The sequence below is a fragment of the Paragemmobacter amnigenus genome, assembly GCF_009908265.2.
GTDB classification, from domain to species: Bacteria; Pseudomonadota; Alphaproteobacteria; order Rhodobacterales; family Rhodobacteraceae; genus Paragemmobacter; species Paragemmobacter amnigenus.
Genome location: NZ_JAAATX020000003.1, coordinates 110387 through 166313 on the forward strand (window position 1 = coordinate 110387; position 55927 = coordinate 166313).

Below are 55927 nucleotides of genomic sequence, written 5' to 3' on the forward strand. Positions count from 1 at the left end.
AACCCGCACGTTCCACCAGCTCGTCCTCTTCGACGCCCGCAAAGGCCTCGTCATAGGTCTCGTCGCCATAGGCCAGACGCATCGCCTCGCGCACAGGGGTCAGGTCGCCGGAGCGACGGTATTCCTGCAGCGCCTCGTCGATCTTCAGACCCAGACCGCGCGCGGCCCAACCCATGTGGGTTTCAAGGATCTGCCCGACGTTCATCCGCGACGGCACGCCCAGCGGGTTCAGCACGAGGTCGACAGGGGTGCCATCCGCAAGGAAGGGCATGTCCTCCATCGGCACGACCTTCGAGATGACGCCCTTGTTCCCGTGACGACCGGCCATCTTGTCGCCCGGCTGCAGCTTGCGCTTCACCGCGACGAACACCTTGACCATCTTCATCACGCCGGGGGGCAGGTCGTCGCCACGGCGGACCTTTTCGACCTTGTCCTCGAACCGGTGCTCCAGCGCGCGCTTCTGCGCCTCGAACTGGTCGTGCAGGGCCTCGACTTCCTTCGCCTCGGCCTCTTCACCCAGCGCAAGCTGCCACCACTGGCCGCGCGACAGCGTGCCCAGCAGTTCGTCATCGATGGTCGAACCGGCCTTGATGCCCTTCGGGCCCTTCACGGCGGTCTTGCCCATGATCAGCGTCTTGAGGCGCGAATAGATGTTGCGCTCCAGGATCGCCAGCTCGTCGTCGCGGTCGCGCGCCAGACGCTCGACTTCCTCGCGCTCGATCTGCAGCGCGCGTTCGTCCTTGTCGACGCCGTGACGGTTGAAGACCCGCACTTCCACGATCGTGCCATAGGCACCCGGCGGCAGGCGCAGCGAGGTATCCCGCACGTCCGACGCCTTTTCCCCGAAGATCGCGCGCAGAAGCTTCTCTTCCGGCGTCATCGGGCTTTCGCCCTTGGGCGTGATCTTGCCCACCAGAATGTCGCCCGGCTGCACTTCGGCACCGATATAGACGATGCCCGCCTCGTCAAGGTTGCGCAGCGCCTCTTCACCCACGTTCGGGATGTCGCGCGTGATCTCTTCCGGACCCAGCTTCGTATCCCGCGCCGCGACTTCGTATTCCTCGATATGGATCGAGGTGAAGACGTCATCGCGCAGGATGCGCTCGGAAATCAGGATCGAGTCCTCGTAGTTATAGCCGTTCCACGGCATGAAGGCCACGACCACGTTCCGGCCAAGGGCCAGTTCGCCCATGTCGGTGCAGGGACCGTCCGCGATCACCTCGCCACGGCCGACCGTGTCACCCACCTTCACCAGCGGACGCTGGTTGATGCAGGACGACTGGTTCGACCGCTTGAACTTGCGGAGCCGATAGATGTCGACGCCCGGCTCGCCGGGTTCCAGCATCTCGGTCGCCCGCACGACGATACGCGTCGCGTCCACCTGGTCGATCACACCCGCACGGCGGGCCATGATGGCCGCGCCGGAATCGCGCGCAACCACCGCTTCGATCCCCGTGCCCACGAAGGGCGCGTCCGATTGCAGCAGCGGAACCGCCTGACGCTGCATGTTCGACCCCATCAGCGCGCGGTTGGCGTCGTCATTTTCCAGGAACGGAATGAGCGAGGCCGCAACCGACACCAGCTGCTTGGGCGAAACGTCGATCAGGTCGATCGCATCCGGCGGGTTCAGCATGAATTCCCCGGCCTTCCGGCTGGAGATCAGGTCATCCATGAACCGGCCTTCGCCGTCCTGCGTCGCGTTGGCCTGCGCCACGGTGTGACGCATTTCCTCGGTCGCGGACATGTAGACCACGTCGTCGGTCACCTTGCCCTCGATCACCTTGCGGTAGGGGGTTTCGATGAAGCCGTACTTGTTCACCCGCGCAAAGGTGGCAAGGCTGTTGATCAGACCGATGTTCTGGCCTTCCGGCGTTTCGATCGGGCACATCCGGCCATAATGCGTCGGGTGCACGTCGCGCACTTCGAAGCCGGCGCGTTCGCGGGTCAGACCGCCCGGCCCGAGGGCCGACAGACGGCGCTTGTGCGTCACTTCCGACAGCGGGTTGGTCTGGTCCATGAACTGCGACAGCTGGCTGGAGCCGAAGAATTCACGCACCGCCGCCGCCGCAGGCTTCGCGTTGATCAGGTCCTGCGGCATGATCGTGTCGATTTCCACCGACGACATCCGCTCCTTGATAGCGCGCTCCATCCGCAGCAGACCGACGCGATACTGGTTCTCCATCAGCTCGCCCACCGACCGGACGCGGCGGTTGCCGAGGTGGTCGATATCGTCGATCTCGCCCCGCCCGTCGCGCAGGTCGCACAGCGCCTTGATGCAGGCGATGATGTCCTCGCGGTCCAGCGTGCGCTGGGTGTCGGGCTTGCCCAGATCCAGACGCATGTTCATCTTGACCCGGCCCACGGCCGACAGGTCATAGCGTTCCTTGTCGAAGAACAGCGTGTCGAACAGCGTGCTTGCCGCTTCCACAGTCGGCGGCTCGCCCGGACGCATCACGCGGTAGATGTCCATGAGCGCGGTGTCGCGGCCCATGTTCTTGTCCGCGGCCATCGTGTTGCGGATGTAGGGGCCGACATTGACGTTGTCGATGTCCAGCACCGGGATCTCGGTGATGCCCTGATCCAGCAGCAGCTTGACGGTGCCGCCCTTGGCCTCGCCGTCGCGGTCGTATTCCATCGTCAGCTCGTCGCCGGCTTCGACCCAGATCTCGCCGGTTTCCTCGTTGATGATGTCCTTGGCGACATAGCGGCCGATGATGTGGTCGAACGGAACCAGCAGCTCCGTGATCGCGCCGTCATCCTTCCACTTCTTCACCATCCGCGGCGTGGCCTTCTCGCCCGCCTTCAGGATCACCTCGCCCGTCGCGGCATCGACCAGATCATAGGTCGGACGCGTGCCGGACACGCGGTTCGGGAAGAACTTGGTCACCCAGCCCTTGTTCTTCACATGCTTGAAGGTCACGGTGTCGTAATAGGCATCCATGATGCCTTCCTGATCCATGCCGAGCGCATAGAGCAGCGTCGTCACCGGCAGCTTGCGGCGGCGGTCGATGCGCGCAAAGACGATGTCCTTGGCGTCGAATTCGAAGTCCAGCCACGACCCGCGATAGGGAATGATCCGGCAGGTGAACAACAGCTTGCCCGAAGAATGGGTCTTGCCCTTGTCATGGTCGAAGAACACGCCGGGCGACCGGTGCATCTGGGACACGATGACCCGCTCGGTCCCGTTCACGATGAACGTGCCGTTCGACGTCATCAGGGGCATGTCGCCCATGTAGACGTCCTGTTCCTTGATGTCCTTGACGGACCGGGCGCCCGTGGTCTCGTCGACATCGAACACGATCAGGCGCAGCGTCACCTTCAGCGGCGCGGCATAGGTCATGTCGCGCTGCTGGCATTCGTCCACGTCGTACTTCGGCTTCTCCAGCTCGTACTTCACGAACTCCAGAACCGCGGTCTCGTTGAAATCCTTGATCGGGAACACCGACTGGAACGTGCCCTGGATCCCTTCGCCATCCAGCGGCTTGTCCGCATCGCCGGATTTCAGGAACAGGTCATAGGAGGATTTCTGAACCTCGATGAGGTTCGGCATCTCCAGGACTTCGCGGATCTTGCCGTAATAGCGGCGGATGCGTTTCTGGCCAACGTAAGCTTGCGCCATGTGCGTCGTCACCTTTTTCTCGTGTCGCTGGCGCGGGTCCGTCGGGGCCACGGGCGCGCGCCGCTTGCGATAGGGGGTATCAGGTTCCATTCATGCCCTCCGTCCCACCGGAAGGCTCCCGAACCTTGAACCGCGCCTTGAAAGGGGCATCCGCCACAGGGCCAGAATGCCCCTTTCAAGACAGGTTCGGCTGGGCCGGGGAAACCCCGACCCAGCCTCAAACCGATGTCAGGATGCGTCGCGCATCCCGCCCGATTACTTCAGTTCGACCTTGGCGCCAGCCTCTTCGAACTTCTTCTTCATCGCTTCGGCGTCAGCCTTCGAGATGCCTTCCTTGACCTTGCCACCGGCTTCGGTCAGGTCCTTGGCTTCCTTCAGACCCAGACCGGTGATTTCGCGCACGACCTTGATCACGTTGATCTTGTTCGCGCCGGCGTCCGTCAGGACGACGTCGAATTCGGTCTGCTCTTCGGCCGGAGCGGCAGCAGCGGCAGCCGGGCCAGCGGCCATCATGACGGCGCCACCGGCGGCCGGCTCGATGCCGTACTTGTCCTTCAGGATGGTCTTCAGTTCCTGAGCCTGCAGGAGGGTCAGGCCGACGATGTCTTCGGCGAGTTTGTTCAGATCAGCCATTTTGCTCATTCCGTTTTATCAAGATGGGGTCCAACGCAGTGGGGTCAACCACGCGGGTATTCCAAGGATCAGGCCGCGGCCTTTTCCTCGATGGTCGACAGGATGCTTGCGATGTTCGAAGCAGGCGCACCAATCGCACCGGCGATGCTCGACGCGGGCGAACCGATGCACGACACGATCTGAGCGATGAGCTCTTCACGCGACGGCATGGCAGCCACGGCCTTGACACCAGCCTGGTCCAGAACCGTATCGCCCATGGCCCCGCCAAGGATGACGAACTTGTCGTTCGTCTTGGCATAGGCCTCGGTGACCTTGGCCGCAGCCACGGGGTCTTCCGAATAGGCAAGCACGGTCATGCCCGTGAGGAGGTCACCCATCTTGACGCCGGGTTTCCCTTCAAGGGCGATCTTGGCGAGCTTGTTCTTGGCAACGCGAACGGACCCGCCAACGTCGCGCATTTTCGCGCGCAGGTCCTGCATCTGTGCAACCGTCATACCCGTGTAGTGGGCAACCACCACAACGCCAGAGCTTTCGAAGATCTGGCCGAGTTCCTCGACCACTTTCTCTTTCTGGGCTCTATCCACAGTTTCACTCCAAGTGTGGGGGTTTCCCCCCGGCTCATGTTTGCCCCGCAAGCGGGGCGTTCGGGTCCGAATGAAGTCCCGAGGCCAATATCGCCCGAGGGAAAGCCCCCGGTAATTTGTCTCGTTCGCTCATCTCGGGAGGGAAATTAAGCAAGGCATGCGCCCCGCACCCACCGTCTCGGACGAATGCGCACCCGCCCGACGAATCGGGCAATGCACGCAGACTGTGGCTATAGAGACTTCTTCAATGCTTTCCAAGCCATCCTTGTGCCGGAAAGCACGACAAGCCGCCGCGACGGCTTCCCTGCATCTTGGCCCTGTCAGCCGGATGCCTCCTTGGCTTAACCTTGCACCCGCGCCATCAGCTGGTCAACAAATTCGATCAGCCCTGACAGGAGCGGGTCCTTCGCCATTCCCGTATAGCGCAAGGCAAAAGGTTCGGGCGAGATCAACGGGTCCGCCATCACGCGCATCGGGCGGTCGACTGCATAGCTCGCCCCCAGCGTTTGCAGATCGGCAGCCGATGGCAGGCCATCGGCGCGGATCTGATCGGCAAGCTTGAACCACTGCAGCGCCTCTTGCCGGCCACGGCCCCGCAGCTGGATATTCCACGCCCCAAGCAGGGCCTTGCAGGCGATCTGCTGCACCGAACGGACAGGAAAATGCGCCAACCGGATCGCCGGATGGGGCACAAGCTTGATCCCGCGCAACCCGTGGCTGCCTGCGCGCACCGAAACCGGACCCTGCTCTGCAGGCGAAAGAACCGCCTTGGCATAGGCAAAACCCTGCGGCTCGCGGCGACGGGCGTGGGTGATCCGGGTGACGACATTCGGGTCACGCGACCTGTCCTTCGGGGTGGGCACATAGGTTTTCCACGCCATCGAAAAACTTGCCGGACGCTGGGCCAGAACCTCGCGGAACATCTGACGATCGCAGGACAGGAATTCGTCGCCATCCAGAAAGAAGACGAAGCCGGTCCTGTCGCAGTCGGGGCCATTCACGAACTCGTTGATGATGGTGGTCTGCCTGTGGCCCAGCGACGGATCCTCGCGCAGGTCGATGGGCAACCCCTCATTCCGCAGCGCGGTCAGGATCTGCAACGTCCCGTCCGTGCTGCCATTGTCGATGATCGTCATGTAATCCAGATACTGCGCGTTATGGCGCACCATGGCTTCGATGACATCCGCCTCGTTCTTGACCACGCTCACCGAAACACAGCGCATCTCACGCCAACCCGATCATTGCCACGTCCGGCAGCCCGCCGCCGCCCGGCAGAATCGTGTCGTGGCGCGCGGAATTTGTCCACAGGCCGCCGTACGCAGAAAATGAAAAAGGCCGCCCATCCGGGCGGCCAATCTCGGGTCGGAAACGGTTTCCCGCCGATCAGTTCGCCGTGGCCGAGGACAGGTCCACCGACACGCCCGGACCCATGGTCGAGGACAGCGAGACCTTCTTCAGATAGGCGCCCTTGGCACCGGCCGGCTTGGCCTTGTTCACCGCGTCCACGAAGGCGCGGATGTTCTGGGCCAGCTTCTCGGCGTCGAAGGACACCTTGCCCACGCCACCATGGATGACGCCGGCTTTTTCAACCTTGAACTGCACTTCACCGCCCTTCGCCGCTTCGACAGCCGTCTTCACGTCCATCGTCACGGTGCCGACCTTCGGGTTCGGCATCAGGTTGCGCGGGCCAAGGATCTTGCCCAGACGGCCGACCAGCGGCATCAGGTCCGGAGTCGCGATGCAGCGATCGAATTCGATCTTGCCGCCCATGATGGTTTCCATCAGGTCTTCCGCACCGACGATATCCGCACCGGCAGCCTTGGCCTCGTCAGCCTTGGCACCACGGGCGAAGACCGCCACGCGCACGGTCTTGCCCGTGCCGTTCGGCAGTTGCACCACGCCGCGCACCATCTGGTCCGCATGGCGGGGATCGACGCCAAGGTTCATCGCGATCTCGACCGTCTCGTCGAACTTGGCCGAAGCCGCCTTCTTGATCAGGGCCACCGCATCCTCGACCGACACGTTGGTGGCGTTGCCGAAGATTTCCTGCGCTGCACGCGCGCGCTTACCGAGCTTTGCCATGATCTCAGCCCTTCACTTCGATGCCGCAGGACTTCGCCGAGCCGAGGATGATCTGCATCGCAGCTTCCACGGAATTGGCGTTCAGGTCCTTCATCTTCGTCTCGGCGATCTGGCGGATCTGCGCCACGGTCACCGAACCTGCCACCTCGCGGCCCGGCTTGGCCGAACCCTTCGGACGGTTGCGCTTGCCGACATCCGGCAGGCCCGCAGCCTTTTTCAGCAGATAGGACGCAGGCGCCGTCTTCAGCTCGAGGCTGAACGACTTGTCCTGATAGTAGGTGATGACGACCGGCGTGGGCGTGCCCGGCGCGATGTCGGCGGTCTTCGCGTTGAATTCCTTCACGAAGGCCATGATGTTCAGACCGCGCTGACCCAGAGCCGGGCCGACCGGGGGCGACGGGTTGGCCTGCTGGGCCTTCACTTGCAGCTTGAGGCTGCCGATTACTTTCTTGGCCATTGGCCATCTCCTTTGTCACAGCACCACAGGGGGTGCGGTTTAGTGGTCCGGTCCGTCACCCCCTCAGGGGCGCTCGCCTCCCACGCGATGCACGTCAGATGCCCTTGGACACCTGCGTGAATTCCAGTTCGACCGGCGTCGCGCGGCCGAAGATCGACACCGACACCTTCAGGCGGCTGTGGTCCTCGTCGACCTCCTCCACCATCCCGTCAAAGCCCTCGAACGGGCCGTCGGTGACCTTCACCTTCTCGCCGATCTCGAAGCGGATCAGGTTGCGCGGCTGCGCCTCGCCTTCCTCGACGCGGTTCAGGATCGCGTTCACTTCCGCATCCCGCATCGGCATCGGCTTGCCCTGCGGACCAAGGAAGCCCGTCACGCGGTTGATCGACGAGATCAGGTGATAGCCCTTGTTGCTCATCTCCATGCGGACCAGCACATAGCCGGGCATGAAGCGGCGCTCGCTCGTCACCTTCTTGCCGCGCCGGACCTCGATCACCTCTTCGGTCGGCACCATCACCTCGTCGATCTCCTCCTGGAGACCGGCATCGATCACGGCTTGCTTGATCTGCTCGGCCACCTTCTTCTCGAAGTTCGAGAGAACGCTCACCGAATACCAGCGCTTCGCCATGCCTCATCCATCCCGTTCTTCGGGGGCGAACCCCCTGAAATTCCACTGCTTCGGGGAACAAAAAACAGCGCGCAACTCGAATCGCTGCGCGCCGGTGTTCCCTGATCAGGGGCGCAGATACAGGCGCGCCCCAATGAATTCAAGGTAAATCCCGCCTCAGCCCAGGATCGCCCGCAGCCCCGACCGGATCGCCAGATCGACAAGGCTGAAGAAGGTCGCGGTCAGCGCGGCCATGATGAAGACCATGATCGTGGTCAGCACCACCTCGCGCCGCGACGGCCAGACGACCTTGCCGACTTCGGTTCGCACCTGCTGGAGGAAGGTGAAGGGGTTGGTCTTGGCCATGGGTCACGTCCGTGGATTGCGTTGCGGGCGAGATACGCCGGATACCTGCCGATTTCAAGGGAAAGGGCGCATCCGCGCATCCGGCCTGGCAGGGGCAGCAGGACTCGAACCCGCGACCCTCGGTTTTGGAGACCGATGCTCTACCAACTGAGCTATACCCCTAGGCCTGCACGCCGATTACGGCATGGGCCTTGGGGGGTCAAGGGGGCGCGGCGCGATTGCCGCCGGTTTTCCGGACCTGTCCCCGGCACAAAGCAAAACGCGCGGGGTTTCCCCCGCGCGTTCCGCGTCACCCTTGCGGGATCGGATCAGGCGATGATCTTCGAGACGACGCCTGCGCCGACGGTGCGGCCGCCTTCACGGATGGCGAAGCGCAGCTTCTCTTCCATCGCGATCGGGGCGATCAGCGTCACGTTGAACTTCAGGTTGTCGCCCGGCATCACCATCTCGGTGCCTTCCGGCAGCTCCACCGTCCCCGTCACGTCGGTCGTGCGGAAGTAGAACTGCGGACGGTAGTTCGCGAAGAACGGCGTGTGACGGCCGCCTTCTTCCTTGGTCAGGATGTAGGCTTCCGCCTCGAACTTCGTGTGCGGGTTCACCGACTTCGGCTTGCACAGCACCTGGCCGCGCTCCACGCCGTCACGGTCGATGCCGCGCAGCAGGACGCCGACGTTGTCACCGGCTTCCCCACGATCCAGCAGCTTGCGGAACATTTCCACGCCCGTGCAGACCGACTTCTTCGTGTCGCGGATACCCACGATCTCGACTTCGTCGCCGACGTTGATCACGCCACGCTCCACACGACCGGTCACAACCGTGCCGCGGCCCGAGATCGAGAACACGTCTTCGATCGGCATCAGGAAGGGCTGATCCACAGCACGCGCCGGCGTCGGGATGTAGGTGTCGACCGCCGCCATCAGCGCGCGGATCGAGTCTTCCCCGATGTCCTTGCGCTCGCCGATCATGGCCTGGTGGGCCGAGCCCTTGATGATCGGGATATCGTCGCCGGGATAGTCGTACGACGACAGCAGCTCGCGCAGTTCCATCTCGACCAGCTCGAGCAGTTCCTCGTCATCCACGAGGTCGATCTTGTTCATGTAGACGACCATGTAGGGAATGCCCACCTGACGGCCGAGCAGGATGTGCTCGCGCGTCTGCGGCATCGGGCCGTCCGAGGCGGCGCAAACGAGGATCGCCCCGTCCATCTGCGCGGCACCCGTGATCATGTTCTTCACATAGTCGGCGTGGCCGGGGCAGTCGACGTGGGCGTAGTGACGGTTCTCCGTCTCGTATTCCACATGCGCGGTCGAGATCGTGATCCCGCGGGCCCGCTCTTCCGGCGCGCCGTCGATCTGGTCATAGGCGCGGAATTCGCCGAAATACTTCGTGATCGCCGCCGTCAGCGTCGTCTTGCCGTGGTCAACGTGGCCGATCGTGCCGATGTTGACGTGCGGTTTGTTACGTTCAAACTTTGCCTTTGCCATATCTTCGGGCCTTCGGATTGGGGGGCCCGCCGGGCCCTGTGCTACACGGGCGGCGAATTAAGCCGCCCGCAGGGGAAAATCAAGCCGAAAGGGCGCGTTTCACGTCGCGCCGTCACCGCTCAGGGCAGGGACGGTCCGGGGATCGGAACGATGGGCTGCGGCGGGGGCAGCGGCACCGCCTTCGCAGGCTTGGGCGCGGCTGTCGTGGCCGTGGTCGTGGCGGCAGTCGGCGCCGTCACCGCGGCAGGGGCGACCGCCGCACCGGTCGTCTCCGCGGTGGCGGGCACGGGGACCGCCCCGCCGGTCGGGAACCACTCGGGATGCTGGGCCAGCCATGCCTCGACCCGCTTCACCGCATTGTAGGACAGCACTTCCATCTGCTTCTTCTTGGTCCGCGTCAGACCCGACCCGATCACCGTGTCGCCCGACATCCCCTCGAAGACCGTGAACTGCTCGCCCTCGGGGTTCAGCTTCGTCTGCGTCGCGTCGTCCCAGATATTGGCCGTGATCACCAGCACCGACTTGGGCGCCGCCACCACCGGAATGCCGGGCGGGGCCAGCGCATAGCCGTCGACCGAGATGCCGATGTTATACAGCCTGCTGCCCTCGTACCGGCCAAAGCGTGCGGCGACCGCCTCTTTCATCACCGCTTCCCATTCCTCCGCCGATGCCTCGCGCGAGATCGGGACCTTCTGCACATTGTCCGCCACGACGATGTTCAGCCCCAGCGCGAAATCGCCCAGCGGGACGGGCGGTTCCTCCAGATCGTTCCCCGCGCAGGCGGCCAGCATGGACAGACCGGCGAAAAGGGCCACTCGGCGCAGGATCAGCATGGAATCTCCCGTGATGCTCGGCCCGCAGGCCATCACGGAACGGGATAGCGATTGCAGCCCCTGCGCGCAACGGTCGCCCTTTGCCGGTGGCCCCGCCCCGCCTATCTTTGCCCAAAGGAGACCGCCATGCCCCGCGACGCCACCCAAGGAGCCGACCGGACACCGCCCCTCCCCGTCCGCGTTCCCCTCGCGACGGAACCCTTGGGCATTTTCGGCTCGCTCCGTGCGGGACGGCGCAACGTGCTGGAACTGGTCCCCGAGATCGCGACCCACGCCCCCATCATCTCCAACACACGCGGCAAGCGCTGGCACATGGTGATGGACCCCGACGCGCTCCGCCGCATCCTGCGCGACAGGGTCGAGGACTATCCCAAGTCCGACGTCACCAAACTCATGCTCTCCCCCGCCATCGGCCGCTCGCTGTTCATCGCCGAAGGGCAGGACTGGCTCTGGCAGCGACGCACCGCCGCGCCGGTGTTTTCCCACCGCAACGTGTCAAACCTCGCCCCCGTGATGACCGCCGCCGCCGAACGGGCCAGCGCCCGCTTTGCCGCCGCCGCAGGCCGCGCGGCGGATGCCTTCGACGAGATGGTCACCGCCACCTTCGAAGTGATCTCGGATGTCACCTTCTCGGGCGGCGAAGGCTTTGACCGCGATGCCGTCCACCGCGCCATCGACGCCTATATCGGCCAGACCGCCAAGATCTCGCTGCTCGACATCATCGGCGCCCCCGCCTGGGTGCCCCGCCCCGCCCGCCTCGTCGCAGGGCCCGGCATGCGCGACATGAAGCGCATGGCCGATGCCACGATCGACCGCCGCCGCACCGATACCGCCGCCAAGGCCGTGCCCGATCTGCTCGACCTGCTTCTCGCCGGCGAAGACCCCAAATCCGGCCGCAAGATGACGACCGAGGAGCTGCGCGACAACCTCCTCACCTTCATCGTCGCGGGGCATGAAACCACCGCCCTCACCCTGTCATGGGCGCTCTACCTCATGGCCTTCGACCAGACCGTGCAAGACCGCGCGCGGGCCGAGGCGCGGGCCCTCCTCGGCACCCGCGCCGCCACCGCCGCCGACGTGCCCGCACTTCCCTATATCCGCCAGATCGTGGACGAGACGCTCCGCCTCTACCCGCCCGCCGCCTTCCTGTCGCGCACCGCACAGGTCGCGGACGAACTCTGCGGGCGCGAGGTGCGCCGCGGCGACACCGTCATCCTGCCCATCTACGCCCTGCACCGCCACCGCAAGCTCTGGTCCGACCCCGACAGCTTCAACCCCGACCGCTTCGCCCCGGGCCACCGGACCGACCGTTTCGCCTTCCTTCCCTTCGGCGACGGCCCCCGCATCTGCATCGGCGCGAATTTCGCCGTGCAAGAGGCCGTCATCATCCTGTCCACGCTGCTGTCCCGCTTCCGCTTCACCGCAATACCGGGACGCGATCCGCGGCCCGTCATGATCCTGACCCTCCGCCCCGAAGGCGGCGTCTGGCTCCGCGTCGAACCGGCCTGACCCTGCGCTGCTTGACCCTGCGTCAATTTCGCATCGCTCCGCACCGACCTTTTGCATACAATACACTTCCAGGTTGCCAACCGGGAAGCCGCCATTATCTTTACCGTTGAACGGGCACCGGGCCTGCGCCCCCTCCGGCCCGTTCTGGTGCCTTATCGAGTGTTCGTGTGCCGGTGTTGTAACGAGTGAGCGTCCGGAACGGTTTGCTGTTCCGGACGGGTCACAGGCGCCGGACAGCCGGACAGGCACGGACCGGCAGCGCAAAGCGCGCTGAAAAACCCTCCCGCCGGACAGAATTGCATACAAACCGCTAAAACTCCGCCCCCGCGCGCCGTTCCTGCATCTGATGCCGGATCGGGGACGCCCCCCTGTCCGCGCTCGTTCGGTAACGAGTGCTGCGTCCGGAACCCGCGGTTCCGGACGCCCCGTTCCCCTCAGTCGCAGATCCGCTTCAGCGAAAGCCACTCCGCCTCGTCCAGCACGGGCCGGCCCGCCGCGCCGCCAGCCCCGCGCGCCGCCTCGGCCCTGCTGCCGCTGGCCGGATGGGTCGACAGGATCTCGGGCACATCGCCCCCCATCGCCTCGATCCGGTCAAAGAACGCGGCCAGCCCCCCGGTCCCGATCCCTGTCCGCGCCAGAAGGTCAAAGGCAAAGGCATCCGCCGCCGCCTCGGCCTCGCGCGTGTAGGACGCGCTCAGGATATGGTCGCCCAGCACCCCGATCACCGTTCCCCCCGTCACATCTCCGAAAACCAGCGCCAGTATCCCCGCCGACCCCGCCGCACGGAATGCCAACCGCACCGGATCGCGCGCCTCAACATGGCCGATCTCGTGCGCCAGAACCCCCGCCACCTCCTCGGCGCTCTCCGCCTCGTCCAGCAGCCCGCGGACGATGACGATCTGCCCGCCCGGCGCGGCAAAGGCGTTCAGCATGTCATGGTCCAGCACCGACAGCTCGATGTCATAGGCCAGCCCCTGCCCCTCGGTCAGACGCCGTTCCATCTTTTCCAGTGCCGCCAACCCCCGCGCCCCGTCACAGGCCAGCGGCTCCTCTCCCCCCAGCAGGCCTTCGATCTGCGCGACGACCGCCTTGCCGAAGGCCACCTCCTGCTCCGGCGGCAACTGCTCGGCCAGCACGTCGGAAATCCGCGGCAGAAAGCCGAACAGGATCGCCGCCAGCGCCGCCACCGCCAGCACCACGCGGACCGCGATCTTCCGTCCCGTCCCGCGCCGCACATCCCGCCGCGACAGGGCGGGCGCATTGGCCCGCACCCAGCCCGCCAGCGCCCCCTCGGCCAGCACAAGCCGTGCCGGATCATGCGGCAACTCGTCCCCGCCTTCGTCCATAAGGGCAAGGACCAGCCCCTCGCCCTCGATCCGCCGCAACCGCTCCAGCGGCCAAATCTCGCGGCCAAAGCGCAGCGCCCGCCCGTCCGGCGCCACCTCCGCCTCCACCGCCTGCCGCCGCGCGCTTTGCCCGTCGAACCAGACCGCTGCCTCGGCCGCGGGCAACATCAGAACGCCCCCCCGATATCCAATGCATCGGCAAAACCTTCCGCATCCGCCCCGCCATCGGCCCCGCGCTGCCGCACCGCCTCCAGCGCGCCTGCACCCGTCACTGTGACGCTCCCGATGAAATGCCCGAGGATCGGCTGGCTGATGAACACAAGGCCCAGCGCGCCGAACACCGTCAGCAACAGCAGATAGGACGCCGCCCCCAGAACCGCGACTTCCACCTGCACCAGCTGCGAGGCGCTCTCGATCCCTGCCAGCATCGTCCCCAAGGGCGCAAAGATCATGGCCGAGGCAAGCCCGCCCAGAAGACCCGCGATGAAGGCCCCCTTGATGTACAGCCAGATCACCGTGCCCGTCGCGGGCATGGCGCGAAACCCGACCCCGCCGTCCAGCATCTTGTGCGACATCAGATAGGCAAAGGCCCGCACGCGGTAGACGACGAACCCGATCGCCGCCCAGACCAGCCCTGCGATGACCAGAAACACCGGAAATCCCCCGCCCCCCGCGATGCCCAGCGCCGCCCCCGCCAGACAGAGGACGATCCCCGCCACCACATGCCCATAGGCAGGATAGAGCCCCCTCCAGCTTCCCCCCTGCCGGAACCGCGACGTCCCGTACCATGTCCGCTCTGTCATGAAGGCCTCCAGCCGGAAGGTCATCAGCGGCCAGAGCAGCCCCAGCGACAGCACCACCAGCAGCAGATACCCCATCGCGCGCAGCGTATAGGCCCCCGCCGCATTCTCCATGGCAAGGCGGATGCCGCGAAAGCGCGTCCGCGCCAGCTTGTAGCGGCGCGACCTGTAGGCGGCAAAGACCATCAGCGGCAGCACGGCGACAAAGGAAAGCAGGATCGAAATGCCCTGCGCGAATTCCTCCAGCCGGTTCTGCGGATCAAGGACAAACCGGATGCCCACCGCGAACAGCACAAGCTGCACCACCGCCAGATAGATGGCCAGCACCACCACCGACAGCAGAAAGCCCAGAAACATCTCCAGACCGGTGCCCGTGAACTCGAACCCGTCCCCGTCCAGCCGCACCTTGGACCAGACATGCCGCCGGATGCGCGCCTTGCCCCAGAAACGATAGACGCCCAGCGTCAACAGCCCCAGCACACCCGTGCCCAGCGCCAGCGGAAACAGCTTTGCAGGATCACCCAGATAGCCGACCTTGGCCTCGCCCTCGTGACCCATGCAAAACCGTCCCCGACATCACGTCATGTAAACCTGTTGTCCCGCGGAAATCCGCGCGGGGCCATCTTGCCCGCCCCCGCGCGCGGGCCGGACCATTCCGTCAGATCCATCTCGGTCCGTGTCCGCCCGGCCGGATCCTTCCACGTCAGCCCGTCCGCCAGCGTGAAGGTCATCGCATCCGACAGCCCGCCATCCTTGTACTTCTGCAACCGGACGCCCTTGCCCTTGGCCATCTCGGGCAATTCGGCCAGCGGGAAGACCAGCAGCTTTCGGTTGTCGCCCACGACCGCGACCGTATCCCCCGCCACCCTGCGGCACAGCGCGGTCTTCACCCCGTCCTTGACGGTCAGCACCTGCTTGCCCGCCCGCGTCTGCGCCAGCACCTCGTCGGACGGCACGACAAACCCGTCGCCCGCCGTGGATGCCACCAGAAGCTTCTCGCCGGGGCGGAAGATCATCAACTCCACGATCTCCGCCTCGTTCGGCAGATCGACCATCAGACGCACAGGCTCGCCCATCCCCCGCCCGCCGGGCAGGTTGGCCCCGAGCAGCGTGTAGAACCGCCCGTTGGAGCCCACGAGCAATATCTTGTCCGTCGTCTCGGCGTGGAAGATGAACCGCCCCTCGTCGCCGTCCTTGAACTTCACGTCCGAATCCAGCGCGACCTGCCCCTTCATGGCGCGGATCCATCCCATTTTCGAACATATGACGGTGATCGGCTCCCGCTCGATCATCGCCTCGAAGGGCACCTCCTCGACATCGCCCATCTCTGCAAATGTCGTGCGGCGCTTGCCCTCGACCGTATCCTTCCCGAACTTCTTGCGGATCTCCTCCAGCTCCGCCCCGATCTTCTTCCACTGGCGCTTCTCGCTCTCCAGCAGATCGGCCAGATCGGCCCGCTCCTTCATCAGCTCGTCGCGCTCGCGGATCAGCTCCATCTCCTCCAGCCGCCGCAAGGACCGCAGCCGCATGTTCAGGATGGATTCCGCCTGAAGCTCCGTGAGTTCCCCCTCACCCTCAGGCGGCGAGACATAGTCCTTCTCCGACGTCGCCCGCTTGTGGTCCTTGGACCAGTCTTCCGCCATCAAGGCGCGCTTGGGGTCGTCGTCATAGCGGATGATGTCGATCACGCGGTCGAGGTTGAGGAAGGCGATGATGAAGCCTTCCAGAACCTCCAGCCGGTGGTCGATCTTCTCCATCCGGTGTTCCGACCGCCGCCGCAGCACGTCGCGCCGGTGGTCGAGGAAGGCCCGCAGCACCTCTTTCAGGGAACAGACCTTGGGCACCTTGCCGTCGATCAGCACGTTCATGTTCAGGCTGAACCGGATTTCCAGATCGCTGTTCTTGAACAGCGTCCCCATCAGCATGTCGGGCTCCACCGTCCGCGCCCGCGGCTCCAGAACGATGCGCACATCATCCGCCGATTCATCCCGCACATCGGCCAGCAGCGGGATCTTCTTCGTCGTGATCAGTTCCGCAAGCTTCTCGATCAGCTTGGACTTCTGGACCTGATAGGGAATCTCCGTGACCACGATCTGCCACGTCCCGCGCCCCAGATCCTCCACCTCCCACTTGGCGCGCAGGCGGAACGCCCCGCGGCCCGTGCGATAGGCGTCAAGGATGCTCTCCTTCGGCTCCACCAGCACGCCGCCCGTCGGGAAATCCGGCCCGGGCACGAAGGCCACCAGCTCCTCGTCGCTGATCCCGGGATTGCCCAGCATCGCGTGACAGGCCCCGATCAGCTCGTCCAGATTATGCGGCGGGATGTTCGTCGCCATCCCCACGGCAATCCCGCTCGACCCGTTGGCCAGCAGGTTGGGAAAGGCCGCCGGCATCACCACGGGTTCTTCCAGCGTGCCGTCGTAATTCGGGCGGAAGTCCACGGCGTTTTCCGCCAGCCCTTCCATCAGCACTTCGGCAATCGCCGTCAGCCGCGCCTCGGTATAGCGGCTGGCGGCGGGGTTATCCCCGTCGATATTGCCAAAGTTCCCCTGCCCGTCCACCAGCGGGTAACGGACGTTGAAATCCTGCGCCAGACGCGCCATCGCGTCATAGATCGCGGCATCGCCATGCGGGTGATAGTTCCCCATCACGTCGCCGGAAATCTTGGCCGACTTGCGGAATCCCCCCGTCGCCGACAGCCGCAACTCGCGCATCGCGTAAAGGATTCGCCGGTGCACCGGCTTCAACCCGTCCCGCGCATCGGGCAGCGCGCGGTGCATGATGGTGGACAGCGCATAGGTCAGATAGCGCTCGCCAATCGCACGGCTCAGCGGTTCGGCAACAAGGATCGGCTCTATCTTGGGGTTATCGGGCTTGTCTGACATGGATGTTGTGTAATTCGCCGCGCGCCCCCGGTCCAGCCGGAAATCCGCACCGCGCGGAACCCCGAACCGAACCGGGCGTTGAAAGAATCAGCGGCGACTCACGTCTGGGTCGTGCTAGGCCAAGGCTGTAACCCGTTAGGCTGGAACACTGCCATGTTCAAATACCTCGTCATTCTTGCAGGCGCATTCTACGCAACCCTTCTCATCGGCGGCGAGGACCGCGGCCAGCAACGCATGGGCCTGCAAGGCGCCTACGATACCCCGCCCGCCCCCGCCCCCGTCATCGCCAAAGCCCCCGAGATCGCCCCCGCCCAGACCGCGGCCGCCGAAACCGTTGCCCCCGCGGATTCCTTGCGCATCCTGCCACGCCCGACCGACAGCGCCGCCACGGTCCAGCCCGCCACCCTCACCCCCGAAGCGCCCCCCGCCGATGACCTGCGCGTCATTACGGCCGAGGCCGCGAATGTCCGCGACGGCGCCAGCCGCAACGCCGCCGTCATCGGCCGGCTCGAAAATGGCGAGGTGGTCCGCATCCTCGAAACCTCTGGCGACTGGGTGCATATCCGCATCGAAGGCGACGGCATCGACGGCTACGTCCACCGCCGCCTGATCTCCACCGACCCGCCGCCGCTGACAGCGACGACGCTCTTCCCTGCGGTGGATTGAACCGGAACGACGCTCCCCCAAGCGGGCGGCCATCGCCGCCCGCGCCGCGACCGCTTTCCACCCGTCCCGCCCGTGCGCCCCCGCACGGGCCGCCCCCGCCCCCCGGGCGGCGGGGGCGACAAGCGCCCCCACCGGGGCGGAGGCGTCCCGTGCCCCGAGCGTCAGGCAAGGTGAGAACCCCTTGCGGCCTCAAAGCCTCAGCCGCAATCGGACCGGCAAAACTGTCCACCGGACAGTTTCGCGTCGGTCCTCTGGCCCCCCCACAGCCCAAGGTTGCCAAACCCCCGACCCTGCGCCACAAACACCGCCAAACGTGCAGCAGGGCAGGTATTATGCGTTCCATCCTCCTCACCGGATGCTCCTCGGGCATCGGCTACGACGCCGCGCGGACACTGAAATCCCGCGGCTGGCGCGTCTTCGCCACCTGCCGCCAGCAGGGCGACTGCGACCGCCTGATCGCCGAAGGCTTCGAAAGCTTCCCCCTCGACTACGCCTCCGAAGATAGCATCGCCGCAGCCGTCGAAGAAACCCTGTCCAGAACCGGCGGCACCCTCGACGCCCTCTTCAACAACGGCGCCTTCGCCTGCCCGGGTGCGGTCGAAGACCTCCCCCGCGGCGCCCTGCGCGAAATCTTCGAAACCAACCTCTTCGGCTGGCACGACCTCACCTGCCGCCTGATCCCCACCTTCCGCGCACAGGGCCACGGGCGCATCATACAGTGCTCTTCCGTCCTCGGCCTTGTCGGGGCGAAATGGCGCGGCGCCTATGTCGCCACGAAACACGCCCTCGAAGGCCTGACCGACGTGATGCGGCTGGAAATGGAGGGCACGGGCATCGACCTCATCCTCATCGAACCCGGCCCCGTCGCCACCCGCATCCGCGCCAATGCCATCCCGCATTTCGAAAAGTGGATCGACTGGGAAAACTCCGCCCGCCGCGATGATTATGCCGCCCTCCTCGACCGGCTCTACAAACCGCAGGCGAAGAAGGACCGCTGGGAACTCCCCCCCTCGGCCGTGACGGCAAAGCTGATCCACGCCCTCGACGCCCCCCGCCCGCGCGCCCGCTATTACGTCACCGTCCCCACCCATGTCGCGGGGTTCCTGCGGCGCCTCCTGCCCACGCGCCTGCTCGACCGCGCCATCGCCAAGGGCTGATCCGTCCTGCGCGGCGTTTTGGCCTTTCGCCTTTTCCGCCGCCGCCCCTACATCACCCCTCAGAACGAAGGGAAACACCATGCTCTCCGACCCGCTCTTCATCGTCGCCGCCCTCGCGGCCCTTGCCGTTCTTGCCATCCTGATGGTGGGCATCGGCGGCTTTGCCAAAGGCGGCGACTTCAACCGCAAACACGCGAACCGCATCATGCGTTACCGCATCATCGCGCAGGCCATCGCCGTCGCGCTGATCGTGGCCTTCGCCTATCTGAACTCGAAAGGCTGAACGAATGGTCGTCCTGTCCAAGATCTACACGAAAACCGGCGATGCCGGCGAAACCGCCCTCGGCAACGGCGCCCGCGTGGCCAAGCACGCCACCCGCGTCTCGGCCTATGGCACCGTGGACGAAACCAACGCCACCGTCGGCCTCGCCCGCCAGCACGCGACCGGCGATATGGACGCGGCCCTTGCCCGCATCTCGAACGATCTCTTCGACCTCGGCGCCGATCTCTGCACGCCCGACATGCACCTTGACGCCACGCTCCCCTACACCCCGCTCCGGATGCAGGAGGCACAGGTGAACCGCCTCGAACGCGAGATCGACGCGATGAACGCCCGCCTGCAACCCTTGCGCAGCTTCATCCTGCCGGGCGGCTCGCCGCTTGCCGCGCAGCTTCACCTCTGCCGCACCGTCTGCCGCCGCGCCGAACGGCTGACGGTCGAACTCGCCACCATGGAATCGGTCAACCCCGAGGCGGTGAAATACCTCAACCGCCTGTCCGACTGGTTCTTCGTCGCGGGCCGCATCGCCAATGACGACGGCAAGGCAGACGTCCTCTGGGTGCCCGGCCTGACCCGCGAGGGCTGACCGGAACGGAAAACGCGACGTCCCGACGCGTTTCCCTGTCGTATTTGGTCTGTTGCATCGCAGCGTGACGGTCTAACTACGCTGTCGAGAGCTTGGAAGGCCCGCGCTTCGGGCCGTCAGAATGGAGAATTGCGCGATGAAGGTGCTCGTGCCTGTCAAACGTGTGATCGACTATAACGTGAAGGTCCGCGTCAAGGCGGACGGATCGGGCGTCGATCTGGCCAACGTGAAGATGTCGATGAACCCCTTTGACGAGATCGCCGTGGAAGAGGCGATCCGTCTGAAGGAAAAGGGCATCGCGACCGAGGTCGTCGTCGTCTCCATCGGCGTGAAGCAGGCGCAGGAAACCCTGCGTACCGCGCTTGCGATGGGTGCCGACCGCGCCATCCTGATCGAAGCCACAGCCGACGTGCATACGGACATCGAACCGCTCGCCGTCGCCAAACTGCTGGCGGGTGTGGTCAAGGAGGAAGGCCCCGGCCTCGTCCTCTGCGGCAAGCAGGCGATCGACAATGACATGAACGCCACCGGCCAGATGCTTTCGGCGCTGCTGGGCTGGTCGCAGGCGACCTTCGCCTCGGAACTCGCCGTCGAAGGCGACACCGCAAAGGTGACACGCGAAGTCGACGGCGGCCTGCAGACCATCGCGGTCAAGATGCCCGCCATCGTCTCGGTCGACCTGCGCCTGAACGAACCGCGCTATGCGTCGCTTCCGAACATCATGAAGGCCAAGGCAAAGCCGCTCGCGACCAAGACCCCCGCCGATTACGGCGTGGACGTCGCGCCGCGCCTGTCTGTCGTGAAAACGGTGGAACCGGCGGGCCGCAAGGCCGGCGTGAAGGTGGGTTCGGTCGACGAACTCATCGCGAAACTCAAAGACGAAGCGGGGGTGATCTGATGGCCGTTCTTCTTCTCGCCGATGTGAATGATGGCGCTCTGGCAACCGACGCCGTCGCCAAGGCACTTGCTGCGGTAAAGGGTCTGGGCGAAGTCCACATCCTCGTCGCAGGCACCTCCGCCGCCGCTGCGGCGGAAGCCGCCAAACTCGACGGCGCATCGAAAGTGCTGCACGCCGATGACGCGGCCTATGACCATGGCATGGCCGAACCCACCGCCGCGCTGATCGTGTCGCTGGCTGGCAACTACAGCCACATCGCCGCCGCCGCGACCGCGTTTTCCAAGAACGTCCTGCCCCGCGCCGCGGCGCTGCTCGATGTCATGGTGATCTCGGACGTGACCGCCGTGGTGGACGCCGACACCTTCGAACGCCCGATCTACGCGGGCAACGCGATCCAGACGGTGAAATCCTCGGACGCCAAGAAGGTGCTGACCGTCCGCACCGCCTCGTTCAACGCCGTCGCGAACTCCGGTTCCGCCGCCGTGGAAAAGGTCGCCGCCGCCGCTGACTCGTCCCTGTCCAAATGGGTCGAAGACAAGGTCGCCGCCTCCGACCGCCCCGAACTCACCTCCGCCGGCATCGTCGTCTCGGGTGGTCGCGGCGTGGGCTCTCAGGCCGACTTCGCCCTGATCGAAAAGCTGGCCGACAAGCTCGGCGCCGCCGTCGGTGCCTCGCGCGCCGCGGTCGACTCGGGCTATGCCCCGAACGACTGGCAGGTCGGCCAGACCGGCAAGGTCGTCGCCCCCCAGCTCTACGTTGCCGTGGGCATCTCGGGCGCGATCCAGCATCTGGCGGGGATGAAGGACTCCAAGGTCATCGTCGCCATCAACAAGGACGAAGAAGCCCCGATCTTCCAGGTGGCCGATTACGGCCTCGTGGGCGACCTCTTCGCCATCGTTCCGGAACTGACCGAGAAGCTCTGACACGGGACGGGCAAAGCCCGTCCTGCAGGGGGCGCCGGGGAAACCCTGCGCCCCTTTCGCTTGCGCGGCTGACGGACCGCACCACCCGTCCTACCCCATCCCCCGCAACACCCCCGCCAGCAGCCCCGCCACCTCGGCATGCACCGCCACCCCCGGCAGCCCCCGCGCCGCAGGCTCTGCCATCGCCGGATAGACCATCCCCTCGGCCCCGGCCGCCCGCGCCGCCGCACTGGGCACCGCCAGCACCAGCCCGTCCGTCACCGCCGCCACCGCCTCCACCATCGCCTGATCCACCAGCAACGGCTCGCCCACCGGTGCCTCCACCCGCGCGCGCGGCGGATGGTCCGCCATCCACAGCAACACCTTCCGCCCCGGAATCCGCTCCATCAACAGCCCCATCCGCGACAGCCACGCCGCCTGCACCTCTTCAGCCAAGATGGAAAACCGCTCCGGCCCCGCCGCGTGCAGCGCCCGCAGCATGTGGCGGGTAAAGGCGAAGTCGGTGAAATCCACCCCCCGATAGACCGCCTGCAACACCGCCGAGGCCTTGACGAACCGGTCATTCCGCCGCGGATGCACGCCATAGAGCCGGTTCGTCAGATCGCTGGCCGCAGGCACCTGCACCACCGTCACCGCGGCCCGCTCCACCACCTCCATCACCGACGGATCGCCCAGCCAGGCATCCGGCCCCGCATTGGGACAGCCCAGATTGACCACCAACCGCCCCAACTCGCGCTCCAGAAGCGCGGGATAGGGCGCGGGAACATAGCGCCCATATGTCTCGATCCCGCCCAGCACGGCGATATAGTCCCCCGCCAGATCCCGCTTCGGCCCCCGGAACAGCAACCGCGACCGCCCGTAACGGCACGGCTGGTAATCCAGCGCCCCGTCCTCCGGATACGCATAGGCCATCGACCCACCCCCGATTTTCACAACACCCGCCGCCACTCTGGCCCGCAGGGAATGAACAAACCGCTAAAGTCGCAATTTGCCGCGATCTTTCCGCATCCCGCCCGCCCCGCCCGCCCTTGCGCCCAAGGGCAGCGGGTGCATAAGGTCATGCCCGACAAGAAGGAGCAGTCACATGGCAGAGATCCGCACCGTCGGCATCGTGGGCGCAGGGCAGATGGGCAACGGCATCGCCCATGTCTTCGCGCTGGCAGGCTATGACGTGCTGCTGAACGACATCAGCCAGACCAGCCTCGACAAGGCGCTCGCCACCATCGAAAAGAACATCGACCGCCAGGTCAGCCGCGGCAAGGTCACGCCCGAAGACCGCGCCGCCGCCCTCGCCCGCATCCGCACCACGCTGAAACTCGCCGACCTCGGCCCCACGGACCTCATCATCGAGGCCGCGACCGAACGCGAAACCGTGAAACAGGCGATCTTCGAAGACCTCCTGCCCCACCTCAAACCCTCGACCATCCTCACCTCGAACACCTCCTCCATCTCCATCACCCGCCTTGCCAGCCGCACCGACCGGCCGGAAAAGTTCATGGGCTTCCACTTCATGAACCCCGTCCCCGTGATGCAGCTGGTGGAACTGATCCGCGGCATCGCCACCGATCAGGAAACATGGGACACCCTGCACGAGGTCGTCCGCAAACTTGGCAAGACCGCCGCCAGCGCCGAGGATTTCCCCGCCTTCATCGTCAACCGCATCCTGATGCCCATGATAAACGAGGCCGTCTACACCCTCTACGAAGGCGTCGGGAACGTGAAATCCATCGACGAGTCGCTGAAACTCGGCGCCAACCACCCGATGGGTCCGCTGGAACTGGCCGATTTCATCGGGCTCGACACCTGCCTTGCCATCATGAACGTGCTGCATGACGGTCTGGCCGACACCAAATACCGCCCCTGCCCCCTGCTGACCAAATATGTCGAGGCCGGATGGCTCGGCCGCAAGACGCAGCGCGGCTTCTACGACTACCGAGGCGAGGTGCCGGTCCCAACCCGCTGATCCGGCGCGAGGTGTGTAGGGGGTGACAGGGTGATGACGACAAGGCCGCAGGATCACGGGAACACAGCGCTTGCCCTCCTCGCCCGCGCGGCGGCAGGGGGCGAGGCGCCCCCCCGCGACGTCATCGACGCCGTCCCGCCCGACGCGCTGGCCCGTGCCACCCTCCTTGCCCACCGGCGCGGCCATGACGACACGGCAACGCTCCTCCTTGCCCATCTCTCGCGCCGCGCGCCCGACCTCTTCGCCCGCACCTTCCCGCAGACCATCACCACGGGCGACCGCCTGCGCGCCCTCGTCCGCCACATCCGCTCGGGCGCGGCGGGGCGGACCTCGCTCGGCACGCGGCCAAAGGCGATGCTGCGCGACTGGATCGACCGCGCCACGGTCGGCGACCTCCTGCTTGCCGCCATCGGCACCGCCCCCTCGCTCGCCGACATCATCCGCATGGTCCACCCCCGCCCCGCCACGCCCGAACGCGCGGCGCTCTACCGCTGGCTCATCGGGCGGCGCACCGACCCCGCCACCCTGCCGGCCGACCTGCAAGCCCTCATCGCCTTCCGCGACAACCCTGCGGGCGACCCGCCCGACCTGCCGCTCGACCTGTTCCTGCCGGTCACGCAATATGACACCCCATGGCAGGGCCTTGCCCCCGCGCAATGGGCCACCATCGCCCGCCGCCTGCCCGTGGCCGATCTCGCCCGCCGCGCGAACCTGCTGCACCGCAAGGGCGCCTTCACCGATCCCGACACGCTGGCCCAGGCCGCCGCCCGCCTCTCCGATCCCGCGGCCATCCGCGCCGCGGGCCTTGGCCCCGTCCGGCTCTTCGCCCTGCTCCGCGCGCTGGACGCCGACGCGCCCGCCGCCCTGCATGCCGCGATGCAGACCGCCGCCCTCGCCGCCCTCGACGCCGCCCCCGCCACCACCGGCGCCTTCCTCCTCTGCGCCGATGCCTCGATGGCCATGACCCGCCGCGCCACCGCCGCGCGACGGGGCGCCATCACCGCGCTGCATGGGCACGAGGCGCTGGACCTCCTGACCGCAGCCCTCACCCGCGGCAACCGCGACGCGCGGCTGATGCCCTTTACCGACACGGCCTTCGACATCACCCGCCCGACCGAAGGCCCCCTCCCCACCCGCGCCAAATCGCTGGCCGCTGTGCGCAAGGGCGGCAGCAATGCCGCCATCCCGCTGATGGCGCTGGCCACCATGCGAAAGACCATCGACACCATCGTCCTCGTCACCGCAAACACCGCATGGGGCGGCACGGTGACGGACAAGGACGCGATGGCAACCGCATGGCAGCGCATCCGCGCCCACAACCCGCGCGCGCGCCTCCTCTGCCTGCGCCTGCGCCCCGACATGCCCGAGCCCCTGCCCCTGACCCTGCCCGACGGGCCGGACGTGCTGCACCTGACCGGCTTTTCCGACGCGGTGCTGGACCGGATCAGGGATTTCCTTGCAGGGCGCGACGAAACCGCCTACCTCACGGGGGATGACGCGACGCCCGGGGGAATGCGCGGCTGACGGAGTTTCATTGCGAAACTGGACCGCACCTTGTCCCCCGGGCAGCGCCTGCCGGAGCAAGGATTTTCTGGCGAAAATCCTTCTCCCGAAGTTTCTGCGAAACTTCCCGCACCCCGACGGACCGCATCACGCCCCGCGCCCGATCCTTCGCCAGAAGGATCGCCCCAAGATTTTTCGCAGAAAAATCTTGCCCCCGAAGGATTACTTCCGCAGCCCCAGCGTATGCGCGCGCAACCACGCAAGGAACCCGCGCGGGTTGCCTTCCCATTTCTTCAGCTCGTCCGCCGGAATGGGCGCGCCAATCACGGGGCGCGTGGGTTTGAACAGGCAGCGCTTGATCTCGTAGAGCAGCAAGCCCTGCCGCAGCGTATCGCCCAACTGGTTGGCGATCTGGAATGCGCGGGAATTCTGGCCGGGGAAATAGACGGGCAGGATCGTCGCGCCCGAGGATTTGACGATCTTGTGGGTAAAGACGTTCCACTCGCCCTCGACCGCAGGCCCCCACCAGCCCTCGCTCATCGCCACCTTGCCGGCGGGGAACAGGATGATCACCCCGCCCGCCTTCAGATGCCGCATCGTCTCGTCCCGCATCTGCAGGCCCAGCTCGCGCGCATTGTCCTCGTGCGGGAAGGGCACGGGGATCATGAATTCCTCGATCTCGGGAATCCCCGTCAGCAGCGACCGCGTCAGGATCTTGAAATCCGACCGCACCCGCGTGACCATCTCGGCCAGCACCATCCCGTCCACCAGCCCCGAGGGATGGTTCGACACCACGACCAGCGGGCCGGTCTTCGGGATCAGCGCGATCTCCTCGGGCGGGGTCTGGATCGTTATCCCCATCTGCCGGATCGCCTTGGGCCAGAACGGCGCGCCCTGCGGCGCGCCCGTCCGCTCGAACTCGCGGATCAGGCGCAGCAGCGTGACCTTGGCCGTCAGCCATTCGATGGTGCGGATCGTGTTCGCCTTCAGCGGGTTCTTGAACGTGCCGGCATAGGACAGCCGGCTCATGTCATAGGGCCGTTCCGCCCGCTCCGCCCTGCGGCGTGCCAGCTCTTCCTCGCTCACCTCGAGGGTGCGGACATCTTCGCTCTGCGACGTATCACTCACGCGGGGTCTACCTTTCGCGTCCGACGCGCCTCAGTAGTCCTCGCCGAAGCGGTTTGCAACCAGCGCCTCCAGCGCATCCGCCAGCTTCTCCGCCTCTGCGCCGGAAGTCGCCACATCGATGCTCGTCCCGCGCGAGGCGGCCAGCATCAGAAGACCCATGATCGAATCGCCCGACACGGTCATCCCGTCCTTGGACACCTGCGCCGCCGCGTCATGGCTTTCCACCACTTCCACGAACTTGGCCGAGGCCCGCGCATGCAGGCCCTTCTCGTTGATGATCCGCAATGTCCGTGCCGTCATGGTCCCCGCGCTCACGCCCCGCCGCCGAGGTCCAGACTGTTGATATACTTGCGCCCCGCGTCAAGCGCGGCGGCCACCGCCTCCGGCACGGGCAGCTCGCGCGACTTGGCCAGCTTGATCAGCATCGGCAGGTTCGCCCCATAGACGATGCGCCGGTCCGGCCCGCAACAGGCCATCAGCGACAGGTTGGACGGCGATCCCCCGAACATGTCGGTCACCACGACGACCCCCGCGCCGGTATCGACCGAATCCGCCGCCGCGCAGATTTCGGCCTGCTTGGCGCTGCGGTCATGCTCGTCCTCGATCGCGATGGCGCGCATCGCGTCCTGCTTGCCCACGACATGCTCGACCGCCGAGAGATATTCCCGCGCCAGCCCGCCATGTGCCACGATCACGATACCGATCACGCGCCTGTCACCCCGTTGCCAAGGCTGGCCCCAGCCACCCTGCGTTCCAGTTCACGATGCCGTTTTGACACCGGCCAGCCCGCCTCTGCAAGCGCCTTGCCCAGAATTTCCGCAACCGCGACGCTACGATGCTGCCCGCCGGTGCAGCCGAAACCGATCGACAGATGCGCCTTGCCCTCCGCGACCGAGGCCGGCAGCAGAAAGGTCACCAGACCCTGCACCCGCTCGAGGAACTCGCCAAAGCGCGGATCGGCACGGACATAGTCCTCCACCGCCCGATCCCGCCCTTCCAGATCGCGCAATCCCGCCTCCCAATAGGGGTTCCGCAAGAAGCGGCAGTCGAACACCATGTCCACCCCCCGCGGCAGCCCCCGCTTGTAGCTGAAGCTCTGCAAGGACACCGCCAGCCGCGCCATGACGCCACGGTCGAACCAGCGCGCAAGCTCCGCCTTCAGGTCATGCGGGCTCATCTCGCTCGTATCGATCAGGTGGTCCGCCCGCACACGTATCGGCGCCAGCAGGTCGATCTCGCGCGCGATCCCCTCGGCGGGCGTCTCGGCCGGTGCCAGCGGATGGCGCCGCCGCGTCTGGCTGTAGCGGCGGATCAGTTCCGGCACCGCGCAATCGACATAGACCAGATCCAGCGCCACCCGCGGATCGCGCGTCAGCCCGTCGATCATCTCGATCAGCGCCGTCACGTTGAAATCGCGGTTGCGCACATCCAGACCCAGCGCGATGGGCCGCCCCAGCGGAGCGCCCTCGATCAGCCGCGGGATCAGCGACAGGGGCAGATTGTCGATCACCTCGTAGCCCAGATCCTCCAGCGCATCGATCGTCGTCGACCGCCCCGCGCCCGACGGACCTGTCACCAGAACCAGACGGTGCTCCTCGCCCGCGCCGCCCCCGATGGCCGAAGTGCCGTCCTGCATCCTTTCGGACCCCGTCATTCCCTGCGCCCTGCCCTGACATAGTGCAGCAGCGCCGCGGGAAAATGGGGGCCTTGCTGCCCGAGCACAAGGGACACTGTCCGTCCGAGGTATGTCACCTCCCGCAGGGGCGGCAAACGCATCCCTTCTGTCTGTCCCAGATCGACCACCACCCGAACCGCCGCCCCGTCCAACGCATCCGCGGCCAGCAACCCCAGACCCCGCGCCTCGATCATCCCGCGGATCGCGGGCGGGCAACTGGCCCAAAGCGCCCCGTCGCGCAGCGAAAGCGTCACGCGGTCATCGGCCACCAGCCGCGCGCCATGGGCCATCAGCGCCAGCGCCAGCGAGGATTTCCCCGATCCCGACGGTCCCGTGACCAGAACGCCCCGCCCCTCGACCGCCACGCAGGTCGCGTGCAGCGTCAGGACGTCCCCGCTCACACCGGCAGACCCACCACAAAGCGCGCGCCCAGCGGATCGGAATTCACGTCGGCATGCGTCGGGCGGATGTTCTCGGCCCAGATCACGCCGCCATGCGCCTCGACGATCTGCTTGGAAATCGCCAGACCCAGACCGGAATGTTCCCCGAACTGGCCCTGCGGGCGCTCGCTGTAGAACCGCTTGAACACCTTGGTCAGCGCCTGTTCCGGTATCCCCGGCCCCGTATCCTCGACCACGATCAGCACGCGGTTCTCGCGCCGCCGCGCCCAGACGCGCACTGCGTCGCCATCCTCGCAAAAGCTGATCGCATTGGTGATCAGGTTGACAAAGACCTGCGCCAGCCGCGCCTCCAGCCCGCGGATCAGCACCGGATCGGCGGGGAAGTCGGTGATGAACTCCACCCCCTTCTCGCGCGCCTGCTGGCCCAGATACTCGGTCAGGTTGGCCAGCGTGCGGATGAGGTTGAACTCCTCCTCCTCCTCGCGCACCAGCTCGCTGTCCAGCCGCGATGCGTTCGAGATGTCGCTGACCAGCCGGTCCAGCCGCCGCACGTCATGCTCGATGACCTCCAGCAGCTTCTCCTTCTGGTCCTCGCGCTTGGCCAGCCGCATCGTGCCGACGGCCGAGCGCAGGCTTGCCAGCGGGTTCTTGATCTCGTGCGCCACATCCGCCGCGAACTGCTCGTTCGCGTCGATCCGGTCATAAAGCGCCGCCACCATGCCCCGCATGGCGACCGACAGCCGCCCGATCTCGTCCGGCCGCGCCGCCAGATCCGGAATCCGCACCCGCCCCGGCGCCATCTTGCGCGCGTCGCGGTCACGGCCAAGCTCTGCCGCCGCCGCAAGGTCCGACAGCGGATTGGCGATGGTCGAGGCAAGGACAAGGCTCAGACCAAATGAAATCATCAGCGACACGATGAAGACCATCAGCACCTGCTCGCGCTCGCCCCGCGCCAGCGCGTCGATCCCCGCCTGATCGCCCAGCACCGCGACCACGCCCACGACCGTGCCATTCACCGTCACCGGCTCGGCCACCGCGAAAAGAAGTCCGCCATCGGGACCGCGCCCGCTGATCTGCACGCCCTCGCCCTTGGTCGCGGCCGGCAGCAGCGTCTTGACAAGGATGAAGCGGTCCGCGTCGCCGTCGCCCGCCCCGCCCAGAAACAGCCCCGCCACCCCGTTCCACAGCGCCGACAGCGTATCGACGATGGGCGTCGCGCGCGGTGCCGCACCCTCGGCCAGCGGCGCGCCGGTCTTTTCCGCCAGCACCTCGCCCGTGGGCGATATGGCATAGGCCGTCACCCCCGTCCCGACCGGTGCCGTCTCCAGCAGTCGCGCCATCCGCGCCGCATCCAGCGCCGCGCCATCCTCGACCGCCACCGCCTCGAACATGTCGGCGACCAGCTGCGTCTGCACCACCAGCGCCTCGTTCCGCATCGTCAGCAGACTGTCGCGGAACGGGTTCAGGAACAGCACACCCCCCGCCAGCACCAGCAGTGCCAGCAGGTTGAACATCATGATCTTCCGCGCCAGCGGCGACCGGTTGAGCGAGACGAACCCCCGCCGGTCACGGCTCGCCCGCAGGGCCGGATCGACCAGCCCCTCGGCCGAGGTCCAGTCCTCCCCAAGGACGACATCGCCCGGACGTGCCGGACGAGCTTCCTTCCCGATGCGCGGTGCTGCGGTCATTTACTCTTCGTTGTAGCGATAGCCGATTCCGTACAACGTCTCGATGGCCGAAAAGTTTTCGTCCACCGCACGCATTTTCTTCCGCAGCCGCTTGATGTGGCTGTCGATCGTCCGGTCATCCACATAGACCTGATCGTCATAGGCCACATCCATCAGCTGGTCGCGGCTCTTCACGAAACCGGGCCGCTGGGCCAGTGCCTGCAACAGCATGAATTCCGTCACGGTCAGCGCCACATCCATGCCCTTCCACGTCACCGAATGGCGCAGCGGGTCCATGCGCAGGTTGCCCCGCTCCATGATCTTGGTCTCTTCGGTCGTGGCGACCTCGCCACTCGCGATGGCATCCTGACGGCGCAGCAGCGCGCGGATGCGCTCCACCAGCAGGCGCTGGCTAAAGGGCTTCTTGACATAATCGTCCGCGCCCATCCGCAGGCCCAGAACCTCGTCGATCTCGTCGTCCTTGGACGTCAGGAAGATCACCGGCATCGTCGTCTTCTGCCGCAGCCGCTGCAGCAGGTCCATGCCATCCATCCGCGGCATCTTGATGTCCAGCACCGCCATGTCCGGCAGACGGCGGTTAAAGGCATCCAGGGCGGACTGCCCGTCATTATATGTCTCGACTTCGAACCCTTCGGCTTCCAGCGTCATCGCAACGGAAGTCAGGATGTTCCTGTCGTCATCGACAAGCGCGATCCTCGCCATAATGGTTATCCTTTACTGCCCGTAGGTTTGTATTTTTCCAACATAGTCATTTTTCCGCCGACGGGAATCAACCGATAAGTGCGAATCGCGTCAAATGCGCGGCGGAACCGTCGCGGAAAACCCACAGGGCGGGCGGAATTGCACCAGCCTCTCCGCTCTGCATCAATTGATTGCGCTAAACCTCGGGTGGTTGCGCTAACTGTGCCATTGCGTCCTGTTCCATTGCGGCAAGTGCATGTTATAGCCCGATTATGGCACCCCCCCTTGGCCCGGGGGCTGACATCCGATCCCCCGGCAAATACCCCTGCCCGGATCGGTGTTTTCGGGAACTGACATGGCCGGTGCGACCCCGGCCGCAGGAGCTTGCAGGATGACGAACGGACGCGTGAACCCCGCGCAGGAACTGGCACATCAAGGCATCACCGGTCTGGGGAACGTCTATTACAACTACCTCGAGCCCGCCCTCGTGGAAGAGGCCGTCAAGCGCGGCGAAGGCCGTCTGGGCAAGGGCGGCGCCTTCCTGTGCTCCACCGGACAATTCACGGGCCGTTCGCCCAAGGACAAATTCGTCGTCCGCACGCCTTCGGTGGAAAACACCATCTGGTGGGAAAACAACGCCCCCATGGCGCCCGACGCCTTCGACCGGCTCCATGCCGACATGCTGGAACACATGAAGGGCCGCGACTATTTCGTGCAGGACCTCTATGCCGGCGCCGACCCCGTCCACCGTCTGGATGTGCGGGTCGTCACCGAACTGGCATGGCACGGCCTCTTCATCCGCCACCTGCTGCGCCGCCCCGACCGGGCAGAGCTGGACCAGTTCGTCCCCGAATGGACCATCATCAACTGCCCCAGCTTCAAGGCCGACCCCGCGCGCCACGGCTGCCGCACGGAAACGGTGATCACGCTCAACTTCGAGCGTAAGCTGATCCTGATCGCCAACACCGCCTATGCGGGCGAGAACAAGAAGTCGGTGTTCACGCTCCTGAACTACCTGCTGCCGGAAAAGGGCGTCATGCCCATGCACTGCTCGGCCAACCATGCCGTCGGCAACCCCGTCGACACGGCCGTCTTCTTCGGCCTGTCCGGCACCGGCAAGACCACGCTGTCCGCCGCCCCCGACCGCACGCTGATCGGCGATGACGAACATGGCTGGTCCGACCGCGGCTCCTTCAACTTCGAAGGCGGCTGCTACGCCAAGACCATCAACCTCAACGCCGAGGCGGAACCCGAAATCTACGCCACCACGCACAAATTCGCGACCGTGGTGGAAAACATGGTCTACGACCCCGAAACGCTGGACCTCGATTTCGACGATGACAGCCTGACCGCCAACACCCGCTGCGCCTATCCGCTGGACTACATCTCCAACGCATCGGCCACCGGCCTTGGCGGGCACCCCAAGAACGTCATCATGCTGACCTGCGATGCCTTCGGCGTCCTGCCCCCCATCGCGCGGCTGACCCCCGCACAGGCCATGTACCACTTCCTGTCGGGCTTCACCTCCAAGGTTGCGGGCACCGAACGCGGCGTGACCGAACCGCAGCCCACCTTCTCCACCTGCTTCGGCGCGCCCTTCATGCCGCGCCGGCCCGAAGTCTATGGCAAGCTCCTGCAACAGAAGATTGCCAAGCACGGCGCCACCTGCTGGCTCGTGAACACCGGCTGGACCGGCGGCGCCTATGGCACGGGCAAGCGGATGCCGATCAAGGCCACCCGCGCGCTGCTCTCTGCCGCGCTCGACGGTTCGCTCGCCTCGGTGGACTTCCGCCGCGACCCGAACTTCGGCTTCGAGGTTCCCGTGGCCGTCCCCGGCGTCGATGCCCAACTGCTCAACCCGCGCGACACCTGGGCCGACAAGGCCGCCTATGACGCGCAGGCTGCCAAACTGGTCGACATGTTCTCCAAGAACTTCGGCCAATACGTCCCCTTCATCGACGAGGACGTGAAGGCCGCCGCCATCGGCTGACGCCCGCCGCAACGCGCGCGCAAAAGAAAACCGCCGCAGCCGTCACGGCCTGCGGCGGTTTTTGCATTTCCGGCGGCTCACCAGACGACCAGCCGCCCCGTGTCATACCCGTTCCACTCGAGGATATCCCGCGCCGCGACCAGCCGGTCCTGCGGCAACGCCCCGCCACGGTTCAGGATGACACCGAAACTGCCATCCGGCGTGCCGATGACCAGCGTGCGTGTGTCCACATCGACCCACAGCACCCACCATTCGCGGTCCAGCGGCGCAGGTGCCTTGCCCGCAGGCGTCATCCGCCCCGGTCCCGTCACCGCCAGCGGCCCGCCATAGCGCAACTCCTCCCCGCCCAGACACAGCCGCGCCGCGACCGACAGCCCCGCACCATCCCGCCGGAACTCGGCCCCGCCCGGACGGCACCCTTCGGCCCCGAACGCCGCCACCTGCGTCCAGCGCCCCTCGATCTGGGCCATGTCCATGACCGCGTTGGAATAGATCGGTCCCTTGGCCCTGAACCCCTCGATCCGCGCGGGCGCGGTGGAACAGGCCACCAGCAGCAGCGCAGGCAGGACAAGCCGGATCAGTCGATGCAAAGCGTCACCTCCGCGCCCGTGTCCATCAACACGGCGTTGCAGCCGAACATCGGCGTGATCGGGGCACAGCTGCGCGACCGCGCCAGACATTCCCCCTCGCAATCATCCTTGGAGTCACAGGATTTGCCCGAATCCCGCGTGGGCCGGACACAGGCCATCGCCCCCGATCCCGTGCCGCTCCAGATACCCTTGGTCTTTTCACAGGCGATCTGCGCCTGCGATTTCGGCGCGGGCGCGGGAGGCGCGGCCTCCGCCTCTGCCACCGGCACCACGTCCACGGCGGCCCCAGCCGCCACAGGCCGCGCCCGCGGCCTCGGCCCATCGCCCGCCGCGGGCACAGCCACCGCCCCGACCGCAGCCGCCCCTGCCGCCGCAGCCACCACCGGCGGCGCGTCCAGCGTCGTGGTCGTCACCGTCCCGCCCATCACCGGCCCATCCGCCAGCGGCACCGCCGCGCCATCCGCATCCGCGCCCGCCCCGCGCCCGGGCAGCGACAACTGGCAGGCCGCCAGCGGCAGGATCAGGCAAAGCAATACAAGACAACGACGCATGGCACAGGGTCCGACCTAGAGGCTGACATCGCCCCACATGGCCCGATCCCCGACCGTAGCGCAACCCCGACACCGTCCCCCGCCCGATCACGTTTCGCGCGCCCCCTTCCGCCCCGCCCGAAGGCGGGCTAGCCTCGCGCCATGCCGCTCCGCTTCACCCTGCGCCAACTGGAATACCTCGTCGCCGTCGCGGAATGCGGCTCGGTCGCGCTGGCTGCCGAACGCTGCCATGTCTCCTCGCCCTCCATCTCGGCCGCCATCGCCCAGCTGGAACAGGAATTCGGCCTGCAACTCTTCATCCGCCGCCACGCGCAGGGCCTCTCGCTCACCGAAGGCGGCCGCCAGTTCACCGATGCCGCCCGCGCCGTCCTCGCCGCAGGCGCGGGCCTGAACGACCGCGCCGCCGAACTGACAGGACAGGTGCGCGGCCCCCTCGCCGTGGGCTGCCTGCTGACCTTCGCGCAAGTCGTCCTGCCCCATCTGCGCCGCAGCTTCGCCGCCGCCCATCCCGCCGTCGACTTCCGCCAGTCCGAACACGACCACGCCGGCCTGATCGAGGCGCTGCGCCACGCCACGATCGACGTCGCCCTCTCCTACGACCTCCAGATTCCCTCGGACCTCGATTTCCTGCCCCTCCTCCCCCTCGCCCCCTATGCCCTCCTGCCCGAGGACCACCCGCTGGCCGGTCGCGCCACCGTCACGGCGGCGGACCTTGCGGCCCATGACATGGTCCTGCTCGACCTGCCCTATTCCGCCGACTATTTCCTCTCCTTCTTCACCGCCGAAGGGCTGCGCCCCCGCATCGCGGAACGCACCCGCGACATGGGCGTGATGCGCGCCATGGTCGCCAACGGCTTCGGCTATTCCATAGCCAACATCCGCCTCGGCTCGGACCGCGCCCCCGACGGGCGGCGTCTGGTCTTTGTCCCGCTGGAAACCGCCCAGCGCCCCATGCGGATGGGGCTGATCCTGCCCGCAGGCGCCCCGCGCCGCCGCGCCGTCGCGGCCTTTGCCGACCATTGCCTGTCCACCGTGACCGACGCCATGCTTCCCGGCCTCGTCTCGCCGGACGGTTGACGCATCGCCCGCGCCACATAGATCGCGCCCCATGACACGCTCAGCCCTCATCGTGGCCCATGGCCAGCCCTCGGACCCCGCCCCCGCCGCGGCGGAGATCGCCTTCCTCGCCGCCAAGGTGCAATCGCTCATGCCCGACTGGCACGTCCGCGCGGCCACGCTGGCCGACCCCGCGGCGCTGCCCGCCGCCACCGCAGGCAGGGCGCAGGGGCTGGTCTATCCGCTCTTCATGGCGGGCGGCTGGTTCACCCGCACCCACCTGCCCGAGCGTCTGGCCACCGCAGGCGCCACCGGTTGGCGCGTTCTCGACCCCTTCGGGATCGACCCCGCCGTGCAATCCCTCGCCGTCACCGTGGCGCGCGACGCCGCCGCCCGCCTGCACCGCAGCCCGCAGGACACCACCGTCCTCCTCGCCGCCCACGGCTCCTTCCGCAGCCCCGCCCCCGCCGCCGTCGCGGCCGATGTCGCCCACCTCCTGCGCGCCGCCGGTTTCGCCCGCGTCGAACCGGCCTTCATCGACCAGTCCCCCCGCATCGCCGAAGTGGCCGCGACCCTACCCGCAGGCAGCCTCGTGCTCCCCTTCTTCGCCGCCCGCGGCGGCCATGTCACCGACGACCTCCCCGCCGCGCTGGCAGAGGCGGGCTTCGACGGCCACCTCCTGCCGCCCCTCGGGCTCGACCCGCGCGTTCCCGGCCTGATCCGCGCCGCCCTGCGTGCCGCCGCCCTCAGGCCGCCTTCATAGCGGCCGAGGCGACGACCAGCGCCTCGCGCGTCGCCTGCCAGACGCCGGGCACCTGCACCAGCCCCCGCGCCGCCCCCGCCGTATCGCCGGTCTTCAGCGCGGCCTCCACCGACACCAGCACCTCGCGCAGTCGCCGCGTGCCAAAGGTCCCCGCACTGCCCGCCATGCGATGGCAGATCCGCAGGATCTCTTCCCCCTCCGCTTCCGGTGCCAGCCTGCCCAGCGCCTCGACGCTCCGGTCGCCCTCGTCGATCAGGCGGCGGATCAGGCTTGCCGCCGTCACCGGCCCGACATGCCGCGTCAGATCACCCAGCCCCGCCGCATCCAGCACCGGTGCCGCTACGGCCTCTTCCTCCACCGCCTCGCCCGCGCCCCCGACGGCCCGTTCCACCGCCTCGAGCAGCGCCGCCTGCGCGATGGGCTTGGTCAGCGCCATATCCATCCCTGCCGCGCGGAAGGCCACCCGCTCCTGCGGCAGGGCATGGGCCGTCAGCGCAAGGATACGCGACCGCGCCGACGGACCGCCCCCCGACCGGATCGCCCGTGTCGCGGCAAGCCCGTCCATGCGCGGCATGGAAATATCCATCAGGATGACGTCGAAACCGCGCTCCGCGGCACGCTCCACCGCCTCCTGCCCGTCCGCCGCCTCGGTCACCCGATGCCCGCCCGCCTCGAGGAACCGCCGCAGGATCAGCCGGTTGATCTGGTGATCCTCCACCAGCAGGACCTCCAGCGCCACGCCTGCCCGCTCGGCCCCCTCCTCCGCGACGGCCACAGGCAGCGGATCGGCCACCGCCTCCCCCTCTGCCACCGGCGGCAGGGGCAGGCGCAGCCAGAACAGGCTCCCCTCTCCCGCCTCGCTCTCGGCCCCGATTTCACCGCCCATCGCCCGCGCCAGCCGCCGCGCGATCCCGAGGCCAAGCCCCGTCCCCCCCGCGCGCCGCCCGTAACTTGCATCCAGCGTCACGAAATCCTCGAAGATCCGCTCCAGATCCGCCTCCGCGATCCCGATCCCCGTATCGATCACCCGCAACTCCACCTGCCCGACGGCACCGCCCCTGCCTGCCAGCCGCTCCGTCTCGACCGTGATCTCGCCGCCGCGCGTGAATTTCACCGCATTGCCCACAAGGTTCAGCAGCACCTGCCGCACCCGCCCGGGATCGCCCCTCACCCGCCCCAGATCGCCCGACAGCCGCTCCACCCGCAGCCGGTTTCCCGCCGCCAGCGCCAGCCCCGCCTGATTGGCCACCGTCTCGTCCACCAGCCGGTCAAGGTCGAACTCCACCGCCTCCACCGCCAGCCCGCCCGCCTCGGCCCGCGACAGGTCCAGCACCGAATTGACATGCTCCAGCAGGATGCCGCCCGCCCCCTCCATCACCCCCATCAACTCGGCCTGCGCGGGCGTCAGCCCGCCCTTCCGCATCAATTCCATGGACCCCAGCAGCCCCGCCAGCGGCGTCCGCATCTCGTGGCTCATCACGGCCAAAAACTCGGCCTTTGCCTTTTCGCCCGCCAGCGCGCGGTCCAGCGCCCGCGTCAGGTCGCGCTCCGCCGCGCGCCGGTCCGAGATGTCGCGCACAAAGGCCACGACCAGCGCATCCCCGCCTTGCTCCATGTCGGATGGCCGCGCGATGGACACTTCCGCCGGAAAGACCGTCCCGTCCGCCCGCCGCGCATCGACCTCGATCCGCAACGGATCGGGCGAGATGCCGCGATTGCGGAGCGCCGTCACCATCCCCGTCTGCTGCGGCCCGTCCGCCGCCTCGGCAAACAACAGCTTCAGGGCGTTGCGCCCCATCGCGGCCTCGGCACTCAGCCCGAAGATCGCCTCCGCCGCCGGATTGAAGGCACGGATGGACCCCTCGGCATCCGTCACAACGATCGCATCCGCAGAGGTCGTCACGATCGTGGACAGCCGCTCGCCCGTCTCGCGCAGCGCGCCCGCCTGCGCCTGCGACCACACGAACAGCCGCGCCAGAACCACCGCCGCCCCGCCCAGCAGCGCTACCAGCAGCGCGACCAGCACCGCCAGCCGGATGAGCGTGGCCGAAATCGACTCGCGGTTCATATCCGACTGCGCCGCGAAATCCGACAGCGCGTTCAGCGTCATCTCCCGCGCCGCCGCCCGTATCGCGGGCAACTCCGCCCCCACCCGATCCAGCGCCTCCGCCAGCACCGGATCGGACGCATCGATCAGACCGACCCTCGAATCAAGATACCCGCGGATCAGCCGGTGATCGGCCATGTAATCCTCCGACGCCAGCAGCGGCGCATAGATCACGCTCTGCTCCAGCATCGAAATCCGGCTGTACAGGACGTTGAACCACCGCCGCACCTCGTCCAGCCGTTCGGAATCGGGGCTTGCCGACGCCGCAGCAAGGGCCTGCTGCAACCGCAGGACCTCGACCTCGGCCTGCATCATCACCCATTGCGTATTGTCCGAATTCGCCCGCTCCAGCGCCGCCAGCCGCAGCCGCACCTCCAGCGCCAGAAACACGATGGCCCCCAGCAACAGCACCGCCAGCAGCGCCGCAGGCAGCAGCCGCCACCTCCCCGCCTGCCGCCAGATCGCCGCAAGACCCGCAGCCTTCGCCATCCCGTCCGCCCATCCTGCCCGACACGGTGCCAAAGCTATTCCACATGGGGCTTGCGTTCCATGCCGATCTGCGGACGAATAAACAACAATGAACCCGCGACACGAGGCGGGCGTACGATGGAAATGTTTGATGCGAATTCTTTTGGCCGACGACCACGATCTGGTGCGCGAGACACTGGCCGCATTCCTTCTTGCCGAAGGCTTCGACGAAGTCCGCACCGTGGCCACCCTGCAGGCCGCCATCGATGCGCTGCATGCCCACGGCCCCTTCGACCTCGTCCTTCTGGACTACACCATGCCGGGCATGAACGGCTTTGAAGGTCTGGCCCGCGCCAAATCCGTCGCAGGCTCCACCCCCGTCGCCCTCATCAGCGGCACCACCCAGCGCGAACTGGCCGAGGCCGCGCTGCAGGCCGGCGCCGCGGGCTTCGTGCCCAAGACGCTCGCCAGCCGCGCCATGATCGCCGCCGTCAACCTCATGGCCGCAGGCGACGTCTTCGCCCCCATCTCCCTCCTCATGCAAGAGACCGAGATCGCCGAGGCGCTGCAAACCCTCACCCGCCGCGAGACGGACGTGCTGCGCGGCATCTGCGAGGGCAAGTCGAACAAGGAAATCGCCCGCGACCTCGACCTGCAGGAAGTGACGGTGAAACTCCACGTCAAGACGCTCTCGCGCAAGCTGGGCGCCAAGAACCGCACCCATGCGGCGATGATCGCCCGCGACGCGGGCCTCAGCTAGACCCGCCCCGCCCAAGCCTCTGGCCCTTGCCCCAAGGCCGCGCTAAACAGCGCGCGCATCGGCACGAAAAGGGCGCGACCATGGCACGGATTCTCATCACCTCGGCCATCCCCTACATCAACGGCATCAAGCATCTGGGCAACCTCGTCGGCTCCCAACTGCCCGCCGACCTCTTCGCCCGCTACATGCGCGCCCGCGGGCACGAGGTGATGTTCATCTGCGCCACCGACGAACACGGCACCCCCGCCGAACTCGCCGCCGCCAAGGCGGGCAAACCGGTCGAGGCCTACTGCGCCGAGATGCACGAGGTGCAAAAAGACCTCGCCGCAGGCTTCCGCCTGTCCTTCGACCATTTCGGCCGCTCCTCCTCGGCCCGCAACCACCGCCTGACCCAGCATTTCGCGGGGCGTCTGGCCGAAAACGGCCTGATCGCCGAAGTGTCGGAAAAACAGGTCTTTTCCATCGACGACAACCGCTTCCTGCCCGACCGCTACATCACCGGCACCTGCCCCAATTGCGGCAACACCTCGGCCCGTGGCGACCAGTGCGAGGAATGCACCAAACAGCTCGAGCCCACCGACCTGATCAACCCGCGCTCCTCCATCTCGGGCTCCACCAATCTGGAAGTGCGCGAAACCAAACACCTCTACCTGAAACAGCGCGCGCTGCGCGACAAGCTCGAGGCATGGATCGACTCGAAAACCGACTGGCCGATCCTGACCACCTCCATCGCCAAGAAGTGGCTCAATGACGGCGACGGGCTGCAAGACCGCGGCATCACCCGCGACCTCTACTGGGGCATCCCCGTGAAAAAGGGCGACCAGCCCTGGCCGGGGATGGAGGGCAAGGTCTTCTACGTCTGGTTCGACGCCCCCATCGAATATATCGCAGGCACCGCCGAATGGGCCGATGCCAACGGTCTGGACGATGCCGCATGGGAACGCTGGTGGCGCACCGACAAGGGCGCTGACGACGTCACCTATTACCAGTTCATGGGCAAGGACAACGTCCCCTTCCACACCCTCAGCTTCCCCGCCACCATCCTCGGCTCGGGCGAACCGTGGAAGCTTGTCGACTATCTCAAATCCTTCAACTACCTGAACTACGACGGCGGCCAGTTCTCCACCTCGCAGGGCCGCGGGGTGTTCATGGATCAGGCGCTCTCGATCCTGCCCGCCGACTACTGGCGCTGGTGGCTGCTCTCGCACGCCCCCGAAAACTCTGACAGCGAATTCACGTGGGAGAATTTCCAGGCCTCGGTGAACAAGGACCTCGCCGACGTCCTTGGCAACTTCGTCAGCCGCGTCACCAAATTCGCCAAATCCAAACTGGGCGAAACCATCCCCGCGGGCGGCGACTTCACCCCTTCCGAAACCGCCCTCATCGCCGACCTCGGCGCGCGCATCCGCGAATATGAATCCCTCATGGGCCAGATGGAGGTCCGCAAGGCCGCCGCCGAATTGCGCGCCATCTGGGTGATCGGCAACGAATACCTGCAATCCGCCGCCCCGTGGTCCGCCGTCAAGACCGACCCCGCACGGGCCGAGGCCATCGTGCGCCTCTCGCTCAACCTCATCCGCGTCTACGCGATCCTGTCGCGCCCCTTCATCCCCGACGCGGCCGCCACCATGATGTCCGCCATGGGTTCGGACGACTGGACATGGCCCGACGACGTCCACGCCGCCCTGCGCGCCCTGCCCGCAGGCCACGCCTTCACCATCCCCGAAAACCTCTTCCGCAAGATCACCGACGAGGAACGGACCGACTGGCAGACCCGCTTCGCCGGCACCCGCACCTGACGGTTTTCCGTCCCCAAATATCCTCGGGGGGAGGCGCCCTCGGGCGCCGCGGGGGGCAGACAGCCCCCCTCCCCCGTCAGAAACGGAGCGCAGCATGACCCTCTCGACCACCCTCTTCGGCAAGACCGGCCAGACCGTCACCCGCTTAGGCTTCGGCGCTTGGGCCATCGGCGGCAGCTGGGGCGACGTCTCCGAAGACGATGCCAAGGCCACGCTCCACGCCGCCCTCGACGCGGGCATGACCTTCATCGACACCGCCGATGTCTATGGCGACGGCCGCTCCGAACGCATCATCCGCGACGTCCTGCGCGACCGCGGCGGCCCCCGCCCCTTCGTCGCGACCAAGGCAGGCCGCCGCCTCTCGCCCCACATCGCCGCAGGCTACACCCCCGCCAATATCGAAGCCTTCATCGACCGCAGCCTGACCAACCTCGGGATCGACTGCCTCGACCTCGTGCAACTCCACTGCCCGCCGACCGAAGTCTACTACACCCCCGCCCTCTTCGACGGGCTGGAAGCCCTCGTCGCCAAGGGCAAGATCGCCCATTGGGGCGTCTCGGTCGAAAAGGTCGAAGAGGCGCTGAAGGCCATCGAATATGCGGGCTGCACCTCGGTCCAGATCATCTACAACATCTTCCGCCAGCGCCCCGCCACCCTCTTCTTCCGCGAGGCACAGGCGCGCGGCGTCGCCACCATCATCCGCGTCCCCCTCGCCTCGGGCATGCTGACGGGCAAGATGACCGCCACCTCCACTTTCGCCGCCGACGACCACCGCGCCTTCAACCGGAACGGCGAGGCGTTCGACATGGGCGAAACCTTCTCCGGCGTGCCCTATGACGTGGCCCTGCAAGCGGTCGAGGAATTGCGCCCCCTCGTCCCGCAGGGCGCGACCATGGCCCAGTTCGCCCTGCGCTGGATCCTCATGCAGGACGCCGCCACCGTCGTGATCCCGGGCGCGCGCACCGCGGCGCAGAGCACCGCCAACGCGGGGGCCGACGCGCTCGCCCCGCTGCCCCCCGCCACGATGGACGCCTGCCGCGACATCTACACCCGCCTCATCGCCCCCCACGTCCACCACCGCTGGTGACAGGCGCGTCCCTCCCCCGCGCGGGGGCGCGCGGGACTTCGGGCGGCCATCGGTCCCCCGCGCGCCCCCGCCCCCCCGTTGCGCCAAACCGCCGATACCGTGCGCGGCGTGCTGACACCTTGCGGTACAGCCCTCTGCACAGCGGACGGTACACCCGTTTCCCCTCGCCCCCCGCCCCGCCGCATGGCATCATGCAACCGCCTGAACCGCGGGGTCCCCATGCCGCTCCTTCTCCTGATCGTGACCATCGGCGCCGCCGCGGGCTTCCTCGCCACCCGCTTCATGCGGGTCCGCACGGATGTCCCCACCACCATTGCCCTCGGCATCGGCGGCGCGCTGTTGGGCTGGCTCGCCCTGCGCTTCCTCGCTATCTTCCCCGGCTGGGCGGCCCTTGCCGTCGGGGCAATCCTTGGTGCCATGGGCATCATCTGGCTTTGGCAGACCTATACAGGCCGCCGCTAAGCCACTAAGAAATCAAAGGAAGTTTCAGTCGCGCTTGCGCGTCTCGGCCCGCGGCGCCCGCGCGCGATAGACCGGCAACCGCCAGCCCAGCGCCAGCGACCCCGCCCGCAGCACCATCACGACACCGGCGCAAAAGGCCAGCGCGACCCCCGCCGGCATCCCCAGCGCCACCAGCACCACCGCCACCAGCGCCCCCAGAAAGGCGCAGGTCACGTAAAGCTCGCCCTGCTTCAACACCAGCGGCACCTCGTTGCACACGACATCCCGCATCAACCCGCCCATACAGCCCGTGACCATCCCCATCACCAGAACCACAGGCCAGCCCAACCCTTCCGCAAAAGCCACCCCCACCCCCGCCGGAACGGCCACGGCCAAGGCAAAAGCATCCAGCCATTCCAATGCCTTATACCGGCTCTCCAGCCGGTGCGCGCCAAAGAACACCACCACCGCCGCCACCGCCGCAACCAGCAAAAGCAGCGGCTGCCCGATCCAGACCGGCTCGCGCCCCAGCATCACATCCCGCAGCGTCCCCCCGCCCAACGCGGTCAGCGCCGCCACGAAGATGAACCCCACCACATCCAGTTGCGCCCGGCTCGCCACCAGCGCACCGGTCAGCGCAAAGACCGCGACCGAGGCAAGGTCCAGAAAGGGCACCAACCCGATCACGCCTTCACCTTGCCCGTATTGCCCTTGAACGGCGCCATCCCCGCCCGCGCCAGCGCATCCGCCCGCTCGTTCTCCTCATGCCCCGCATGGCCCTTGATCCAGCGCCACTGCACCTTGTGCCGCGCCTGCGCCAGGTCAAGCCTTTGCCAAAGCTCGACATTCTTCACCGGATCGCGCCCCGCCGTGCGCCATCCGTTGCGCTTCCAGCCGTGGATCCACTCCGTCACGCCGTTTTTCACATAGGCGCTGTCCGTCACCACCGTGATCTCCGACGGCTTGGCCAGCGTCTCCAGCGCCGAGATCGCCGCCAGCAATTCCATCCGATTGTTCGTGGTCAGCGCCTCGCCCCCCGACAGCTCGCGCTCCTTCACCACGTCGCCCCCCTCGCGCGCGATCAGCAGCACGCCCCAGCCCCCGGGTCCGGGATTGCCCGAACAGGCCCCATCGGTATAGGCGAAAAGCTCTGGCATGGACGGCTCCCTTTCCTCCCCCTGTAGGAACATCCCCCCTGCGCGACAAGCCCCTTCATCTCGGCCCGAATACCCTGCAGGGTGAGGCGCGCAGCGCCGAGGGGGCGCACAGCCCCCTGATTTTTCGCAGAAAAATCGTCACTCCAGCAGGATCGGCACCGCCAGACAGGTCAGCACCACCGCGCTCAGCAAGACCCGCAACCGCATCCACCACGCGGGCGCCAACCCCTGCTGCGCAAAGAACCAGTCCAGCATCAAAAGCCCCGCGAAGCCCGCCCACAGATTCACCGCCGCGTTGGCCGGATCGCCATTAACCATGATGAAGCCCCACAGCGCAGGCACCACCGACAGCGCATAGCCCAGCGCCGCCTTCGCCCCCTTCGCCTTCGTGGCAAAGCCCCACAGCACGCCGGACATGAAGGACAGGATCACCACCCCGTAGGTCAGGCTGACATAGGTCCCGCGGAACATCGGCGGCAGCCATGCGCCCACCCATCCACCGCTTGCAGGCCAGACCACATTCGCCGCCCCCCAGAGGAACGGGATCAGCCCCGCAAGGCCGAGGGTCAGCGCGGAAACCGGAATTCCCTTCACGTCACGCAGGCTCCCGCAGGATGCGCGGCACCTTGAACTCCACGTTCTCCACCGCCGTCTCGACCATCTCGACCACCGTCTCGAACCGCGCGCGGAAGGCGTCGATCACCTCGTTCACTAGAACCTCCGGCGCACTCGCCCCTGCCGTGATTCCCACGCTGCGAATCCCTTCCAGCGCGCGCCAGTCGATATCCGTGGCCCGCTGGATCAGCTGCGCGTAAGGACAACCCGCATTCGCCCCCACCTCCACCAGCCGCTTGGAATTCGACGAATTCGGCGCCCCGATCACCAGCAGCGCGTCGATCTTCCCCGCCATGGCCTTGACCGCCATCTGCCGGTTGGTCGTCGCATAGCAGATGTCGTCATGCGCGGGCGCCGCGATCGCCGGAAACCGCGCCTTCAGCGCCGCCGCGATATCGGCGGTATCGTCAACCGACAGCGTCGTCTGCGTGATGAAGGCAAGCTTGGACGGATCACGCACAACCAGCCCCGCCACGTCCTCCACCGTCTCGACCAGCAGCACCTCGCCCTCCGGCAACTGGCCCATGGTCCCCACCGTCTCGGGGTGGCCCGCATGGCCGATCATCACCATCTGAAGGCCGTTCTCGTAATGCCGCGCCGCCTCGTTATGCACCTTGGTGACAAGGGGGCAGGTCGCATCCACCGCGATCATCTCGCGCTTTGCCGCCTCGGCCGGCACGGCCTTGGGCACGCCATGGGCGGAGAATACCACCGGCCGGTCCAGCGGGCAGTCGTCCAGCTCCTCGACAAACACCGCCCCCTTGGCGCGCAGCCCGTCCACGACGAATTTGTTATGGACGATCTCGTGCCGCACAAAGACCGGCGCGCCCCATTTCTCCAACGCCATCTCGACGATCTTGATCGCGCGGTCCACGCCCGCGCAGAACCCGCGCGGCGCGGCGAGATACAGGGTCAGGGGCGGCAGGCTCATCACGCATCCTTTCGGGCAGTCGCGCCAGAAATAGGCCGAAACCGGCGGGCGGTCCACCCGATCCTCACCCGATCACGCCCAGAACCACCAGCGCCAACACCAGATAGCGCCCCGTCTTGGCCAGCGCGACCAGCAGCAGGAACAGCCAGAAGGGCGTTCGCAACGTCCCCGCCACCACAGTCAGCACATCGCCCAGCGGCATCCACGACAAGAGCAGCGACCACACCCCCCAGCGGCCGAACCACGCCTCGGCCCGCGCCAGCGTGGCGGGCGACGGCCGCCACCGGTCCGGCAGGGGCAAGCGCGCCAGCCCCCGCCCCAGCGCATAGTTCACGCAGGACCCCAGCACGTTGCCCACCGAAGCCACGGTCAGGATCGGCCACAGCGCCGCAGGATCGGCCGCCAGCAGCCCCGCGAAGATGATCTCGGACTGGAACGGAACGGGCGTCGCGGCCACGAAGGCGGCGACGAACAGACCGAAAAGGGCAGAACCGAACAGCATGTCCCCCAGATGAGGCCCCGCACGACCAAGCGCAAGCCACAGCGGTCAGCCCAGACGGTTTTCCCAATCCTGCGCGAACCGCGCCATTTCGGTATCCGACGCAAAGGCCCTGCGCGGCACGATGACCACCTCGCCCCCCGTCGACAGGAAGACATGCCCCCCCGTCGCCATCACCACCCGCAGCGCCCGCGCGCCCAACGCCACGGGTTTCGCCTGCCCCGCCCGCCATTCCGCCAGCCGGTCGCCCGTCACCTCGAGCCGCACCTGCACGGCGCCGGCCAACCGCGTCCGCGCCCGCTTCGTCAGATCATGCCGCAACAGGACCCGGACCAGCGCCGCAGGCGCGGCCAGAACGACAAAGGCCATGGGCAGCGAATGCAGTATATGCAGGTCAAGCAGCAGATGCGACGCCGTGTTCAGCAGATACATCCCCGACAGACCCGCCGCGGCATAGGCCGCACGGTTGCGCCTGCGATAGCGCGGATCGCGCCGCTCCCATGACAGCGCATCGGCAGGCTCCAGCACATAATCCAGTACAAGGTCAGGGGCCCTGCCCTCCGGCACCGGCGACGGATCCCCACCCGTCACCGCGCCAGCCGGTTCCGGGGTCGTCACTTGACGTCGACCACAGCCTCTTCCCGCTCCATCGGGCGGGTTTCGCGGGGCGGGCGACCGATCACCTCGCGCAGCTCGTCCAGCTCGATGAAATTGTCGGCCTGACGGCGCAGTTCATCGGCGATCATCGGCGGCTGGCTGCGGATCGTCGACACGACCGACACCCGCACGCCCTGCCGCTGCAGGCTTTCCACCAGCGGGCGGAAATCGCCATCGCCCGAGAACAGCACGATATGGTCGACGCGCGGAGCCAGTTCCATGGCATCGACCGTCAGCTCGATATCCATGTTTCCCTTCACCTTCCGCCGTCCCTGGCTGTCGGTGTATTCCTTCGCGGGCTTCGTCACCATGGTGAAGCCGTTGTAATGCAACCAGTCCACCAGCGGGCGGATGGGCGAGTAATCGTCATTCTCCAGCAGCGCGGTATAGTAGAAGGCCCTCAGCAGCTTGCCACGCCGCATGAATTCCTGACGCAGCAGCTTGTAGTCGATGTCGAAGCCCAGAGCCTTGGCCGCTGCGTAAAGGTTCGATCCGTCAATGAACAGCGCAAGCCGTTCGTCTTTGTAAAACATTATAAGTTCCCCTCGAAAAAAGTTCCCCGAACGCGTCTTGAGTGGTCTACGGCAAAGTAGGAAACACGCGGTGAACGCGCGAAAAACTATCAGTACGGCATTCAGCTATTCAAGTTCGGCTATACGAAAGGGTACCATGTTGGCAGACGTCGACTCCTGCATTCTGATCGCGCTCGGCGCAAACCTGCCGCAGGCGGGCGAACCGCCGCAGGCAACCGTGCGCCGGGCACTGGACGACCTGTCCGCCGCCGGTCTGGCCGGTTTGCGGGCAAGCCGCTTCTACGCCACACCCTGCTTTCCGGCAGGGGCGGGTCCGGACTATGTGAATGCCGCGGCAGTGGCGCCGGTTCCGGCGGGTTGGGACGCTGCCCGCCTGCTCGGCCTGCTGCACGACATCGAATCGCGCCACGGACGCACCCGCGACACGCGATGGGGGATGCGGACGCTGGATCTCGATCTGCTGGCCTGCGGGGCCGCCATCCTGCCCGACCGCGCGACATGGGACCACTGGCACGACCTGCCGCCCGCAGAGCAGTCGCGCCTTGCCCCCGACCGGCTGATCCTGCCCCATCCCCGCCTTCAGGACCGCGCCTTCGTCCTCGTACCTTTGGCCGATGTGGCCCCCGACTGGCGCCATCCCGTAACAGGCCGCAGCGTTTCGGAAATGCGCGATGCCCTGCCTGCCCGTGACATTGCCGAAGTCCGCCCGCTGCCTGCCTGATTCAACGCTTGTCAATCCCCCATGATGCGACTAGATAGGCCACTCCATGCCCCCCATCCGAACTGGAGTCGCTCATGGCCCGCGTGACGGTCGAAGATTGCGTTGACAAGGTGCCGAACCGTTTCGAACTCGTGATGCTCGCCGCCCATCGTGCGCGCGAAATCGCGGCCGGTTCGCCGATCACCGTCGACCGCGACAACGACAAGAACCCCGTCGTCGCCCTGCGCGAGATTGCCGATGAAACCCAGTCGGCAGAGGTCCTGCGCGAACGCATGATCGAATCGCACCAGACCCAGATCGAGGTCGACGAACCCGAAGAGGACCAGATGGCCCTCCTCATGTCGGGTGAAATCGACCGTCCGATGCAGGACGACATGTCCGAAGAGAAATTGCTCCGCGCGCTGATGGAAGCGCAGGGCGACAACTGACACGGGCTCCGGCCCGTCCCGTGGGGCGGTGATGATCGACGTCGAAGACCTCATCGCCCTCGTCCGGAACTACAACCCGCGCACCAATGCCGACCTGATCCGCAAGGCCTATGCCTACGGCTTCCAGATGCATGACGGCCAGTTGCGCAAGTCGGGCGAGCCCTATTTCACCCATCCCGTCGCCGTCGCCGCCATCCTGACCGAACAGCGGCTGGATGACGCCACGATCATCACGGCCCTTCTGCACGACACGATCGAGGATACGCGGTCCACCTATTCCGACATCGCCACGATGTTCGGGGAAGAGGTGGCCGAACTCGTCGACGGTGTCACCAAACTCACCAACCTCCAGCTTTCCTCGGCCCAGTCGCAGCAGGCGGAAAACTTCCGCAAGCTCTTCATGGCCATGTCGAAAGACCTGCGCGTCATCCTCGTCAAACTGGCCGACCGCCTGCACAACATGCGGACGATCAAGTCGATGAAGCCGGAAAAGCAGGCGCAAAAAGCACGCGAGACGATGGAGATCTTCGCCCCCCTCGCCGGACGCATGGGGATGCAATGGATGCGCGAGGAACTCGAAGACCTTGCCTTCCGCGTCCTCAACCCCGACGCGCGCAACTCCATCATCCGCCGCTTCATCACGCTGCAACGCGAAACCGGCGACGTGGTGCACAAGATCACCGCCGACATCCGCAACGAGCTGGAAAAGGTCCAGATAGAGGCCGACGTCTACGGCCGCGCCAAGAAACCCTATTCCATCTGGCGCAAGATGCAGGAAAAGGACCTCGCCTTTTCCCGCCTGTCCGACATCTACGGCTTCCGCGTCATCTGCGGCTCGGTCGCGGATTGCTACCGCATCCTCGGCGTGATCCACCAGCGCTGGCGCGCAGTCCCGGGCCGGTTCAAGGATTACATCAGCCAGCCGAAAACCAACGGCTACCGCTCCATCCACACCACGGTGTCCGGCCGCGACGGCAAGCGGGTCGAGGTGCAGATCAGGACGCGCGAGATGCACGAAGTGGCCGAGGCCGGCGTCGCCGCGCATTGGTCCTATCGCGAAGGCGTCCGCGCCGTGAACCCCTTTGCCGTGGATCCCGCCAACTGGATCGCGCAACTGACCGAACGCTTCGACGCCGAGGATCACGACGAATTCCTCGAACACGTGAAGATGGAGATGTATTCGGATCAGGTGTTCTGCTTCACCCCCAAGGGTGACGTGGTGCAACTGCCGCGCGGGGCCACACCGCTCGACTATGCCTATGCCATCCACACCCGCATCGGGAACTCCTGCGTCTCGGCCAAGGTGGACGGCATCCGCGTCCCCCTCTGGACCCGCCTGAAGAACGGCCAGTCGGTCGAGATCATCACCGCCGAAGGCCAGCGCCCGCAGGCATCGTGGATCGACATCGTCACGACCGGCCGCGCCAAGGCCGCCATCCGCCGCTCCCTTCGCGAGGAAGACCGCGGCCGCTTCGTCAAGCTTGGACAGGAACTCGCCCGCGCAGCCTTCGACCATGTCGGCAAGAAATCCACCGACAAGGCGCTGCGCACCGCCGCCAAGATGCTGGGCCTTGCCGACGAACTTGACCTTCTCGCCCGCCTCGGCAGCGCCGAGATCACCGCGCGCCGCGTGGTGGAAACGCTCTACCCCGAACTCGTCCGCGCGCAGGATGACGAGGTCGACGCCGCGCGCCCCGTCGTGGGCCTGTCCGACGACCAGTCCTTCCGCCGCGCCCCCTGCTGCCAGCCCGTCCCGGGCGAACGCATCGTGGGCATCACCTATCGCGGGCAGGGGGTGGTGGTCCACGCCATCGACTGCCCCGCATTGGAAGAATTCGAGGAACAGCCCGGCCGTTGGGTCGACCTGCACTGGCATTCCGGCCGCCATGCCGCCGTCCATACCGTCAGTCTGGAGATAACCATTTCGAACGATGCCGGCGTGCTCGGACGGATATGCACCTTGATCGGCGAACAGAAGGCCAATATCTCGGACCTGAGGTTCACAGACCGCAAGCCGGACTATTATCGACTCATCGTCGATGTGGACCTTCGCGATGTCGAACATCTGCACATGGTCATGACCGCGCTCGAGGCCGAGACCGATGTCGCCCAGATTTCCCGTCACCGCGACCTGACGCGCAAGCCCTGACGGGCAACGGGAGAGAGACTTGGTTTTCAAGCGGCGCAATCCTCGGACCCTGTGGGGATGGACCCGCGAGATGGTCTATCCGCAAGGCGGGTTCAAACGCGCAACCCAATACGTGCTTCACCGGATGCGCCGCCTGCCCGACAGCCCCCACCGCATCGCGCGCGGGGTCTTTGCAGGGTCGATCGTGGGCTTCCTTCCCCTGCCCGGGATGCAGTTCATCGCCGCATGGCTTGCCTCGCGGCTGATGAAGGGAAATCTGCTTGCCGCGCTTCTGGCCACCTTCAACACCAATCCCTTGACCACGCCCTTCTTTGCGGTCCTCGCCATGACGCTGGGGCACTGGATGCTGGGCATCGAAAAGCCGCTCTCGCCGGAATATATCGGCATGGCCTTTGCCAATGCGGGCGCGGACCTGTGGTACAACGTGCGCGCCCTTTTCGGGCCGGAACACACCCGCTGGGACGGGCTTCTCCAGTTCTGGCACGAAATCTACGTGCCCTATTTCCTTGGTGCGCTCGGTCCCGGCCTGCTGCTGTCGCTGCTGTTCTACTGGCTGACGATCCCGCTTGTCGTCGCCTACCAGAAGGCCCGCGACGCCAAATCCCACGAACGCCACGAACGCCGCCGCAAACTGCGCGAGACTTTGGCGGCTGCAGCGGCCAAACTGACCCATCGCAACGATCCACCGCAGGGCACGGGGGATGACGACCCCCCTTCCGCGCCCTAGCTTCCCACCGATCCGTGACCACAGGAAAGACCGGCAGATGAAACCCCTCGGACGGCTCCGCCTCGGCGTGAACATCGACCATGTCGCCACCGTACGAAACGCCCGTGGCTCCGCATGGCCCGACCCCCTCCGCGCCGCCCTGCTGGCCGAGGCTGCGGGCGCCGACGGCATCACCGCCCACCTGCGCGAAGACCGCCGCCACATCCGCGACGCCGATATCGAGGCGCTGGTCGCAGGCATCTCCATCCCGCTCAACTTCGAATGTGCCGCGACGGCGGAAATGCAGGCCATCGCGCTGCGCCACAAGCCCCACGCCGTCTGCCTCGTCCCCGAAAAGCGCGAGGAACGCACCACCGAAGGCGGGCTCGACGTGGCAGGCGACCTTTCCCGCCTGACAGACTACATCGCCCCCCTGCGCGAGGCGGGCGCCCGCGTCTCCATGTTCATCGGCCACGACCCCCGCCAGATCGAGGCCAGCGCAAGGATCGGCGCGGCGGTTGTGGAACTCCACACCGGTCACTATTCCGAACTTCTCGCCGAAGGCCGCGAAGCCGAGGCGGCAGAGGAACTCGAAGGACTGCGCCGCGGGGCGAAACTGGCCCATGCGCTGGGGCTGGAGGTCCATGCCGGCCATGGCCTGACCTATGACAACGTGGCCCCCATCGCCGCCTTCCCCGAGATCATGGAACTCAACATCGGCCATTTCCTGATCGGCGAGGCGATCTTCCGCGGACTCGACGACGCCATTTCCGAAATGCGCCGCCGCATGGACACCGCCCGCGCCGCGATCTGACGGACGGGCAATCCCGCCCCCGACCACACCCAAGGCACTGCCCGCAAAGCGGCAGTGCCGACGCTTCCCCGACGCGTAAGGAAGGTCTGGTGCACGTAATTTTGGGTATAGGATGGATGGTGCTGCAAGAGAGGATTGAACTCTCGACCTCTCCCTTACCAAGGGAGTGCTCTACCACTGAGCTACTGCAGCGCCGGGTCGGTTGCGGGTGGCCCGCGCGACGTGGCGGGTGAATAGCCGCGTTCTCGGACGGGTGCAAGTGCAAACTCGCCCCTTTTTCCGGCACAATCTGGACCCTTTGTCCGGCATCGTATAGGAGGGGGCCATGAACCCGAAACCTCAGGAACCCAAGGCTGCCAAGGCTGCGAAACCGGCGTCGGTGACGACGCGGGACGAACGGCTGAAGGCCGCGCTCAAGGCCAATATGGCCCGGCGCAAGGCGCAGGCAAAGGCGCGGTCCACGGGACGGGCGGAACAGCATGACGGGGCGGACGACACCGCCCCCAACGAGAGCGAGTGAGGCGGGCATGGATTCGATTCTGGTCAGGGGCAATGGCGCGTTGAACGGGGTAATCCCGATCGCGGGGGCCAAGAATGCCTGCCTCACGCTGATGCCCGCCACGCTGCTGACCGAGGAGCCGCTGACGCTGACCAACGCGCCGCGGCTGTCGGACATCCGCACCATGACGCAGCTTCTGCAGTCGCTGGGGGCCGAGGTGGCGACGCTTCAGGACGGGCTGGTGCTGGCCATGTCGTCGCATGACATCGACAACCACACGGCAGATTACGACATCGTCCGCAAGATGCGGGCGTCGATCCTTGTCCTTGGCCCGATGCTGGCGCGGGATGGTCACGCCGTCGTCTCGTTGCCCGGCGGCTGTGCCATCGGCGCGCGGCCGGTGGACCTTCATCTGAAGGCGCTGGAGGCGATGGGGGCGGAGCTGGACCTGCGCGAGGGCTATGTCCATGCCAAGGCACCGGGCGGGCGGCTGAAGGGGGCGGTCGTCGAATTTCCCTTTGTGTCTGTCGGGGCTACCGAAAACGCGCTGATGGCCGCGACGCTGGCCAAGGGCACGACCGTGCTGAAGAACGCCGCGCGCGAGCCGGAGATCGTTGATCTGGCCCGCTGCCTGCGCAAGATGGGGGCCGAGATCGAGGGTGAGGGGACATCCTCCATCACCGTGCAGGGGGTGGACCGGTTGCATGGCGCGACGCATCCCGTGGTGACGGACCGGATCGAGCTGGGCACCTATATGCTGGTTCCCGCGATCTGTGGCGGCGAGGTGGAATGTCTGGGCGGAACGCTGGATCTTGTCGGCGCCTTTGCCGAGAAGCTGGACGAGGCCGGCATCAACGTCACCCAGACCGAACGCGGTCTGAAGGTCAGCCGCCGCAACGGGCGGGTAAAGGCCGTGAATGTCACGACCGAGCCCTTCCCCGGCTTTCCGACCGACCTTCAGGCGCAGATGATGGCGCTGCTCTGCACCGCCGAGGGCGTGTCGGTGCTGGAGGAAAAGATCTTTGAAAACAGGTTCATGCATGCGCCCGAGCTGATGCGGATGGGGGCCAGGATCGACGTGCATGGCGGCACCGCGACGGTGACGGGGGTGGACCGGCTGAAGGGCGCGCCGGTGATGGCGACGGACCTGCGGGCATCGGTCAGCCTGATCCTTGCCGGACTGGCGGCCGAGGGGGAGACGGTGGTCAACCGCGTCTACCATCTGGACCGCGGATATGAGCGGGTCGAGGAGAAGCTGTCGGCCTGCGGGGCGAAGATCGAACGGATCAAGGGCAACTGATGGCCGACGCGCGCTTTGAGGACGGGGAGGTCGGGCCGCTGAACCTTGTGGCGCGGGACGGGGATGATCTGGCGATCATTTCCGCGCTGGTGCAGGATGCCGTGCTGACCGGCGCGGACCTGAAATGGGAGCGCGGGAAGCGCAGATTTGCCTGTCTTGTCAACCGCTTCCGCTGGGAGGACCGCGAGGCCGCCGAGGCGGCGAAGCGGCCCTATGAACGGGTCCGCGCGCTTTTGGTGATCGAGGATGCGGGGGCGGTGCGGTCGCAGGGGATCGACCGCGGCGACCCGGAAACGGTGCTGTCGATCCTGTCGCTGGGCTGGGAGGCGGGCGAGGACGGGACGGGGGCGGTGACACTCGTTCTGGCGGGCGATGGCGCGGTGCGGGTGGAGGTCGAGGCGCTGGAGGTCACGCTGCATGACGTCACCAAGCCCTATGTCGCGCCGAGCCGCCGGAAGCCCGAGCATCGGGATTAAGCAAGCCTTTGAACCGGCGGGATTTTGTCCGGATCAGCCGTACCGGCCATTGTGCCGCTGGCTGTACCGCAGATTGTGCATACAAATTCCGGCAGGGTAGCGGGCCGGTTCATGGTTAAGCGTGCGCCAGCGCACAGGGGTCAGACCGGTCGCCGGAAGGTATAGGAGGTCGGGCGGTCATATCCCGCATGGGCCGTGGCGCCGGTTCGGGTAAAGCCGAGCGCGGTGAAGGTCGCGTGGTTGGCCGCCAGTTCGACGCGGGCCTGCAATTCCAGCGCGGGCAGGCCCAAGGCGCGGGCGCGGGTGGCGGCAATCCCGATCAGCGCGCGGGCGTGGCCCCTGCCCTGCTGCGACGGGTCCACCGCCAGTTTGCCGACATAGAGCGCATCGGCCTTGGGCGTCAGGAAGACGCAGGCGATGGCGGGGGCGCCGATCACCCAGACCTCGCCGCTGCGGGACTGGGCGGCGATGTCTTCGGCGGTCAGGCGGTGGAGCGAGGAGGGCGGGTCGATCACCCCCTCCATCGGCGCGAAGGCGCGGTGCAGCAAGGCAAGCACCGCGGGCCAGTCGTAGGGATCAGTCGCCCGATGTGGCTGCATGGCGGGGGAGTCCGTCGTGGATGTCGGCCCAGTGCTGGGCTTCGGCGCAGTGGACATGGGCGGTGGGGCAGTAGGTTTCGGGATGGTCGAGCGTGCCGGCGTAGAGGTGGGTTTCGGCGGGAAAGCGGGTGGAGCGGTAGGCCATGGGCGTGCCGCAGGCGGGGCAGAAGAGGCGTTCGGTGCCGAGGGAGGAGGGGTAGGTGGCGGGGGTGCGGCCTGTCCAGCGCCACGTGCCGTCGCGCAGGCCGAAGAAGGAGGCGAAGGCGGAACCGGTGGTGCGGCGGCAACTGTCGCAGTGGCAGTGCATCTGCCAGAGCGGCGGGGCGTCGGCGCGGTAGGTGATGGCACCGCAGAGGCAGCGGCCGGTGATGGGCGGAGTCATGGGCGGAAGGGTAGCGCGGGGGGCGTGTGTCGGGAAGGGGGGGTGGCCCCCCACCCTCTCCCTCCCCACGAGGGGGAGGGAAGCGCGGGAGGGGCGAGGCGGGGCGCCGGGTGGGGGCGGGGGAGATCGGGTTGTGGCGCGCGACCATCGTCGCGCGCTCTTGCGGGCGGGTGGGGCCAGCTTTGCCCGTGCGCCCGCGCACGGGCCGCCCCCCACCGGGGCGGGCGCGGCCCGTGCCCCGGCCTTCGCCATATCGGATGGCCCCTTGCGGCCTCAAAGCCTCAGCCGCAATCGCCCCGACGAAACTGTCCACTGGACAGTTTCGCGTCGGTCCTCTGGTCGCGCCATGGGCTGCGGATCCGCAATATCTTGGGGATAAGCGCGCCAATCCGCCGAGATGCGGTGTGGGGGCGGTTGACGGGGCGGGGGATCGGTCGGACCATGCGGGATTGACGGAATCATCCGGGGATTGCCCGCCTTGCGCTTTACACGGTTGCGGCTGAACGGTTTCAAGAGCTTTGTCGACCCCACGGATCTGGTGATCCACGAGGGGCTGACGGGCGTGGTCGGCCCCAACGGCTGTGGCAAGTCGAACCTGCTGGAGGCGCTGCGCTGGGTGATGGGCGAGAACCGTCCCACCGCCATGCGCGGCGGCGGCATGGAGGATGTGATCTTCGCCGGGGCCGCCACGCGCCCCGCGCGGCATTTCGCCGAAGTGGCGCTGGTGCTGGACAATCAGGACCGGCTGGCGCCGTCGGGCTTCAACGATGCCGACCAGATCGAGATCGTCCGGCGGATCACCCGCGATGCGGGGTCGGCCTACAAGGCCAACAGCAAGGACGTGCGGGCGCGCGATGTGCAGATGCTGTTTGCGGATGCCTCGACCGGGTCGCACAGTCCGGCGCTGGTGCGGCAGGGGCAGATTTCGGAACTGATCAACGCCAAGCCCAAGGCGCGGCGGCGCGTGCTGGAGGAAGCGGCGGGGATTTCCGGCCTTTATGCGCGGCGGCACGAGGCGGAGCTGAAGCTGCAGGGGGCCGAACAGAACCTGACCCGCGTCGATGACGTGCTGGAGCAGTTGGCGCAGCAGTTGGC

At 66.8% G+C, this 55927-nt stretch carries 58 protein-coding genes and 2 tRNA genes (2 of these 60 cut by a window edge); 25 read left to right on the forward strand and 35 right to left on the reverse strand.

The window, feature by feature from the left end:
- From rpoB to GU927_RS04915, 11 genes are all read right to left on the reverse strand, one after another.
- Positions 1 to 3619: the 5' portion of a DNA-directed RNA polymerase subunit beta gene (rpoB, locus tag GU927_RS04865; RefSeq protein ID WP_161761450.1), read on the reverse strand. It extends 515 nt beyond the left edge of the window; 3619 of the gene's 4134 nt are visible here — the first part of the coding sequence; its start codon is at positions 3617 to 3619; the stop codon falls past the left edge of the window.
- A 255-nt stretch (positions 3620 to 3874) separates the two neighbouring features.
- Entirely contained in the window at positions 3875 to 4252 is a 378-nt protein-coding gene (gene rplL, locus GU927_RS04870) for a 50S ribosomal protein L7/L12 (RefSeq protein WP_161761232.1), read from the reverse strand.
- A 68-nt stretch (positions 4253 to 4320) separates the two neighbouring features.
- Positions 4321 to 4836, reverse strand: coding sequence for a 50S ribosomal protein L10 (rplJ, locus tag GU927_RS04875; RefSeq protein ID WP_161761233.1), 516 nt, complete (start codon positions 4834 to 4836; stop codon positions 4321 to 4323).
- Positions 4837 to 5177: 341 nt separating this feature from the next.
- Positions 5178 to 6059, reverse strand: a complete 882-nt coding sequence (locus GU927_RS04880) for a glycosyltransferase family 2 protein (protein WP_161761234.1) — start codon at positions 6057 to 6059, stop codon at positions 5178 to 5180.
- Positions 6060 to 6219: 160 nt separating this feature from the next.
- Positions 6220 to 6918, reverse strand: a complete 699-nt coding sequence (gene rplA / locus GU927_RS04885; protein ID WP_161761235.1) for a 50S ribosomal protein L1 — start codon at positions 6916 to 6918, stop codon at positions 6220 to 6222.
- Positions 6919 to 6922: 4 nt separating this feature from the next.
- A complete protein-coding gene (gene rplK / locus GU927_RS04890; protein ID WP_161761236.1) occupies positions 6923 to 7375 on the reverse strand; it encodes a 50S ribosomal protein L11 in 453 nt (150 codons plus the stop codon).
- A gap of 94 nt (positions 7376 to 7469) precedes the next feature.
- Entirely contained in the window at positions 7470 to 8003 is a 534-nt protein-coding gene (nusG, locus tag GU927_RS04895) for a transcription termination/antitermination protein NusG (RefSeq protein WP_161761237.1), read from the reverse strand.
- A 156-nt stretch (positions 8004 to 8159) separates the two neighbouring features.
- Complete coding sequence (secE, locus tag GU927_RS04900; protein ID WP_161761238.1) at positions 8160 to 8348, reverse strand: preprotein translocase subunit SecE; 189 nt, start codon at positions 8346 to 8348, stop codon at positions 8160 to 8162.
- Between the two features lie 86 nt (positions 8349 to 8434).
- Positions 8435 to 8510, reverse strand: a tRNA-Trp gene (locus GU927_RS04905).
- Positions 8511 to 8656: 146 nt separating this feature from the next.
- Complete coding sequence (tuf, locus tag GU927_RS04910; RefSeq protein WP_161761227.1) at positions 8657 to 9832, reverse strand: elongation factor Tu; 1176 nt, start codon at positions 9830 to 9832, stop codon at positions 8657 to 8659.
- 119 nt (positions 9833 to 9951) lie between these two features.
- Positions 9952 to 10662 carry a hypothetical protein gene (locus GU927_RS04915; RefSeq protein ID WP_394357659.1) on the reverse strand — a complete coding sequence of 237 codons (711 nt, stop codon included), beginning with the start codon at positions 10660 to 10662 and terminating at the stop codon, positions 9952 to 9954.
- 129 nt (positions 10663 to 10791) lie between these two features.
- Here GU927_RS04915 and GU927_RS04920 point away from each other — a divergent pair, with 129 nt between their 5' ends.
- Positions 10792 to 12174, forward strand: coding sequence for a cytochrome P450 (locus GU927_RS04920; RefSeq protein WP_161761239.1), 1383 nt, complete (start codon positions 10792 to 10794; stop codon positions 12172 to 12174).
- A gap of 434 nt (positions 12175 to 12608) precedes the next feature.
- Here the strand turns inward: GU927_RS04920 and GU927_RS04925 are convergent, their stop codons facing one another.
- Genes GU927_RS04925 through GU927_RS04935 form a run of 3 tightly spaced genes read right to left on the reverse strand, consistent with a single transcriptional unit; the run spans position 12609 to position 17205 of the window.
- Entirely contained in the window at positions 12609 to 13688 is a 1080-nt protein-coding gene (locus GU927_RS04925) for a M48 family metallopeptidase (RefSeq protein ID WP_161761240.1), read from the reverse strand.
- Positions 13688 to 14878 (reverse strand): DUF898 family protein, encoded by a 1191-nt coding sequence (locus GU927_RS04930; RefSeq protein ID WP_161761241.1) that lies wholly within the window; start codon positions 14876 to 14878, stop codon positions 13688 to 13690. Before GU927_RS04930 ends, GU927_RS04925 begins: the two co-directional genes overlap by 1 nt.
- A 23-nt stretch (positions 14879 to 14901) precedes the next feature.
- Complete coding sequence (locus tag GU927_RS04935; protein ID WP_161761242.1) at positions 14902 to 17205, reverse strand: DNA topoisomerase IV subunit A; 2304 nt, start codon at positions 17203 to 17205, stop codon at positions 14902 to 14904.
- Between the two features lie 153 nt (positions 17206 to 17358).
- On the opposite strand from GU927_RS04935, the gene GU927_RS04940 reads away from it, so the two are divergent.
- The 6 genes from GU927_RS04940 to GU927_RS04965 all read left to right on the forward strand — a co-directional run bounded on the left by GU927_RS04940 (position 17359) and on the right by GU927_RS04965 (position 21715).
- On the forward strand, positions 17359 to 17871 hold the full coding sequence (locus GU927_RS04940) for an SH3 domain-containing protein (RefSeq protein WP_161761243.1): 513 nt from the start codon (positions 17359 to 17361) through the stop codon (positions 17869 to 17871).
- 332 nt (positions 17872 to 18203) lie between these two features.
- Positions 18204 to 19028, forward strand: a complete 825-nt coding sequence (locus GU927_RS04945; RefSeq protein WP_161761244.1) for an SDR family oxidoreductase — start codon at positions 18204 to 18206, stop codon at positions 19026 to 19028.
- Between the two features lie 79 nt (positions 19029 to 19107).
- Positions 19108 to 19311 carry a twin transmembrane helix small protein gene (locus GU927_RS04950; RefSeq protein WP_161761245.1) on the forward strand — a complete coding sequence of 68 codons (204 nt, stop codon included), beginning with the start codon at positions 19108 to 19110 and terminating at the stop codon, positions 19309 to 19311.
- A gap of 4 nt (positions 19312 to 19315) precedes the next feature.
- Positions 19316 to 19894 carry a cob(I)yrinic acid a,c-diamide adenosyltransferase gene (locus GU927_RS04955; protein WP_161761246.1) on the forward strand — a complete coding sequence of 193 codons (579 nt, stop codon included), beginning with the start codon at positions 19316 to 19318 and terminating at the stop codon, positions 19892 to 19894.
- A gap of 136 nt (positions 19895 to 20030) precedes the next feature.
- Complete coding sequence (locus GU927_RS04960) at positions 20031 to 20792, forward strand: electron transfer flavoprotein subunit beta/FixA family protein (protein ID WP_161761247.1); 762 nt, start codon at positions 20031 to 20033, stop codon at positions 20790 to 20792.
- Positions 20792 to 21715: an electron transfer flavoprotein subunit alpha/FixB family protein gene (locus GU927_RS04965; protein ID WP_161761248.1), complete on the forward strand. Its 924-nt coding sequence runs from the start codon at positions 20792 to 20794 to the stop codon at positions 21713 to 21715. Before GU927_RS04960 ends, GU927_RS04965 begins: the two co-directional genes overlap by 1 nt.
- A 90-nt stretch (positions 21716 to 21805) precedes the next feature.
- On the opposite strand, the gene GU927_RS04970 is transcribed toward GU927_RS04965, so the two are convergent.
- The gene (locus GU927_RS04970) at positions 21806 to 22627 is read right to left on the reverse strand and encodes a DUF6473 family protein (RefSeq protein WP_161761249.1); all 822 of its coding nucleotides are present in this window, start codon (positions 22625 to 22627) and stop codon (positions 21806 to 21808) included.
- A gap of 172 nt (positions 22628 to 22799) precedes the next feature.
- On the opposite strand from GU927_RS04970, the gene GU927_RS04975 reads away from it, so the two are divergent.
- Both GU927_RS04975 and GU927_RS20430 read left to right on the forward strand, forming a co-directional pair.
- Positions 22800 to 23678, forward strand: coding sequence for a 3-hydroxybutyryl-CoA dehydrogenase (locus GU927_RS04975; protein ID WP_161761250.1), 879 nt, complete (start codon positions 22800 to 22802; stop codon positions 23676 to 23678).
- 33 nt (positions 23679 to 23711) lie between these two features.
- A complete protein-coding gene (locus GU927_RS20430; RefSeq protein ID WP_161761251.1) occupies positions 23712 to 25202 on the forward strand; it encodes a hypothetical protein in 1491 nt (496 codons plus the stop codon).
- A gap of 201 nt (positions 25203 to 25403) precedes the next feature.
- Here the strand turns inward: GU927_RS20430 and GU927_RS04985 are convergent, their stop codons facing one another.
- From GU927_RS04985 to GU927_RS05015, 7 genes are read right to left on the reverse strand one after another with little or no spacing between them, the layout of a single operon-like run.
- Positions 25404 to 26309, reverse strand: coding sequence for a lysophospholipid acyltransferase family protein (locus tag GU927_RS04985; protein WP_232489126.1), 906 nt, complete (start codon positions 26307 to 26309; stop codon positions 25404 to 25406).
- A 30-nt stretch (positions 26310 to 26339) separates the two neighbouring features.
- On the reverse strand, positions 26340 to 26609 hold the full coding sequence (locus GU927_RS04990; RefSeq protein WP_161761252.1) for an HPr family phosphocarrier protein: 270 nt from the start codon (positions 26607 to 26609) through the stop codon (positions 26340 to 26342).
- An 11-nt stretch (positions 26610 to 26620) separates the two neighbouring features.
- On the reverse strand, positions 26621 to 27016 hold the full coding sequence (locus GU927_RS04995; RefSeq protein ID WP_161761253.1) for a PTS sugar transporter subunit IIA: 396 nt from the start codon (positions 27014 to 27016) through the stop codon (positions 26621 to 26623).
- Complete coding sequence (gene rapZ, locus GU927_RS05000; RefSeq protein ID WP_161761452.1) at positions 27013 to 27945, reverse strand: RNase adapter RapZ; 933 nt, start codon at positions 27943 to 27945, stop codon at positions 27013 to 27015. Before rapZ ends, GU927_RS04995 begins: the two co-directional genes overlap by 4 nt.
- Positions 27946 to 27959: 14 nt before the next feature.
- Entirely contained in the window at positions 27960 to 28385 is a 426-nt protein-coding gene (locus GU927_RS05005; RefSeq protein WP_161761254.1) for an HPr kinase/phosphorylase, read from the reverse strand.
- Positions 28382 to 30073: a sensor N-terminal transmembrane domain-containing protein gene (locus tag GU927_RS05010; protein ID WP_161761255.1), complete on the reverse strand. Its 1692-nt coding sequence runs from the start codon at positions 30071 to 30073 to the stop codon at positions 28382 to 28384. The genes GU927_RS05005 and GU927_RS05010 overlap by 4 nt, the downstream gene beginning before the upstream one ends.
- Positions 30074 to 30775 (reverse strand): response regulator transcription factor, encoded by a 702-nt coding sequence (locus GU927_RS05015; protein ID WP_161761256.1) that lies wholly within the window; start codon positions 30773 to 30775, stop codon positions 30074 to 30076.
- Positions 30776 to 31145: 370 nt separating this feature from the next.
- Here GU927_RS05015 and GU927_RS05020 point away from each other — a divergent pair, with 370 nt between their 5' ends.
- Positions 31146 to 32744, forward strand: a complete 1599-nt coding sequence (locus GU927_RS05020; RefSeq protein WP_161761257.1) for a phosphoenolpyruvate carboxykinase — start codon at positions 31146 to 31148, stop codon at positions 32742 to 32744.
- 77 nt (positions 32745 to 32821) lie between these two features.
- On the opposite strand, the gene GU927_RS20435 is transcribed toward GU927_RS05020, so the two are convergent.
- Both GU927_RS20435 and GU927_RS05030 read right to left on the reverse strand, forming a co-directional pair.
- A complete protein-coding gene (locus GU927_RS20435) occupies positions 32822 to 33334 on the reverse strand; it encodes a lipocalin family protein (protein WP_269770104.1) in 513 nt (170 codons plus the stop codon).
- The gene (locus GU927_RS05030; protein WP_161761258.1) at positions 33322 to 33885 is read right to left on the reverse strand and encodes a hypothetical protein; all 564 of its coding nucleotides are present in this window, start codon (positions 33883 to 33885) and stop codon (positions 33322 to 33324) included. The genes GU927_RS20435 and GU927_RS05030 overlap by 13 nt, the downstream gene beginning before the upstream one ends.
- A 141-nt stretch (positions 33886 to 34026) precedes the next feature.
- Here GU927_RS05030 and GU927_RS05035 point away from each other — a divergent pair, with 141 nt between their 5' ends.
- Together GU927_RS05035 and GU927_RS05040 are read left to right on the forward strand one after the other, a co-directional pair.
- A complete protein-coding gene (locus tag GU927_RS05035; protein ID WP_161761259.1) occupies positions 34027 to 34962 on the forward strand; it encodes a LysR family transcriptional regulator in 936 nt (311 codons plus the stop codon).
- Between the two features lie 31 nt (positions 34963 to 34993).
- Positions 34994 to 35704 carry a CbiX/SirB N-terminal domain-containing protein gene (locus GU927_RS05040; protein ID WP_161761260.1) on the forward strand — a complete coding sequence of 237 codons (711 nt, stop codon included), beginning with the start codon at positions 34994 to 34996 and terminating at the stop codon, positions 35702 to 35704.
- Here the strand turns inward: GU927_RS05040 and GU927_RS20440 are convergent.
- On the reverse strand, positions 35688 to 38300 hold the full coding sequence (locus GU927_RS20440) for a hybrid sensor histidine kinase/response regulator (RefSeq protein WP_161761261.1): 2613 nt from the start codon (positions 38298 to 38300) through the stop codon (positions 35688 to 35690). The genes GU927_RS05040 and GU927_RS20440 overlap by 17 nt on opposite strands.
- Positions 38301 to 38430: 130 nt before the next feature.
- On the opposite strand from GU927_RS20440, the gene GU927_RS05055 reads away from it, so the two are divergent.
- The 4 genes from GU927_RS05055 (at position 38431) to GU927_RS05070 (ending at position 42387) form a co-directional block, all read left to right on the forward strand.
- Positions 38431 to 39039, forward strand: a complete 609-nt coding sequence (locus GU927_RS05055; protein WP_161761262.1) for a response regulator transcription factor — start codon at positions 38431 to 38433, stop codon at positions 39037 to 39039.
- An 80-nt stretch (positions 39040 to 39119) separates the two neighbouring features.
- The gene (gene metG, locus GU927_RS05060) at positions 39120 to 40838 is read left to right on the forward strand and encodes a methionine--tRNA ligase (protein ID WP_161761263.1); all 1719 of its coding nucleotides are present in this window, start codon (positions 39120 to 39122) and stop codon (positions 40836 to 40838) included.
- A gap of 94 nt (positions 40839 to 40932) precedes the next feature.
- Complete coding sequence (locus GU927_RS05065; protein ID WP_161761264.1) at positions 40933 to 41925, forward strand: aldo/keto reductase; 993 nt, start codon at positions 40933 to 40935, stop codon at positions 41923 to 41925.
- Between the two features lie 219 nt (positions 41926 to 42144).
- The gene (locus tag GU927_RS05070; RefSeq protein ID WP_161761265.1) at positions 42145 to 42387 is read left to right on the forward strand and encodes a GlsB/YeaQ/YmgE family stress response membrane protein; all 243 of its coding nucleotides are present in this window, start codon (positions 42145 to 42147) and stop codon (positions 42385 to 42387) included.
- Between the two features lie 24 nt (positions 42388 to 42411).
- On the opposite strand, the gene GU927_RS05075 is transcribed toward GU927_RS05070, so the two are convergent.
- The 7 genes from GU927_RS05075 to GU927_RS05105 all read right to left on the reverse strand — a co-directional run bounded on the left by GU927_RS05075 (position 42412) and on the right by GU927_RS05105 (position 46758).
- A complete protein-coding gene (locus GU927_RS05075; RefSeq protein WP_161761454.1) occupies positions 42412 to 43050 on the reverse strand; it encodes a trimeric intracellular cation channel family protein in 639 nt (212 codons plus the stop codon).
- Positions 43050 to 43523, reverse strand: coding sequence for a ribonuclease HI (rnhA, locus tag GU927_RS05080; protein ID WP_161761266.1), 474 nt, complete (start codon positions 43521 to 43523; stop codon positions 43050 to 43052). The genes GU927_RS05075 and rnhA overlap by 1 nt, the downstream gene beginning before the upstream one ends.
- 138 nt (positions 43524 to 43661) lie before the next feature.
- Positions 43662 to 44117, reverse strand: coding sequence for a DUF3429 domain-containing protein (locus tag GU927_RS05085; RefSeq protein WP_161761267.1), 456 nt, complete (start codon positions 44115 to 44117; stop codon positions 43662 to 43664).
- Between the two features lies 1 nt (position 44118).
- Complete coding sequence (ispH, locus tag GU927_RS05090) at positions 44119 to 45069, reverse strand: 4-hydroxy-3-methylbut-2-enyl diphosphate reductase (RefSeq protein WP_161761268.1); 951 nt, start codon at positions 45067 to 45069, stop codon at positions 44119 to 44121.
- A gap of 64 nt (positions 45070 to 45133) precedes the next feature.
- Positions 45134 to 45571, reverse strand: a complete 438-nt coding sequence (locus GU927_RS05095; protein WP_161761269.1) for a YqaA family protein — start codon at positions 45569 to 45571, stop codon at positions 45134 to 45136.
- 45 nt (positions 45572 to 45616) lie between these two features.
- Entirely contained in the window at positions 45617 to 46186 is a 570-nt protein-coding gene (locus tag GU927_RS05100) for a hypothetical protein (protein ID WP_217765528.1), read from the reverse strand.
- Positions 46183 to 46758 (reverse strand): LabA-like NYN domain-containing protein, encoded by a 576-nt coding sequence (locus GU927_RS05105; RefSeq protein ID WP_161761271.1) that lies wholly within the window; start codon positions 46756 to 46758, stop codon positions 46183 to 46185. Before GU927_RS05105 ends, GU927_RS05100 begins: the two co-directional genes overlap by 4 nt.
- A 136-nt stretch (positions 46759 to 46894) precedes the next feature.
- On the opposite strand from GU927_RS05105, the gene folK reads away from it, so the two are divergent.
- From folK to GU927_RS05130, 5 genes are all read left to right on the forward strand, one after another.
- Positions 46895 to 47479: a 2-amino-4-hydroxy-6-hydroxymethyldihydropteridine diphosphokinase gene (gene folK, locus GU927_RS05110; RefSeq protein ID WP_217765529.1), complete on the forward strand. Its 585-nt coding sequence runs from the start codon at positions 46895 to 46897 to the stop codon at positions 47477 to 47479.
- A 74-nt stretch (positions 47480 to 47553) separates the two neighbouring features.
- The gene (gene rpoZ, locus GU927_RS05115; RefSeq protein ID WP_161761272.1) at positions 47554 to 47907 is read left to right on the forward strand and encodes a DNA-directed RNA polymerase subunit omega; all 354 of its coding nucleotides are present in this window, start codon (positions 47554 to 47556) and stop codon (positions 47905 to 47907) included.
- A 31-nt stretch (positions 47908 to 47938) separates the two neighbouring features.
- Positions 47939 to 50056 (forward strand): RelA/SpoT family protein, encoded by a 2118-nt coding sequence (locus tag GU927_RS05120; protein WP_161761273.1) that lies wholly within the window; start codon positions 47939 to 47941, stop codon positions 50054 to 50056.
- Positions 50057 to 50126: 70 nt separating this feature from the next.
- Complete coding sequence (locus tag GU927_RS05125) at positions 50127 to 50783, forward strand: DUF2062 domain-containing protein (RefSeq protein WP_232489127.1); 657 nt, start codon at positions 50127 to 50129, stop codon at positions 50781 to 50783.
- Between the two features lie 37 nt (positions 50784 to 50820).
- Positions 50821 to 51576, forward strand: coding sequence for a pyridoxine 5'-phosphate synthase (locus tag GU927_RS05130; protein WP_161761275.1), 756 nt, complete (start codon positions 50821 to 50823; stop codon positions 51574 to 51576).
- 117 nt (positions 51577 to 51693) lie between these two features.
- Here the strand turns inward: GU927_RS05130 and GU927_RS05135 are convergent.
- Positions 51694 to 51768, reverse strand: a tRNA-Thr gene (locus GU927_RS05135).
- A 133-nt stretch (positions 51769 to 51901) separates the two neighbouring features.
- Between GU927_RS05135 and GU927_RS05140 the strand changes: the two genes are divergently transcribed.
- The 3 genes from GU927_RS05140 to GU927_RS05150 are packed head-to-tail and all read left to right on the forward strand — an operon-like array spanning position 51902 to position 53851.
- Positions 51902 to 52096, forward strand: coding sequence for a hypothetical protein (locus GU927_RS05140; protein ID WP_161761276.1), 195 nt, complete (start codon positions 51902 to 51904; stop codon positions 52094 to 52096).
- Between the two features lie 7 nt (positions 52097 to 52103).
- The gene (gene murA, locus GU927_RS05145) at positions 52104 to 53375 is read left to right on the forward strand and encodes a UDP-N-acetylglucosamine 1-carboxyvinyltransferase (RefSeq protein ID WP_161761277.1); all 1272 of its coding nucleotides are present in this window, start codon (positions 52104 to 52106) and stop codon (positions 53373 to 53375) included.
- The gene (locus GU927_RS05150) at positions 53375 to 53851 is read left to right on the forward strand and encodes a DUF2948 family protein (RefSeq protein ID WP_161761278.1); all 477 of its coding nucleotides are present in this window, start codon (positions 53375 to 53377) and stop codon (positions 53849 to 53851) included. Before murA ends, GU927_RS05150 begins: the two co-directional genes overlap by 1 nt.
- A 140-nt stretch (positions 53852 to 53991) precedes the next feature.
- Here the strand turns inward: GU927_RS05150 and GU927_RS05155 are convergent, their stop codons facing one another.
- Both GU927_RS05155 and GU927_RS05160 read right to left on the reverse strand, forming a co-directional pair.
- Positions 53992 to 54450 carry a GNAT family N-acetyltransferase gene (locus GU927_RS05155; protein WP_161761279.1) on the reverse strand — a complete coding sequence of 153 codons (459 nt, stop codon included), beginning with the start codon at positions 54448 to 54450 and terminating at the stop codon, positions 53992 to 53994.
- Complete coding sequence (locus GU927_RS05160; protein ID WP_161761280.1) at positions 54428 to 54832, reverse strand: GFA family protein; 405 nt, start codon at positions 54830 to 54832, stop codon at positions 54428 to 54430. Before GU927_RS05160 ends, GU927_RS05155 begins: the two co-directional genes overlap by 23 nt.
- 478 nt (positions 54833 to 55310) lie before the next feature.
- On the opposite strand from GU927_RS05160, the gene smc reads away from it, so the two are divergent.
- Positions 55311 to 55927 carry the 5' portion of a chromosome segregation protein SMC gene (smc, locus tag GU927_RS05165; RefSeq protein ID WP_161761281.1) on the forward strand. Its footprint extends 2839 nt past the window's final position, so only the first 617 of its 3456 coding nucleotides appear in the window; the start codon lies at positions 55311 to 55313; its stop codon lies beyond the right edge, outside the window.

Bases quoted from the DNA above. Each gene is read 5' to 3' on its own strand.
- GU927_RS20440 (WP_161761261.1), bottom strand. From the start codon at position 38,300: ATGGCGAAGGCTGCGGGTCTTGCGGCGATCTGGCGGCAGGCGGGGAGG.
- GU927_RS04880 (WP_161761234.1), bottom strand. From the start codon at position 6,059: ATGCGCTGTGTTTCGGTGAGCGTGGTCAAGAACGAGGCGGATGTCATC.
- GU927_RS05150 (WP_161761278.1), top strand. From the start codon at position 53,375: ATGGCCGACGCGCGCTTTGAGGACGGGGAGGTCGGGCCGCTGAACCTT.
- GU927_RS05070 (WP_161761265.1), top strand. From the start codon at position 42,145: ATGCCGCTCCTTCTCCTGATCGTGACCATCGGCGCCGCCGCGGGCTTC.
- GU927_RS05155 (WP_161761279.1), bottom strand. From the start codon at position 54,450: ATGCAGCCACATCGGGCGACTGATCCCTACGACTGGCCCGCGGTGCTT.
- GU927_RS04935 (WP_161761242.1), bottom strand. From the start codon at position 17,205: ATGTCAGACAAGCCCGATAACCCCAAGATAGAGCCGATCCTTGTTGCC.
- GU927_RS04990 (WP_161761252.1), bottom strand. From the start codon at position 26,609: ATGACGGCACGGACATTGCGGATCATCAACGAGAAGGGCCTGCATGCG.
- GU927_RS05140 (WP_161761276.1), top strand. From the start codon at position 51,902: ATGAACCCGAAACCTCAGGAACCCAAGGCTGCCAAGGCTGCGAAACCG.
- folK (WP_217765529.1), top strand. From the start codon at position 46,895: ATGTTGGCAGACGTCGACTCCTGCATTCTGATCGCGCTCGGCGCAAAC.
- rnhA (WP_161761266.1), bottom strand. From the start codon at position 43,523: ATGCCAGAGCTTTTCGCCTATACCGATGGGGCCTGTTCGGGCAATCCC.
- rplL (WP_161761232.1), bottom strand. From the start codon at position 4,252: ATGGCTGATCTGAACAAACTCGCCGAAGACATCGTCGGCCTGACCCTC.
- GU927_RS05130 (WP_161761275.1), top strand. From the start codon at position 50,821: ATGAAACCCCTCGGACGGCTCCGCCTCGGCGTGAACATCGACCATGTC.
- murA (WP_161761277.1), top strand. From the start codon at position 52,104: ATGGATTCGATTCTGGTCAGGGGCAATGGCGCGTTGAACGGGGTAATC.
- ispH (WP_161761268.1), bottom strand. From the start codon at position 45,069: ATGAGCCTGCCGCCCCTGACCCTGTATCTCGCCGCGCCGCGCGGGTTC.
- GU927_RS05015 (WP_161761256.1), bottom strand. From the start codon at position 30,775: ATGGCGAGGATCGCGCTTGTCGATGACGACAGGAACATCCTGACTTCC.
- GU927_RS05055 (WP_161761262.1), top strand. From the start codon at position 38,431: ATGCGAATTCTTTTGGCCGACGACCACGATCTGGTGCGCGAGACACTG.
- GU927_RS04965 (WP_161761248.1), top strand. From the start codon at position 20,792: ATGGCCGTTCTTCTTCTCGCCGATGTGAATGATGGCGCTCTGGCAACC.
- GU927_RS05095 (WP_161761269.1), bottom strand. From the start codon at position 45,571: ATGCTGTTCGGTTCTGCCCTTTTCGGTCTGTTCGTCGCCGCCTTCGTG.
- metG (WP_161761263.1), top strand. From the start codon at position 39,120: ATGGCACGGATTCTCATCACCTCGGCCATCCCCTACATCAACGGCATC.
- GU927_RS05105 (WP_161761271.1), bottom strand. From the start codon at position 46,758: ATGTTTTACAAAGACGAACGGCTTGCGCTGTTCATTGACGGATCGAAC.
- GU927_RS04960 (WP_161761247.1), top strand. From the start codon at position 20,031: ATGAAGGTGCTCGTGCCTGTCAAACGTGTGATCGACTATAACGTGAAG.
- GU927_RS05120 (WP_161761273.1), top strand. From the start codon at position 47,939: ATGATCGACGTCGAAGACCTCATCGCCCTCGTCCGGAACTACAACCCG.
- GU927_RS04975 (WP_161761250.1), top strand. From the start codon at position 22,800: ATGGCAGAGATCCGCACCGTCGGCATCGTGGGCGCAGGGCAGATGGGC.
- GU927_RS04925 (WP_161761240.1), bottom strand. From the start codon at position 13,688: ATGTTGCCCGCGGCCGAGGCAGCGGTCTGGTTCGACGGGCAAAGCGCG.
- GU927_RS04970 (WP_161761249.1), bottom strand. From the start codon at position 22,627: ATGGCCTATGCGTATCCGGAGGACGGGGCGCTGGATTACCAGCCGTGC.
- GU927_RS04920 (WP_161761239.1), top strand. From the start codon at position 10,792: ATGCCCCGCGACGCCACCCAAGGAGCCGACCGGACACCGCCCCTCCCC.
- GU927_RS05065 (WP_161761264.1), top strand. From the start codon at position 40,933: ATGACCCTCTCGACCACCCTCTTCGGCAAGACCGGCCAGACCGTCACC.
- rplA (WP_161761235.1), bottom strand. From the start codon at position 6,918: ATGGCAAAGCTCGGTAAGCGCGCGCGTGCAGCGCAGGAAATCTTCGGC.
- GU927_RS05010 (WP_161761255.1), bottom strand. From the start codon at position 30,073: ATGACCGCAGCACCGCGCATCGGGAAGGAAGCTCGTCCGGCACGTCCG.
- rplK (WP_161761236.1), bottom strand. From the start codon at position 7,375: ATGGCCAAGAAAGTAATCGGCAGCCTCAAGCTGCAAGTGAAGGCCCAG.
- GU927_RS05160 (WP_161761280.1), bottom strand. From the start codon at position 54,832: ATGACTCCGCCCATCACCGGCCGCTGCCTCTGCGGTGCCATCACCTAC.
- nusG (WP_161761237.1), bottom strand. From the start codon at position 8,003: ATGGCGAAGCGCTGGTATTCGGTGAGCGTTCTCTCGAACTTCGAGAAG.
- GU927_RS05040 (WP_161761260.1), top strand. From the start codon at position 34,994: ATGACACGCTCAGCCCTCATCGTGGCCCATGGCCAGCCCTCGGACCCC.
- GU927_RS20430 (WP_161761251.1), top strand. From the start codon at position 23,712: ATGACGACAAGGCCGCAGGATCACGGGAACACAGCGCTTGCCCTCCTC.
- secE (WP_161761238.1), bottom strand. From the start codon at position 8,348: ATGGCCAAGACCAACCCCTTCACCTTCCTCCAGCAGGTGCGAACCGAA.
- GU927_RS04930 (WP_161761241.1), bottom strand. From the start codon at position 14,878: ATGGGTCACGAGGGCGAGGCCAAGGTCGGCTATCTGGGTGATCCTGCA.
- rpoZ (WP_161761272.1), top strand. From the start codon at position 47,554: ATGGCCCGCGTGACGGTCGAAGATTGCGTTGACAAGGTGCCGAACCGT.
- GU927_RS05125 (WP_232489127.1), top strand. From the start codon at position 50,127: ATGGTCTATCCGCAAGGCGGGTTCAAACGCGCAACCCAATACGTGCTT.
- tuf (WP_161761227.1), bottom strand. From the start codon at position 9,832: ATGGCAAAGGCAAAGTTTGAACGTAACAAACCGCACGTCAACATCGGC.
- GU927_RS04950 (WP_161761245.1), top strand. From the start codon at position 19,108: ATGCTCTCCGACCCGCTCTTCATCGTCGCCGCCCTCGCGGCCCTTGCC.
- GU927_RS04940 (WP_161761243.1), top strand. From the start codon at position 17,359: ATGTTCAAATACCTCGTCATTCTTGCAGGCGCATTCTACGCAACCCTT.
- GU927_RS05030 (WP_161761258.1), bottom strand. From the start codon at position 33,885: ATGCGTCGTTGTCTTGTATTGCTTTGCCTGATCCTGCCGCTGGCGGCC.
- GU927_RS04955 (WP_161761246.1), top strand. From the start codon at position 19,316: ATGGTCGTCCTGTCCAAGATCTACACGAAAACCGGCGATGCCGGCGAA.
- GU927_RS05020 (WP_161761257.1), top strand. From the start codon at position 31,146: ATGACGAACGGACGCGTGAACCCCGCGCAGGAACTGGCACATCAAGGC.
- GU927_RS05035 (WP_161761259.1), top strand. From the start codon at position 34,027: ATGCCGCTCCGCTTCACCCTGCGCCAACTGGAATACCTCGTCGCCGTC.
- rapZ (WP_161761452.1), bottom strand. From the start codon at position 27,945: ATGCAGGACGGCACTTCGGCCATCGGGGGCGGCGCGGGCGAGGAGCAC.
- GU927_RS04945 (WP_161761244.1), top strand. From the start codon at position 18,204: ATGCGTTCCATCCTCCTCACCGGATGCTCCTCGGGCATCGGCTACGAC.